50 protein-coding genes, 1 tRNA gene and 2 pseudogenes (2 of these 53 cut by a window edge) are annotated in these 57,671 nt (G+C 54.3%); 24 read left to right on the forward strand and 29 right to left on the reverse strand.

What is annotated here, in order from left to right:
- The 4 genes from ACR0EO_RS10265 to ACR0EO_RS10280 all read right to left on the reverse strand — a co-directional run.
- Positions 1-886, reverse strand: the 5' portion of a protein-coding gene (locus ACR0EO_RS10265; RefSeq protein ID WP_480689511.1) for a DNA polymerase III subunit delta'. Its footprint begins 236 nt before the window's first position; only the first 886 of its 1,122 coding nucleotides appear in the window; it begins with the start codon at positions 884-886; the stop codon falls past the left edge of the window.
- A 7-nt stretch (positions 887-893) separates the two neighbouring features.
- On the reverse strand, positions 894-1,520 hold the full coding sequence (gene tmk, locus ACR0EO_RS10270; protein WP_480689513.1) for a dTMP kinase: 627 nt from the start codon (positions 1,518-1,520) through the stop codon (positions 894-896).
- On the reverse strand, positions 1,517-2,638 hold the full coding sequence (locus tag ACR0EO_RS10275; RefSeq protein ID WP_480689760.1) for a D-alanyl-D-alanine carboxypeptidase family protein: 1,122 nt from the start codon (positions 2,636-2,638) through the stop codon (positions 1,517-1,519). Before ACR0EO_RS10275 ends, tmk begins: the two co-directional genes overlap by 4 nt.
- Positions 2,639-2,700: 62 nt before the next feature.
- Entirely contained in the window at positions 2,701-4,044 is a 1,344-nt protein-coding gene (locus tag ACR0EO_RS10280; protein WP_480689514.1) for an SPOR domain-containing protein, read from the reverse strand.
- 202 nt (positions 4,045-4,246) lie between these two features.
- Here ACR0EO_RS10280 and ACR0EO_RS10285 point away from each other — a divergent pair.
- Positions 4,247-4,336, forward strand: a tRNA-Ser gene (locus ACR0EO_RS10285).
- Positions 4,337-4,462: 126 nt separating this feature from the next.
- Here the strand turns inward: ACR0EO_RS10285 and ACR0EO_RS10290 are convergent.
- From ACR0EO_RS10290 to ACR0EO_RS10325, 8 genes are all read right to left on the reverse strand, one after another.
- Positions 4,463-6,220 (reverse strand): NAD(P)/FAD-dependent oxidoreductase, encoded by a 1,758-nt coding sequence (locus ACR0EO_RS10290; protein ID WP_480689515.1) that lies wholly within the window; start codon positions 6,218-6,220, stop codon positions 4,463-4,465.
- Positions 6,217-6,831: a CheR family methyltransferase gene (locus tag ACR0EO_RS10295; RefSeq protein WP_480689517.1), complete on the reverse strand. Its 615-nt coding sequence runs from the start codon at positions 6,829-6,831 to the stop codon at positions 6,217-6,219. Before ACR0EO_RS10295 ends, ACR0EO_RS10290 begins: the two co-directional genes overlap by 4 nt.
- Before the next feature lie 10 nt (positions 6,832-6,841).
- Entirely contained in the window at positions 6,842-8,725 is a 1,884-nt protein-coding gene (locus tag ACR0EO_RS10300; RefSeq protein ID WP_480689519.1) for a RiPP maturation radical SAM C-methyltransferase, read from the reverse strand.
- Positions 8,722-8,997, reverse strand: a complete 276-nt coding sequence (locus tag ACR0EO_RS10305; RefSeq protein WP_480689521.1) for a hypothetical protein — start codon at positions 8,995-8,997, stop codon at positions 8,722-8,724. Before ACR0EO_RS10305 ends, ACR0EO_RS10300 begins: the two co-directional genes overlap by 4 nt.
- A 20-nt stretch (positions 8,998-9,017) precedes the next feature.
- Positions 9,018-10,877, reverse strand: coding sequence for a S8 family peptidase (locus tag ACR0EO_RS10310; protein WP_480689523.1), 1,860 nt, complete (start codon positions 10,875-10,877; stop codon positions 9,018-9,020).
- Positions 10,878-10,973: 96 nt separating this feature from the next.
- Positions 10,974-11,186, reverse strand: coding sequence for a hypothetical protein (locus tag ACR0EO_RS10315; protein WP_480689525.1), 213 nt, complete (start codon positions 11,184-11,186; stop codon positions 10,974-10,976).
- A gap of 41 nt (positions 11,187-11,227) precedes the next feature.
- Positions 11,228-12,307, reverse strand: coding sequence for a radical SAM protein (locus ACR0EO_RS10320; RefSeq protein WP_480689527.1), 1,080 nt, complete (start codon positions 12,305-12,307; stop codon positions 11,228-11,230).
- 41 nt (positions 12,308-12,348) lie between these two features.
- Positions 12,349-13,932: a radical SAM protein gene (locus tag ACR0EO_RS10325; RefSeq protein WP_480689529.1), complete on the reverse strand. Its 1,584-nt coding sequence runs from the start codon at positions 13,930-13,932 to the stop codon at positions 12,349-12,351.
- A 338-nt stretch (positions 13,933-14,270) separates the two neighbouring features.
- On the opposite strand from ACR0EO_RS10325, the pseudogene ACR0EO_RS10330 reads away from it, so the two are divergent.
- Positions 14,271-14,504: pseudogene (locus ACR0EO_RS10330) on the forward strand (IS6 family transposase); the annotation flags it as partial.
- A 146-nt stretch (positions 14,505-14,650) separates the two neighbouring features.
- Here the strand turns inward: ACR0EO_RS10330 and ACR0EO_RS10335 are convergent.
- A complete protein-coding gene (locus tag ACR0EO_RS10335; protein ID WP_480689531.1) occupies positions 14,651-15,427 on the reverse strand; it encodes a CE1 family esterase in 777 nt (258 codons plus the stop codon).
- A gap of 192 nt (positions 15,428-15,619) precedes the next feature.
- On the opposite strand from ACR0EO_RS10335, the pseudogene ACR0EO_RS10340 reads away from it, so the two are divergent.
- Positions 15,620-16,009, forward strand: a pseudogene (locus ACR0EO_RS10340) (ester cyclase).
- A gap of 144 nt (positions 16,010-16,153) precedes the next feature.
- Positions 16,154-16,780 carry a dioxygenase family protein gene (locus tag ACR0EO_RS10345; protein WP_480689533.1) on the forward strand — a complete coding sequence of 209 codons (627 nt, stop codon included), beginning with the start codon at positions 16,154-16,156 and terminating at the stop codon, positions 16,778-16,780.
- Positions 16,781-16,931: 151 nt separating this feature from the next.
- Here ACR0EO_RS10345 and ACR0EO_RS10350 read toward each other — a convergent pair whose 3' ends face one another.
- Positions 16,932-18,506, reverse strand: a complete 1,575-nt coding sequence (locus tag ACR0EO_RS10350; RefSeq protein WP_480689535.1) for an arylsulfatase — start codon at positions 18,504-18,506, stop codon at positions 16,932-16,934.
- Positions 18,507-18,663: 157 nt separating this feature from the next.
- Between ACR0EO_RS10350 and ACR0EO_RS10355 the strand changes: the two genes are divergently transcribed.
- The gene (locus tag ACR0EO_RS10355; protein WP_480689537.1) at positions 18,664-19,563 is read left to right on the forward strand and encodes a LysR family transcriptional regulator; all 900 of its coding nucleotides are present in this window, start codon (positions 18,664-18,666) and stop codon (positions 19,561-19,563) included.
- Positions 19,564-19,647: 84 nt separating this feature from the next.
- Here ACR0EO_RS10355 and ACR0EO_RS10360 read toward each other — a convergent pair whose 3' ends face one another.
- Positions 19,648-19,827, reverse strand: coding sequence for a hypothetical protein (locus tag ACR0EO_RS10360; RefSeq protein WP_480689539.1), 180 nt, complete (start codon positions 19,825-19,827; stop codon positions 19,648-19,650).
- Between the two features lie 71 nt (positions 19,828-19,898).
- Here ACR0EO_RS10360 and ACR0EO_RS10365 point away from each other — a divergent pair, with 71 nt between their 5' ends.
- Together ACR0EO_RS10365 and ACR0EO_RS10370 are read left to right on the forward strand one after the other, a co-directional pair.
- On the forward strand, positions 19,899-21,020 hold the full coding sequence (locus tag ACR0EO_RS10365; protein ID WP_480689541.1) for an adenylate/guanylate cyclase domain-containing protein: 1,122 nt from the start codon (positions 19,899-19,901) through the stop codon (positions 21,018-21,020).
- A 787-nt stretch (positions 21,021-21,807) separates the two neighbouring features.
- Positions 21,808-22,497 carry a DUF6629 family protein gene (locus tag ACR0EO_RS10370; RefSeq protein WP_480689543.1) on the forward strand — a complete coding sequence of 230 codons (690 nt, stop codon included), beginning with the start codon at positions 21,808-21,810 and terminating at the stop codon, positions 22,495-22,497.
- A gap of 359 nt (positions 22,498-22,856) precedes the next feature.
- Here ACR0EO_RS10370 and ACR0EO_RS10375 read toward each other — a convergent pair whose 3' ends face one another.
- Together ACR0EO_RS10375 and ACR0EO_RS10380 are read right to left on the reverse strand one after the other, a co-directional pair.
- Positions 22,857-23,840: a zinc-dependent alcohol dehydrogenase family protein gene (locus ACR0EO_RS10375; protein WP_480689545.1), complete on the reverse strand. Its 984-nt coding sequence runs from the start codon at positions 23,838-23,840 to the stop codon at positions 22,857-22,859.
- Between the two features lie 107 nt (positions 23,841-23,947).
- Positions 23,948-24,475 carry a universal stress protein gene (locus ACR0EO_RS10380; protein WP_480689547.1) on the reverse strand — a complete coding sequence of 176 codons (528 nt, stop codon included), beginning with the start codon at positions 24,473-24,475 and terminating at the stop codon, positions 23,948-23,950.
- Positions 24,476-24,986: 511 nt separating this feature from the next.
- Here ACR0EO_RS10380 and ACR0EO_RS10385 point away from each other — a divergent pair.
- Positions 24,987-25,490 carry an Hsp20/alpha crystallin family protein gene (locus tag ACR0EO_RS10385; RefSeq protein ID WP_480689549.1) on the forward strand — a complete coding sequence of 168 codons (504 nt, stop codon included), beginning with the start codon at positions 24,987-24,989 and terminating at the stop codon, positions 25,488-25,490.
- Between the two features lie 221 nt (positions 25,491-25,711).
- Positions 25,712-27,304, forward strand: coding sequence for a trypsin-like peptidase domain-containing protein (locus ACR0EO_RS10390; protein ID WP_480689550.1), 1,593 nt, complete (start codon positions 25,712-25,714; stop codon positions 27,302-27,304).
- On the opposite strand, the gene ACR0EO_RS10395 is transcribed toward ACR0EO_RS10390, so the two are convergent.
- Together ACR0EO_RS10395 and ACR0EO_RS10400 are read right to left on the reverse strand one after the other, a co-directional pair.
- Positions 27,305-28,921, reverse strand: a complete 1,617-nt coding sequence (locus tag ACR0EO_RS10395; RefSeq protein ID WP_480689552.1) for an MFS transporter — start codon at positions 28,919-28,921, stop codon at positions 27,305-27,307.
- A gap of 43 nt (positions 28,922-28,964) precedes the next feature.
- Positions 28,965-30,185 carry an APC family permease gene (locus tag ACR0EO_RS10400; protein WP_480689554.1) on the reverse strand — a complete coding sequence of 407 codons (1,221 nt, stop codon included), beginning with the start codon at positions 30,183-30,185 and terminating at the stop codon, positions 28,965-28,967.
- A gap of 441 nt (positions 30,186-30,626) precedes the next feature.
- Here ACR0EO_RS10400 and ACR0EO_RS10405 point away from each other — a divergent pair, with 441 nt between their 5' ends.
- Positions 30,627-32,231, forward strand: coding sequence for a Na/Pi cotransporter family protein (locus tag ACR0EO_RS10405; protein WP_480689556.1), 1,605 nt, complete (start codon positions 30,627-30,629; stop codon positions 32,229-32,231).
- A gap of 160 nt (positions 32,232-32,391) precedes the next feature.
- Positions 32,392-32,799 (forward strand): c-type cytochrome, encoded by a 408-nt coding sequence (locus tag ACR0EO_RS10410; protein WP_480689558.1) that lies wholly within the window; start codon positions 32,392-32,394, stop codon positions 32,797-32,799.
- On the opposite strand, the gene ACR0EO_RS10415 is transcribed toward ACR0EO_RS10410, so the two are convergent.
- The gene (locus ACR0EO_RS10415; protein WP_480689561.1) at positions 32,800-33,972 is read right to left on the reverse strand and encodes a cation:proton antiporter; all 1,173 of its coding nucleotides are present in this window, start codon (positions 33,970-33,972) and stop codon (positions 32,800-32,802) included.
- A gap of 199 nt (positions 33,973-34,171) precedes the next feature.
- On the opposite strand from ACR0EO_RS10415, the gene ACR0EO_RS10420 reads away from it, so the two are divergent.
- The 3 genes from ACR0EO_RS10420 (at position 34,172) to ACR0EO_RS10430 (ending at position 35,880) form a co-directional block, all read left to right on the forward strand.
- Positions 34,172-34,621: a phasin family protein gene (locus ACR0EO_RS10420; protein ID WP_480689563.1), complete on the forward strand. Its 450-nt coding sequence runs from the start codon at positions 34,172-34,174 to the stop codon at positions 34,619-34,621.
- Positions 34,622-34,678: 57 nt separating this feature from the next.
- A complete protein-coding gene (locus tag ACR0EO_RS10425; RefSeq protein WP_480689565.1) occupies positions 34,679-35,086 on the forward strand; it encodes a universal stress protein in 408 nt (135 codons plus the stop codon).
- An 86-nt stretch (positions 35,087-35,172) separates the two neighbouring features.
- Positions 35,173-35,880 carry an IS6 family transposase gene (locus ACR0EO_RS10430; RefSeq protein ID WP_480689567.1) on the forward strand — a complete coding sequence of 236 codons (708 nt, stop codon included), beginning with the start codon at positions 35,173-35,175 and terminating at the stop codon, positions 35,878-35,880.
- Between the two features lie 107 nt (positions 35,881-35,987).
- On the opposite strand, the gene ACR0EO_RS10435 is transcribed toward ACR0EO_RS10430, so the two are convergent.
- The 3 genes from ACR0EO_RS10435 to ACR0EO_RS10445 form a co-directional block, all read right to left on the reverse strand.
- A complete protein-coding gene (locus tag ACR0EO_RS10435) occupies positions 35,988-37,253 on the reverse strand; it encodes a flavin monoamine oxidase family protein (RefSeq protein ID WP_480689569.1) in 1,266 nt (421 codons plus the stop codon).
- 128 nt (positions 37,254-37,381) lie between these two features.
- Complete coding sequence (locus ACR0EO_RS10440) at positions 37,382-37,645, reverse strand: hypothetical protein (RefSeq protein WP_480689571.1); 264 nt, start codon at positions 37,643-37,645, stop codon at positions 37,382-37,384.
- On the reverse strand, positions 37,642-38,847 hold the full coding sequence (locus tag ACR0EO_RS10445) for an aromatic ring-hydroxylating oxygenase subunit alpha (RefSeq protein ID WP_480689573.1): 1,206 nt from the start codon (positions 38,845-38,847) through the stop codon (positions 37,642-37,644). The genes ACR0EO_RS10440 and ACR0EO_RS10445 overlap by 4 nt, the downstream gene beginning before the upstream one ends.
- A gap of 464 nt (positions 38,848-39,311) precedes the next feature.
- On the opposite strand from ACR0EO_RS10445, the gene ACR0EO_RS10450 reads away from it, so the two are divergent.
- The 5 genes from ACR0EO_RS10450 to ACR0EO_RS10470 all read left to right on the forward strand — a co-directional run bounded on the left by ACR0EO_RS10450 (position 39,312) and on the right by ACR0EO_RS10470 (position 44,087).
- Positions 39,312-40,421, forward strand: coding sequence for an extracellular solute-binding protein (locus ACR0EO_RS10450; RefSeq protein WP_480689575.1), 1,110 nt, complete (start codon positions 39,312-39,314; stop codon positions 40,419-40,421).
- Positions 40,422-40,508: 87 nt separating this feature from the next.
- Positions 40,509-41,651 (forward strand): ABC transporter ATP-binding protein, encoded by a 1,143-nt coding sequence (locus ACR0EO_RS10455; protein WP_480689577.1) that lies wholly within the window; start codon positions 40,509-40,511, stop codon positions 41,649-41,651.
- A 50-nt stretch (positions 41,652-41,701) separates the two neighbouring features.
- The gene (locus tag ACR0EO_RS10460; RefSeq protein WP_480689761.1) at positions 41,702-42,610 is read left to right on the forward strand and encodes an ABC transporter permease subunit; all 909 of its coding nucleotides are present in this window, start codon (positions 41,702-41,704) and stop codon (positions 42,608-42,610) included.
- Complete coding sequence (locus ACR0EO_RS10465) at positions 42,611-43,453, forward strand: ABC transporter permease subunit (RefSeq protein WP_170329873.1); 843 nt, start codon at positions 42,611-42,613, stop codon at positions 43,451-43,453.
- 1 nt (position 43,454) lies between these two features.
- Positions 43,455-44,087 carry a TetR/AcrR family transcriptional regulator gene (locus ACR0EO_RS10470; RefSeq protein ID WP_170329874.1) on the forward strand — a complete coding sequence of 211 codons (633 nt, stop codon included), beginning with the start codon at positions 43,455-43,457 and terminating at the stop codon, positions 44,085-44,087.
- A gap of 24 nt (positions 44,088-44,111) precedes the next feature.
- On the opposite strand, the gene ACR0EO_RS10475 is transcribed toward ACR0EO_RS10470, so the two are convergent.
- Complete coding sequence (locus ACR0EO_RS10475) at positions 44,112-46,571, reverse strand: GcvT family protein (RefSeq protein WP_480689579.1); 2,460 nt, start codon at positions 46,569-46,571, stop codon at positions 44,112-44,114.
- A gap of 187 nt (positions 46,572-46,758) precedes the next feature.
- Here ACR0EO_RS10475 and ACR0EO_RS10480 point away from each other — a divergent pair, with 187 nt between their 5' ends.
- On the forward strand, positions 46,759-47,538 hold the full coding sequence (locus tag ACR0EO_RS10480; RefSeq protein WP_480689581.1) for a class I SAM-dependent methyltransferase: 780 nt from the start codon (positions 46,759-46,761) through the stop codon (positions 47,536-47,538).
- Between the two features lie 18 nt (positions 47,539-47,556).
- Here the strand turns inward: ACR0EO_RS10480 and ACR0EO_RS10485 are convergent, their stop codons facing one another.
- From ACR0EO_RS10485 to ACR0EO_RS10500, 4 genes are read right to left on the reverse strand one after another with little or no spacing between them, the layout of a single operon-like run.
- Positions 47,557-48,951 carry an aminotransferase gene (locus ACR0EO_RS10485; RefSeq protein WP_480689583.1) on the reverse strand — a complete coding sequence of 465 codons (1,395 nt, stop codon included), beginning with the start codon at positions 48,949-48,951 and terminating at the stop codon, positions 47,557-47,559.
- Between the two features lie 13 nt (positions 48,952-48,964).
- Positions 48,965-50,140, reverse strand: a complete 1,176-nt coding sequence (locus ACR0EO_RS10490) for an aminomethyl transferase family protein (protein WP_480689585.1) — start codon at positions 50,138-50,140, stop codon at positions 48,965-48,967.
- Positions 50,137-51,669, reverse strand: coding sequence for a phytoene desaturase family protein (locus ACR0EO_RS10495; protein ID WP_480689587.1), 1,533 nt, complete (start codon positions 51,667-51,669; stop codon positions 50,137-50,139). Before ACR0EO_RS10495 ends, ACR0EO_RS10490 begins: the two co-directional genes overlap by 4 nt.
- Entirely contained in the window at positions 51,666-53,303 is a 1,638-nt protein-coding gene (locus tag ACR0EO_RS10500) for a phytoene desaturase family protein (protein WP_480689589.1), read from the reverse strand. Before ACR0EO_RS10500 ends, ACR0EO_RS10495 begins: the two co-directional genes overlap by 4 nt.
- 139 nt (positions 53,304-53,442) lie before the next feature.
- Here ACR0EO_RS10500 and ACR0EO_RS10505 point away from each other — a divergent pair, with 139 nt between their 5' ends.
- Together ACR0EO_RS10505 and ACR0EO_RS10510 are read left to right on the forward strand one after the other, a co-directional pair.
- Positions 53,443-54,081 (forward strand): TetR family transcriptional regulator C-terminal domain-containing protein, encoded by a 639-nt coding sequence (locus tag ACR0EO_RS10505; RefSeq protein WP_480689590.1) that lies wholly within the window; start codon positions 53,443-53,445, stop codon positions 54,079-54,081.
- A 78-nt stretch (positions 54,082-54,159) separates the two neighbouring features.
- Positions 54,160-55,461: an MATE family efflux transporter gene (locus ACR0EO_RS10510; RefSeq protein WP_480689592.1), complete on the forward strand. Its 1,302-nt coding sequence runs from the start codon at positions 54,160-54,162 to the stop codon at positions 55,459-55,461.
- A 21-nt stretch (positions 55,462-55,482) separates the two neighbouring features.
- Here the strand turns inward: ACR0EO_RS10510 and ACR0EO_RS10515 are convergent, their stop codons facing one another.
- Entirely contained in the window at positions 55,483-56,775 is a 1,293-nt protein-coding gene (locus ACR0EO_RS10515) for an NAD(P)/FAD-dependent oxidoreductase (protein WP_480689594.1), read from the reverse strand.
- Between the two features lie 77 nt (positions 56,776-56,852).
- Between ACR0EO_RS10515 and ACR0EO_RS10520 the strand changes: the two genes are divergently transcribed.
- Both ACR0EO_RS10520 and ACR0EO_RS10525 read left to right on the forward strand, forming a co-directional pair.
- Positions 56,853-57,182 (forward strand): DUF6614 family protein, encoded by a 330-nt coding sequence (locus ACR0EO_RS10520; protein WP_480689596.1) that lies wholly within the window; start codon positions 56,853-56,855, stop codon positions 57,180-57,182.
- Between the two features lie 173 nt (positions 57,183-57,355).
- Positions 57,356-57,671, forward strand: the beginning of a protein-coding gene (locus ACR0EO_RS10525) for a TetR family transcriptional regulator C-terminal domain-containing protein (RefSeq protein WP_480689598.1). The gene runs 353 nt beyond the window's last position; 316 of the gene's 669 nt are visible here — the first part of the coding sequence; the start codon lies at positions 57,356-57,358; its stop codon lies off the right edge, out of view.

Below are 57,671 nucleotides of genomic sequence, written 5' to 3' on the forward strand. Positions count from 1 at the left end.
ACAGAGCGACGTCAATCAAGGTTAGGAGCAGTTCGAACCGATCTGCCGCGCCGCGCTGGGCGGCAGCCTCGGCCAAGGCCAATGCCCGTTGACGATCCATTCGGGGCAGGGTGCCGAGAATAGCGATAAGTTCGGCGTAGATTTCAAGTCCGCCCAAATTGATCAGGCGCACCGCGTCGCCCACCGACCCTGCGGCCAGTGCAGCCAGATGATCTGCGTGGCTTGGTAGTTCGGCACCGGTTTGAGCCAACGCCGACTGCATATCCTCAGCCCCCAGAGGCGCTAGCCGCAGCGTGCGACACCGCGACCGGATTGTCGGCAGCAGGCGAGAAGGTTGGTGAGAAACCAGCAGCAGCGTTGTACGAGCCGGAGGTTCTTCGAGCATTTTAAGCAAGGCGTTGGCCGCACTCACGTTCATCTCATCAGCGGAGTCCACAATGACGACGCGGCGCCCGCCATCGGCTGAGGACAGTCCAAAAAATTTGCCCAATTTGCGGACGTCATCAACAACAATTTCGCTGCGCAGTCTTCCCTGGTCATTCAGAGAGCGGGTAATAGAGGCCAAGCCCGGTTCGGCCCCGGCCAAAATGCGATGGGAAACCGGGTGATCAGATGCGATCTCCAGGGTTTCGGGGGGAGGCGGGGCGCAAAAAAGGCCATCCTCCTCGACCGGAGGTGTTGCCAGTAGGAAACGAGCAATCCGCCACGCCAGCGTTGCCTTTCCAACGCCGCGTGGACCGGTAAGCAACCACCCGTGGTGTAGCCGGTCTGAGTTGAACGCGCTCAGAAATGCCTGTTCGGCCTCGGCTTGTCCGAACAAGTGTTGGGTTTCCCGCGGGTGAGGTGCGCCGGGGGCCTGATCCGGGGTAGGGGTGTCGTCGCTCATCTATCGTCTATCGCAAAGCTTGCTGGACGATATCTGTCACATCATGGGCGACACTGTCCATGTCCCTGTTGCCGTCGACGATACGAAACCTGTCTGAGAACTCTTGGGCCAGATCCAGAAAACCTGTGCGCATCTTTTGTTGCAAATCCACGCCAAAGTCCTCGAACCGTTCTTCAGTACCTTGGCGACCCTTAGCGCGCGACAGACCAATTTCTGGGTCCATATCTATCAATATAGTTAAATCTGGCTCACGCCCGATCATCAGACTGTGCAGTTGATCGACCAACCCACGCAGGTCACCTCGCGATAGGCCTTGATACATGCGTGTGCTGTCAGCGAAACGATCGCAGATCACCACTTTGCCTTCCGCCAGCGCGGGCTCAATGGTTCGTTCCAAATGGTCGCGGCGGGCGGCGGTGAACAACAGGATTTCTGTCTCGGCTGACCAACGATCGGGATCACCTTCCAGAACCAGACTGCGGATTTCTTCCGCACCGGCAGATCCGCCAGGTTCACGGGTCAAAACTACATCATGGCCAAGATCACGCAGCCTCTCGGCCAACAAGCGGGCCTGTGAGGATTTTCCTGAACCGTCTATGCCTTCAAAGGTTAGAAATAACCCGGTCGCCGTCACATTGCCTCCAAAGGATTGCCAATGACATCCTTCAGCACAATGCCGCCAACAGTCATAATTCTTACCATAACGCCACCTTCTGGCACGGCTTCAGCCGCGACCAAAGGATACCGGATTTCAGGCAGACCTTCCGGTTTAATCACCAGTTCTGCCAGTTGTTGGCCTTTGGTGATCGGAGCGTTCACAGGACCGTCGTAGACAACCTCAGCTTCGACATCCTTGTCGCCTAGAACAGGTAGCAATAACGTCAGGTCTTCTTCGGGGATCAAGCCGACCGTCTTCTGTGCCCCCATCCAAACTGGTGCTTCGGCTATCGGCGAGTCTGTGTCGGCAAGCTTCCTCTCGACAAAATTTCGAAACGACCAGTTAACCACGGCCTCGGCCTCCTCTGCGCGACGGGCTGTACTGTCCAATCCGGTGAGCACAAAGATCACCCGGCGGTCTCCCTGCTTGGCTGAACCGACAAGCCCATACCCAGCCTCCTGCGTGTGTCCGGTTTTGAGGCCGTCGGCACCAATACCAAGTTTCAGCAGGGGGTTACGGTTGCGCGAATTCGAAGGCGCACGACCATCGAATTCAAAGACTTCTTCTGCGAACAAAGGGTAGTATTCCGGAAAATCCGTAATCAAGCGGTCTGCCAGAACAGCAAGATCGTGTACGGACATCATGTGCCCCGCCGCAGGCCAGCCATTGGAGTTGGCAAAGTTCGAGTTTTCCATTCCCATTTGCTCGGCGCGTTGGGTCATATAACGGGCAAATCCGGCCTCGGTGCCATCAGGGCTCAGTGCTTCCGCAATCACCACGCATGCGTCATTTCCTGACAGGACGATTATGCCGCGCAGCAAGTCTTCGACTCTAACGCGATCCTGTGTGTTCAGGAACATTGTCGAGCCACCATAGCTCATCGCGTGTTCTGAAACGGGCAACGTCTCATCCAGTGTCAAACGACCGTCACGCAATGCTTCGAACGCAACATAGAGTGTCATAAGCTTTGACATCGATGCTGGTGGAAGCGGTTGGTCTGCTTCTTTGGACAATAGAACAGTGCCTGTCGCCTGATCCATCACATAAGCCGCTCGGGCCTGGGTGTCGAAGGCTTGGGCGGGCATGGCAAACATTGCCAGGCCCAAGGTCAAAACAGATGATCGCAGTGAGGATAGCACGGGGGCCTCCTTTGGTTTCAGTTTTTGACAGAATATGCGTCGGTAAAGCCGAGGTCTTTAACGTCGCTCTGCATCGCATTTCTTTGAGCGCGGGTCGTTGCGGGCCCTACCAAAACACGCCAGACAGTTTTGCCGTCGTTCGTCAGTTTTTGAACATCTGCAGGTAACCCGTTCCGCTTGATTTTCTCGGCGGCACTTTTGGCGTTGGCTTCGACTGTGAATGTTCCAACCTGCACAAACGGCTTCTTGACCGACCGGGGCGTCGTCGCCTGAGTCGCAGCAGCGGTTTCGACAGCGGCAACTTCTGATGCCTCAATGGCTGCGGCCGCACCTTCGATCGGGTCTAGGGGTGTTTCCGTAATTTCGTTGGACGGCTTCTTTTGCCACCATTTCCGCTTTGCGGGTTTGTCTTCCGGTCCAGTGACTGTGGGGTCTGTCAGTGTGGGCGTAGGAGTGGTCGCCGCTGCGGCTTCCACTACCTCTTCGGTCGTTGCCTCGGCGGTCGCATCTGCGGCCGCAGCTCCTGCTGTGCCGGCGGCTGCGGTTTCCTTCTTTTGCCACCATTTCCGTTTTGCCGGCTTTTCTGCTGGCGCGCTTACGGTTGGGTCTTCCAGTGATGGGGTAGGAGTGGTCTGAGCGGCGGCCTCGACGACTTCCTCTGCAGCGTCAGAGGTCGCATCCGAAGCGGCCACGGCAGCAGCGGCACCGGCCGCACCTGCTGCAACAGCGGTTTCCTTCTTTTGCCACCATTTCCGCTTGGCGGGCTTCTGGGTGTCGTCGGCAGCAGCTTCCACAGTGTCGGATTGCGTGGCAACCGCTTCAATCTCAGGAGCGTCATCTGCTGCAGCAGTTTGAACTTCTGTTACCTCTTCCGGTTCTTTCTTCTCGACCGGTTTGCGACGCAAGGCGACAACTTCCAGTTTAGTTGGTGAGCCTGCTAGGATCCCGAGCTTCTCTGCCGCCGCAGATGACAATTGCAAGGCGGGTCCGGGCAAATCTCTTTCGCGACGGAACAGGGCACCCGTCACGGTTTTATTGTTCTTTGGGTTCTTAATAACGACCTGTTCAGGCTGCGAGACATCAGGGTGTGCAACCCAAACTCCACCCAAAGATGGGCGACCGTCCCAAAGACCAGCTTCAGAGACTTGGAAAACTTCGGGCGCTTCAACGGCTTTGCGCGAGTTTTCGGCGAAGTTTGGAAATAGCTCTACCGTTTCTTCATTTTGCGCGGCACCGCTTTCAATTTTTTTAGGCTCGCCCTCTGTGGTCAATGCCTCTTCACAACCAGCCAGCGCTGTTAAAGATACAGCCAGAACCGCCAGTGATCGCGGTTTTACGCGGTTCTCAATCGCTCGTTTCATTTCATCATCCCTTGCCTGAAGGGGTTTCGTTTGCCGAACCCCGCCGCCCATCGCCTGCTTTTTTATGCTTGGCTATAGCGGCTTTTCCTGCGGAGCATAACGTGGGCAAGGGATCATGGAAAGACCGGTGCACAAGCTTCGGCAAGATTTCCCTATTTCCTCTTGCCACCGTTCGCAGTTCGCCTTAGACCCTCCTTCACGCGGGGAGGTGGCAGAGTGGTCGAATGCGGCGGTCTTGAAAACCGTTGGGCGTGAGAGCGTCCCCAGGGTTCGAATCCCTGTCTCCCCGCCACCCATACCCGTCTCACTTCATTTGTGTTTTCCTACCTGGAATTGTGCCGCAATTCCCGCGCGTTGACGCGTGCGTTGTCAATCAGAGACGGAGCAGACAGTAAACTCGGAGCGCGATTTTGACCGGCTAGGCTGGCGCGGTGGCCGGTTTCACGTGGAGATACTGACCGGCGATCAGGCGCAGGGCGAGGGATGCTGTTTCGGTGTCGAGGCCGGTTTCGATTTCTTCGGAATTCAGGCCGGTGTCGGACAGGCGGTTGAGCAATTGCAGTTGTAGCGGCGTGGCATCGAAGAGAAGGATGTCATCCTCGGACGCTTCGCGGGTCACCCCGGCAGGGCGGATGCGCAGGCAATCGGTGGGTTTGCCGGAGAGCGGGTTGACGGCATTAGCGTGGCGCTGTGGGTCGGACCAGAATTGGGCGTGATGCCAGACGGAACTGCGATCGGACCCAGGTGTTTGACGGGTGCTGAAGGTGCGGCTGTCGCCATAGCGTGTTCCGGGTTTGAGGCGGACATGGGCGTTCATCGGCAGGCCACAGCACGGGAGATGCGCAGCGGCGCTGCCGATGGCGCCGCGGGGGCTTAGTCCCTGAAGCGAGGCGTTGCCCTTGGTTACGACATGCAGAAGGTCGGTTTCGAAATCCGTGTCCAGCAGCCAATTGAGGTTTTCCAGATGCGCGCCGGGTGGTCCGGCCTCGGCCCGTTTGTTCCAGTAGACGCTGTTTGGATGCGCGTCGGCGATGGCGGCGTACCATTGGTCGATGCCCCAGGCGAAGGATTGCGCGACGCGGCGCCAGTTGGCGGAATAATCATCCCAGAGGACAGGATCGGGGTGGCCGTCGCGGGCGGCGCGGATGAGCAGGTCCGCCGCCGCGCCTGCCTGTTGCATGGCGAATGAGACGCCCGACGAAAAGAGCGGGTCGACGAAGAAGCCTGCGTCGCCGACGGCGATCCATTGTTCCTCGGCGTCGCAGAGGCGGTCGCGCATCATTGAATAGTTGGAGACGCGTTTGACGCCTTTGTGGATCGGTTTGGCGTCGGCGATGAGCGTCTTGAGTTTCGGTACTTCAGAGAGGAGGGCCATGAGTCCTTTGGACGTGAGTATCTCTTTGCCATGCTTTTGCAGGCCGTCGCCATCGGTGACGAGGCCGAGGGAATGCACAACTTCCATACCGTTTGGGGTTTTGTGGGGGATGGGGATGTACCAGACCCAACCGTCTTCGAACGCGAAGCAGCCCACGGGTGACAGGTTGGGGGCGCGGAAGATGTTCCAGTCGCCGGGTAGGGTTTGGGCCATCTGGCCGCAGCGCACATGGGTCCAGATCGCGATGTTGCGCCAAGAGGACAGCCAGGCGCGGGGATTGTCTGAGCCGAGTTTGTTCAGACGGCCCGAGCAGTCGGCGAGGTAGCGGCAGGTGAGGGTGTCGCCGGTGCTGAGCGTGACAGTGTGACCGGCCTTATCGTGGGGCGTGATGGTGTCGACCGAGAGGCCCTGACGCACGGTGGCACCGCAGCTGGCGGCGTGGTCCAGAAGGACTTGGTCAAACTCGGGCCGGGCCACGTGCAGAGACCAGCGGTGTACGCCGTCGCGTTGCCACAGGACATGGCGGAAGAACGAGACAGCGGGGCCGTCTGTGTCCCAGTTATAGAAGCCGCCATATTTGCGGATGGCGCAGCCGCTGTGCAGGACCTTGTTGATGACACCGGTTTCGGCAAGGCAGGGGACCGCGGGGCTGGCAAAGCTTTCGCCGATGCGTTCGCGAGGGAAATGCTCGGCCTCGATCACCAGCACGGACAGCTGGCCATCCTTGGCGAGGCGGGTGGCGAGCGAGGCCCCAGACGGGCCGCCGCCGATGACCAGAACGTCGGTGTCATAGCTGGTCATTGGGCAGGCTCCATGGCTGTGGCGGGGCGGCGCAGGAAGCCGCGTTTATCGTGGGTGAAGCCGATGGTTTCGGCGTCTGTGCAGCGGTCAACCGAGGACAGGAAGACGGTGCCGCCGTGGAGCAGGGCGTCGAAGATGCGGCGCAGATGGGTCAGGTTTTCTTGCGGTGAGAAGAATGGTTCGACATTGCGGTATAGGATGAGGTCGTTGTTTGAACCGAGGTCTGCGGTGCGCAGGTCGGCGACAGAGAAGTCGATCTTCTGACGCAGTTCGGGCCGAACGGTGTAGCCGTCGTTGGTTTCGGTGAAAAAGCGAGGGCGTTCGGCGGGGTCTACGTATCGCAGGTCGCGCGGTGGGAAGGGGCCACCGGCGCGGGCGGTGGCGATGGCTGTTTCGTCAAAGTCAAAGGCGGTCACGTGCCAGCCGCCCGGTGGGTTCATGTCGTCCAGAATGGTGGCCAGCCCGTAGGGTTCGAGCCCCGGACCGCAGCCGATGCAGAGCGCTTTGAGTGGGCGGGAGGGGGAGAGAAGCCCCGGCAGGATGTCCTGTTCCAGTGTGACCCACATTGCCGGGTCGCAGAAAAATTCCGAACAGACGGTGACGCGCAGCATGTGGGGCCTCTTACCAGTTGGGGTTGGATGGCAGGGCAAGGCCAAGGTAAAGCCCGTCCTCGCCCAGCATCAGGGATTGGTCGCAATACATGTCGAGGATCTGGGTGGCGTCGTTCTTGGTGATGGTGCCAGCACCCATCTTGCGGTTCACGGCCTCGGCCACGTTGGCAGGGCTTTGCATCGTGTCGGTGCAAGCGAGATATGCTTGTCCCAGAGGGCCGTCGAAACGGTGGGTGGTTTTGTTGCAGGCGTCGCGGCTGTCGGCGATCCAGATGGAATTGCCCGCGTGGCGGAACCACAGGCCGGGGCGGTTGTCAGAATGCCAGCGCGCGCTCCAGTCATTCACCAGCGCTGTGGTGGCATCGTGGATGTCGGGGGCGGCGGTGTCTTCGAGCGCGTAGTCGAAGAAATAGGCGAGCTTTTCGAGATCGACGGAGGGCGGGTAGACATATTCGTAGGATTTCTCGGGTGCCATGAACTTGGCCGGGAAACGCTCGCGGTCGAAATAGAGCGGCGAGAAGCGTTCGAGCCAAAGGCGGGTGACGGCATTGGGCGGCTCCAGATGTGGGATCTTGGTGAGCACGTCATATTCGGCGGCGTAGTCGTCTGGTGTTTCGCCGGGGAAGCCCCAGAGCAGGTTCCAGCCGACGCGGATCTTGTAATAGAGCGACCATTTGAGAAGCCGCACGTTGTGCAGCATTGTGCAGCCCTTTTCCATGAGCGACAGCACGTTTGTGCTCATGCTTTCGATTCCGGGCTGGATCCACATCACGCCACCGCGGCGCATCTGGGCCAATTGGCTGCGGGTGACGTTGGATTTCACCTCGAAGAAGAAGGTGTAATCGTCGTGTGCCTCTTCGATCTTGGGGAAGACGTCGTTGAGGTACTTCATGTCGAGGATGTTGTCGGTGGACTGGAACATCATAAGGCCGTAGCGGTCTGAAAGTTGGTGCAACTCATCAAGCGCGCGGTCGCCGGATTTGCGGCGGAACTCCATGCCGGCCCCGTTGAGGCCGCAGAAGGTGCAGTGATGCTTGCGCCCCCACCAGCAGCCGCGTGCGGTTTCCAGCGGCAGGGCGGGTAGATAGTTTTGATGCTGGGCAAGGCCAAGGTCATGAAGCCGGGTGAAGTATTCGTCGTAATTTGGGATGGGCGAACTGTCGAGATCGTCAAAGGGCGGGGCCGCGCGGGCGGTTTGCCCGGCGCGGTTGACGCCCGCGATGGGGCGTTTGGGATCGCCGTCGGCAATGGCGCGCAGGAGGGCGGGAAAGGCCAGATCGCCCTCGCCCGTCACCACATGATCGACATATGGGAAGGCGCGGGCGGTTTCCTGTCCCATCTCGCCTTCTACATTGGCGCCGCCGAAGACGATGTGTAGGTGCGGCCAGCGGTCCTTAAGGCGGCGGGCCATGGCGAGTGACGCGCAGTGTTGCTGGAAGGTGGTGGAGAAGCCGATGACATCATAGGTGCCCCAATCCTCGGCCTTTATCCGGGCGTCGATGAAGGTGGGCAGGATCGAGCGGCGCATCTCGATGAGACCGGCGCGATCAAGTCCGCCGCGCGCGGCCTGGGCGATTTCGGACGGGAAGGTATCGAGGTATTCGTCGTCGCCCTGGTGAGCAGTTTCACCAAAGGCCGCGTGCGAGAAGAGCCATTCGCCGGTCATGTGGCCCCGGAAGGTGCACATGCCGCCATAGGTTTCGGGAAATTGTGCCGCCAGTTCGAGATTGAGATGGTGGCAGGCCACCCGGTGGCTTTCCCGCTTGGCGATTTCCGAGAGTAGGCCAAGCTGAATCGAAGGCCGTTCAGGGATGGCGAAGGGCATGAAGATCAATGCGACGTTCAGGCTGCGCTTGGCGGTTTGTGTAATGGGATCGGTGGCGGCGATGTTCATGTGGTTCCCGCCTGTGGCTGTTTGGTGTGGGTCGTTTCTTCGGGACTTTCGAGTGGTGGCAGAATGTTGATGATGCGGTTGGGATCGTTGCGGAACGAAAAGCTGTCGATATCGACGCGCTGGCCTTTGAAATGGAATTGCAGGATGCGGGCCATTTCGAGGACTTGGGTGCGGTAGAACTCGTCCAGCGAGCGTTCCAGACGCTGATGCCCTTGAGGGATGCGGAAGCGGAAGACGAAATCTTGATTATGGTCGAGGGTGACGTTTTTCATGTGTGTCCCTTTGCGCGGTGTCAGGTGTCGAAATCGAAGCGTTCGGTACCTGAAGCGGTGTGAAATTCGATGCTGGCCAGTTCGGCGTTGGTTTCGGATTCTGTGCGGTTGCGGAAGGCGGTGACGAGGGCGGCGAGGTCGTCCTCCTCCTCGGTGGTTTCGCCGTTGGCGGCGGAGTTGACGACGGTGATGGTGAGGGTCGGACCGTCTGGTGAGGTGTCGTCGGGGATAACGTCGTCCGTGGTGTCGTCTGTGTCGGGCGGATTGTCTTCGACGACGATGTCTGTGCCCGCGTCATCATCCGTATCGGTGTCGGGAACGGTGTCCGTTCCGGTGATGGGCGGGGTGTCATCCTCGACTGGTTCCGGAAGAGGGGCCGGTGCGGTGTCTGTCTCCAACACGGCCAGCACGTTGGCGGCGTTGAGGCGCCCGGTACCAATAGGACGATCGGAGGTGATGGGATCGGTTGTATCCTTCAGCAGTGCCTTCAATGCGCCGACGTCCAGTTTGGGATCACGGCTGAGGGCCAGAGCGGCGACGGCGGCGACATGCGGCACGGCCAGGGAGGTTCCGGCCTGACGGTCGTAACTGTTGAACAGCCCCGCGCAGCGGAGGTCGCCGCCGTCATATGGGGGGCCGTCACCACCGGGGGCGGCGAGATCGACCTTGTCGGACCAGTTGGAGTAATAGGCGCGGGCGTCCTGGGCATCGGTGGCCGCGACCGAGAGAATGCCGTCGCCCAGCGGGCCCGCCATAGCGGCGTAATCTGAGGGCCAGTGCGCCGCGCTGGTGTCGCGGTTGCCAGCGGAGGTGACAACCAGAACGCCGGCCTCGACCAACTCGGCCAAGGCCAGGCGGACGATGGAAATGTCACCGGCCATTTTCCACGAGCAGACCATGACCATGCGGTCAAAGGCCTTGCCCTTAATTGTGCCTGCTCGGGCGCGCTCGGCGGCGTAGAATATTGCATCGGCGCGGCGCCAGTATTCCTGCACGGTGAGGTCTACCACGAGGGGCAGAAGGCGGCAGCCGGGGGCTATGCCGCTGAAGCAGTCGCTGCCACCCAAGGCGATTGAGGCGACGTTGGTGGCATGGGCAGAGGTGCCGCTGCCGTCAGCAAAGCGCATTTCGGCCTCGAGATTGGTGAAGAGACGGTTTTTGAGCGCGTCGTGATCCGTCTCTGGCGCGCCATCGACCACGGCGATGATGACCTTGGCCGAACCTTGGGTCTTGGTCCAGGCGGTGGAAATGCGGATACGGTCGTGGTTCCAGTCGAGCGCGCAGGTGGGGCTGCTGTGGGCGCTGTCGAGGTTTTCAGCGTCCGAGCCGCCGGGCCGGTTGATTGTAACGCGAAAGGTCAATTCCTGGTCTTCGATGCCGACAAAGACGGGTTCGGCCAACAGGACCTCGTGGATGGTGTTGATCTTGTCGATGGCCTCGCCGAGGTCGGTGCCGTCGGGGGTGGTGACAAGATAGAGCCCGCGGCTGCGCCCGCTTTTTTCGAGTTTGTAGCCAAGCGCCTTGATGGCGTCGTTGGCCTTGGCCTTGGACAGGCCGCGAATAAGAACGCTAATGTGGTTGGGGACGACGAACACCTCGGCGCCGGTTTCGTCTTGCGCCAAGGTGGCCACTAATTCAACGCCTTCATTCTCGCTGAGCGTGGCGAGGCCCTTGTCGGCGACAGCAAGGCTTTCGGCGTCGGTGGGTAGGCTGATGCGCAGGGCGCGGGACGAGACCGGGGTGACGGTGCCGCCGCTGGTGAGAAGCGAACCGGGGACCGACACGTTTTCCGCGTCGTCCGTGTTCAGGATGACGAGCCGTTCGTTAAGGTTTTCATCCAAGGCGACTTTGCGGTTCTTGCTTTTGTCAAAAAATTCCATGGTTTTTCCATCCCGGAGCTGGGTCTGGGTCTTGATGCCGGGAGGGCGTGACCGCCCCCCCGATCCTGGTAAGGCAAGACCGGATCCTTGGGTGCGTCAGCCCCAAGAGGCCGAAACCATGATCATGTTCTTGCCTTTGATCATCTCGGCCAGATCCTCGTTCTGGAACTGACCGGCGACCTGACCGGCCACGAATTGTCCCAGATGCTCGGAGAGCTTGAGATTGTTCGTGACCCGCGTCACATCGCGTGATCCGAAGGATGAGCGTCCGCCAGTGAGGCTTTCGGAATCGTCGTCTTCTGTCGACATGCGAATAACCGGCATAAGCAGTCCTTTCGTCAATGTGCAGATCAAGCCCTCTGCAGGTGGGCATCCCCGGTTGTCAGGCTTTCCGGGAATATCGCGAACCTTCCATGTTGGGCCTGCACCTTGGGCAGGACCGCGGCCAGTTTGTCGGCCACGTCGGGTGAGACGTCTTCGTTTTCGATGACGACGCAGTAAGACTTCAGAAGTTCGGGGGCTGGCAGGTCGCGGCGGGCATCGTAGAGGCCCTTGCGCGGGACCTGGGTGATGGTTTGCAGATCGTCGAAACCGAAGGCATGGGCGTAGTCGGGATCGAGCCCATCGCACCAGCGGCCGACAAGACAGTTGGCGCAGGCGCCGTCTTCGTCGAAGGTTCGGCGGCCGCCAAAGGCCTCGCGTTCGGTCGAGAGAAGGTCGATGCGGCCCCCCGCGCAACACAACGGGGTTTTCTCGACGGTGACCGATAGGCCATAGCTTTCAGATTCGTCGATTGCGGCCTCGAGATACGGTTTCACCTCGGAGAGGCGCACCGCGTGGGGCATGCAGGTGGCAAGGCTAATCAAGTTGCCGAATTTGATCTTGGGAACGCCCCAGTCGTGGACCAGCTTCACCATGTTCGAGAGTTGCTTGTAGTTCTCTTTCATGATGACGATGTTGACCTGCGTGAGGATGTTTTCACGCAGCAGGTTACCAATGCCATTGACCGTCTGTGCGTAGGAATTGGGGGTGCGCGTCAGGGCGTCATGCAGCTCGACCGTATCGCCATAAAGGCTGGTGCGGACGTAGAGATGTTCGGTGCCGTTGGCTGCGAATTTCGCCGTGAAGCTTTTGCTGTGAAAGACGCGCGCGTTGGTGGCGATGGCGCAGTCGAAGCCCAGACTGCGCGCCTCTTGCACCAATTCGAGAAACTTGGGGTAGATCGTGGGTTCACCGCCGAAAAACTCGATGATCGTGCCTGGGGGTTGTTCGTGGATCGCCTTGATCGCGGCCTCGAACGAGACATCGTCGGATTGTTCGATCTCGTCCTCGACCATGCAGAACACGCAACGTTCGTTGCAGCGGCTCATCAGGCGAAGCAGCAGAATCCCCTCGACGCGGTGGAAATCCACCCATTTCGATCCGGACATGTCCCCCTCCTACGGTGGTTCAAATGACTTTCCAAAGTGCGTTAAACGTCCCGCCCATAGACCATCAGCCAGTCGATCTGTTCGACCGGCACGCCGTAGCGCATGGTGATCTCGGACAGGGATCGGCCATAGACATCAAGGCCCCATTCGCTGCCGAACGCGTTGGGGATCAGCACCAAGTCAAGCGGCTTGCCCGCGCCGAGGTGGCGGGCGACGACGCGCTCGTAGTCTTCGACAATGCGGCTGTCCATGACGTGGTAATTGCCGCCAAAGCCATTGGTGACATTTGTCGCAAGGTGCAGGTTGATGCCGTCAAGCCGGCGTTTGAATTCGGGGATACCGTCGATTAGATCGACAAAGATGCCGCCCATCAGATCGCTGGAAAAGAGCAACACGTCGCGTGCGTTCTGACGTTCGATCTGGGTGATCATCTTGTCGATGTGATTGAGGCGGAAATCTTCGATATGCAAGACGCCGTAATTCTCGCCGCGGAAGAAGCCATTGGAACTGAAGGGGTAGCCGGTGGTGCCTTCGGTGTCGCAGAGGGTGGCGTGCACGGGCAGACCCGCGCGTTCGACTTCGATGGCGACCTGAGTGTGGCCATCGAGGTGCAAACGGTCGAGCAGAGCCTCGGACTCGACGCGGGTGCGGACCGGGGCGCCGTTGATGCGGCGGACAATGTCCCCGGCCCGCAGCCCGGCGTTTTCAGCCGGTGAATTGCGGATCACCCCGTCGATCAGCGGCACGATGGCGTCGAGCCAGAAGAGCGGCGGTTCGACGATGATGGGCGTCTTGATGCGTGCGCGCAGGTCGTGGGCAAATTCTCCGATGCGGCGCCAGTGCGCGTCGAAATCCACGTCCAACTGATGGTCGAGCCATTGATGGGTGAGCGGCAGTCGAATTCGGATGGAGTAGGCTCCACTTTCGTCAAGATAGCGGCAGGTGTTTTCGATGTCCGCCTCCGACAGCGTGGGCCAGGCGACGATGCCACCCACGTAGGGCAGTTCGTATTTCTGAAGCATCCTAGGCGCGGCGATGGCCGTGTCGGTGCCGGGCCCCGTCATCATCAATTCCTGGTTCATATCGGCGTCGGCGGAGTTTATCGAGAGCTTGAAGATCAGCGGTTTCAGCTTGGCCAGTTGGGCGACGAGGTCTTCGGTGAAATGCGAACCGTTGGTGGTGATCCAGAACACCTTGTCCGGTTGACGGTCGCGGGCCATGCGAATGATCTCAATCGCCTGGGGGTGAACGAAGCTTTCCATGTGATTGCGGTTGGAGGGAAAAAGCGACGTGCCGTTTTCGGGGTCGAAATGCGCCAGCCGCGTCGCCGCCTCTTCCAGTGACATGAGCGAGCGTTCCCGCGCATATGGGACGTTTTCCTCGAAGCAGAAATGGCAGCGGCTGTTGCACACGCTGGAGATCGGCGTGAGGGCATTCATCGCCGAGTTCGTCTGGTGTGTGCGCCAGCTTTCGAGGTTGCGGACGCGGAAGCCGTCAACCTTGACGACCTGGCCTTTCACCTCGAGCTCGACAACCTGAAGAAGAGTTTTCAGGAGCGCGCCAATATGCGCAATACGTGGTTCAGGCACGGCATAAGACGCCGTGTCATGTAGCTGAATAGACATTTGTGAAATCTCGAATAAGAGCGTGTGAACCATATCACGAAAACGCGATTTTTGACAGGTTTTCGCGCGCTGATCCCTTTTTTAGGAGCGGAGATTCGGGTGTAAGGTCCGTGAAATATTGGCAAAAGAATTTTGGAGAGAGGCGGTGGAATCGGAGGGCTTTCCGGACAATCTTGAGGCGAATCGGCGGGACTTGGCCGACGGACTTTCGTGGTCCGGCGGCTGAAATCAGCGGTGGTGAGTCGGCCCGAGGGCGCGATTCGCGCATGGGGTGTCGCGGGGGTCTTGTCAGAAGAACTTTGCTTGAGCGGGGCAGGGCGGTTGCGTAGCTTTTGCCCATACCCAGACCTGCCTCATTCAAATACTATAAAACCAGTCCCGAGATCATCCGCCTTGCGGTGATGCTGTACATCCGTTTCCCGCTCTCGCTTCGGAGTGTCGAAGATCTGTTGCACGAGCGAGGCATCGACGTGAGCCCCGAAACTGTCCGATATTGGTGGAACAGGTTTGGCCCCATGTTTGCATCAGAGATCCGAAGAAAACGGGTTCAGCAACTCCGAGCCCTTTCATCAATTAAGTCGGGTGCTACTGAATACATTTCCGACCAAAGCAGCCGAATGGTATACGGGACAATTGATTGCTCAAGGAAGAGCTTCGAACCAGTCGAGTACTTCGTCCCGCCAGCCCTCTGGAACGCCGTGTCCACCTTTGGTGACTTTCAACCGGATAGAGCCTGCCTCACAGTCTCCCAATCCTTCTGCATCGATTCATCGTCGCCAAAGCTGTTTTCCGCGCTTCCCAAACAGGCGTTCTCGCGGCGCCAGACATCCACGCCCTTCATGACGTTACCCTGGTGAAAATCAACACCCTCCCATGTCAGCTGTCGGCCCTCGAATGGCACCATTCGGTCTTTAAAGCCATGTACGTGAAACAGGTGAACTGGCGCATCGCACTCAGTGGTCATGGGCTCCCAAAATGCTCCAGCCGCAGCGGCAAAACCGCTCGCCAACTCCGGCGCATAGCACGCGAGGTCCCAGACCATTGAGCCGCCGCGGGAGAAGCCGGCGATCAGTATTCTCGACGAGTCTATACCGAAGCGCTCCATCGCGTCGGCGCGCACGGCGTCGATAAAGGCGACATCATTGCGCGCCAGATCATACCCGTCAGCCACACCCCAATCGAGGTCTTTGTTATTAATACTGGGCTGCCCGCTCGGCATAATCACAGCGTAGCCACGCCGGACGAAAGGGTCGACATAGGCGGAATTCTGGATCATCGCCTTGCCAGACCGTCCATAACCGTGCAACCAAATGACGGCAGGTGGTTCAACTGGAGCCCCTGGCAGGGCCACGTAGTACTCACCGCCTTCCAGTTTGCAAGGTGCATTTGGCGCGCCACACTCTCCGTCCGAAGCAAAGGCCGCTTTCGGACTTGCAGCAACAACAGCAATGGCAATAATGAGCTTTAGAATGCAATTTCGTGTTTCGGGTCGCATCAAAAGTTCACCTCTGTTGTTTGGTTATAGAAAATCATAGCACAGCGTTGCGCATCTCCGAATGTGCCGGCCCAAATGTCTGGGTACACCTCTACTGCAAGCTTCAGTGGCAACGAGTGATCAATCTGAGCCTTTAACACCCGAATTTGCGCCGTGATATGTTGAGCCTATCATCAATGCTGGGAAAACTTCATGACGCTGCCTGATCTCATTAAGCGATTTTATCACGAAGTATGGAACGCGGTGGACATCGACTGCGCCCGAGAAATCCTTCACCCAGAGTTCGATTTTCGTGGAAGCCTTGGGCCGAAACGCTCAGGGCCGGATGAGTTCATTCGTTACATGGAAAAAGTTCGAGCGGCTCTTCCGGATTTTCAATGAAATATCGTTGAAATCGTCGATGCCGAAGAAAAAGCAGCTGCGCGAATGTCCTTCGTCGGCACGCACCATGGTAAGTTCTTCGGTGTAGACGGAACGCAGCAACGGATCGAATGGTCCGGCGCGGCATTCTTTACATTGCGGGAACAAAAAAAGGGAGTCTCTGGGTTTTGGGTGACATTGTTTCAATCAAGAGACAATTGAATGCCCACCCAAAAGTCGCGTTTCTTGATCCATATGCATAGCGGCGGCTTTGGTTGCGATGGCAGACCTCGACGTGACGTGCGCTGCTCGATGTGTAATTTTGATGGGTAAAAGGGGGCTAGCCCGCGCGGGAAAGGACACACTATGAAACTGAATAGTAAGTCTCGCCGTAACCTTCTAGGCGGCATTGCAGGATTAATGGGCGTCGGTTCGCTGGGGGCGAGAGCCGCTGCGGCTGTACTCACACCAGACGCAGCAGAAGGGCCGTATTATCCAACGCCAGCCATGCGAAGGCCTGATACAGATAATGACCTCGTTAAGGTCAAAGGACGTGCTGAAGAAGCTGGCGGCGAAGTCTTTACACTGCGTGGGACGATTGTAGCCGCCAATGGACAACCCCTTGCCACTCATCGCATCGAAATCTGGCAATGCGACATGGACGGCAACTATATGCACCCTCGCGACCGCCGCAGTGCTCACTTTGATCAGGCTTTTCAGGGCTTTGGCCATGACGTAACTGACAACGGCGGGAACTATGTGTTTCGCACAATTAAACCTACGATCTACCCAGGGCGTGCGCCACATATTCATGTAAAGGTGCTTGATGGAAATCGCGAACTGTTGACGACGCAGTTTTACATTAAAGGCCATCCGAAAAATCCCCGCGATGGGTTGTTCAACCGTATGTCCAAGGCCGAGGCAAATGCAGTGTCTATGGAATTTGTGCAGGGTGCGACTGGACTTACAGCGACCATCAATATTGTCGTCTAGAGAGGAAGCTTCAGTTCGCAAAGTTTGAGTTGCAAAGCCTGATCTTAAATGTCTGCTTTGGGCGGAAAACGGACCTTTTTCTGTAGGTGATTTGGCGTAAATTCTTGTATGGATCGGGAGGCAAGGATTGATGCCTCCCGAGAATTGCTTCCTACTGCGACATCCCGCCTTCGGTCGAAATTTGCTCTTCTACATGGTTCTGATTGGTTATGTTCGATCCCCGTGGAGGAAAATCCTTGAAAGTGGACAGGTGGTTTTGGACGATCTTTGCCGCAGGCCCAAATGCCCACATCTTGTTGCCCATCCAGCGCGTATACATTCCCGACTCCTCGGCCGCTTTTTCGTAGGGATCGCGACGCAGGTTGAACAGCAAGGGTGCGTTCAGTTCCTCTTTTGGCCCCGCCCAACCTTCGGTTTGGATAGTGAAATGTGCTTTCCAGTCACCATGGCGCACAGCCTGCAGGTCTGGACCCTCGTAGTAGATGATCTCTTCCCGGTTACTCTCACCCTCACCCGTCAGGAAAGACAGTTGGTTGTACCCATCCAGATGTACCTGATAGCCCTCGTAGCCTTCCAGCAGTGAGCCTGTTAGGTCCTCGGGTCCACCGGCGGCGGCGACGAGGGTAGGCATCCAGTCAAGACCGGCAAAAATACCGTTGCTGACGGTTCCTGCAGGGACCTTACCGGGCCATCGAATGATGGCCGGGACGCGGAAGCCGCCTTCCCAGGTTGTGCCTTTTTCGCCATGGAACGGCGTTGTTCCACCGTCGGGCCAAGTCATTGTTTCCGGGCCATTGTCAGACGTAAAGACAACAATCGTGTTGTCCGAGACACCCAGCTCGTCCAACCGCGCCATGACTTTTCCCACATTGTCGTCAAGCTCTTTCATTACGACATCCTGCAAACCTCGCCCGTCGCCCAGCATGGCCTCGTATTCGGGGCTAAGATGGGTCCAGACATGCGCGCGCGCCGGGGCCATCCAGACAAAGAACGGTGTATCGCTGTCAACTGCGCGGTTGATGAAGTCCAGCGTATGGGCCGTTACCTCGTCATCCAGAGTCTTTTGCCGTTCAGGCGGAGCCGGACCATCATCGATGATGCGTTGTTTGCCAACCAGACCCCAACGCGGATCTACGGTTTCATCGACCGTATCTGTGGCATACGCATGAATGATGTTGCGAGGTCCAAATGTATCGTTGAATTTCTGATCTTTCGGCCAGTCCGGATCGGATGTGTATTCCATCGCGTTCAGATGATAGAGCCAGCCCCAATATTCATCAAAACCCTTCACCGTCGGCAGGAATTTATTCATATCGCCAAGATGGTTCTTGCCGAATTGACCGGTCATATAACCCAGAGATTTCAACATGTTGGCCAAAGTGGGATCATTGTCATTTAGACCCTTTTCAGGGTCTCCGGGCAGGCCAACCGTGTGCATTCCGGTACGAACTGGCAATTGTCCGGTGATAAAGGCGGATCGCCCGGCGGTGCAGCTTGGCTGAGCATAGTAGTCCGTCAAACGCATACCATCGGCGGCCAATTGATCAAGATTGGGGGTCTTGATGCTTTTCACGCCCTGGTGGTAGCTTTCAAGACTGGCCCAGCCGACATCATCGGCCATGATGACAAGGATATTGGGTCGGTCTGTTTCTGCCAAAACCGGCATGGCACAGACCGTCGCCGTGACCAGCGTTGCGGAAACCGCAATAGATCGAAGGATGAACATAGGTACCTCTGTGGACGTAGAAAACGATTTCGATGGTGGGAATATCGAAGGGTCCATCAGGGATAGCGATTGAAAGTTTCTTGTCGCAACAGAGCTTTACCATGTTTTCATATTGTGAAATCTAAACCACTAAATTTGAAATTAAACTGGCCGGATAATGAACGAAAACGCTTTGACTGCCTTTCTTGCATTGGCTGAAACCGGCAGTTTCCAAAACGCTGCGCGCGTGTTGGGTGTCTCCAACGCGTCTTTGTCCCGCTATGTCGGACAGGCTGAAAGTCACACGGGACTTGTTTTGTTTCATCGCAGCCGAAATAGCAGCACGTTGACACGCGCGGGGCAGGAGTTCCTGCCAATTGCTCAGGCGCTCCGCGAAGACTTGGACCGCTACGCGACCCGTGTTGCCGGATTGCGCGAAACCGGGCCGGGAACATTGCTGATTGGGTGCGGGCCGCTCACCACAAGAACTTTGATCCTACCCGTCTTGCGCGCTGTGCGAAGGACGATGCCGGACCTGCGCTTTCGTATTCTGGTGAGTGCCTACGCTCGTCCGCTCGACCTTTTGCAGGCAGGGGAGTTTGACGTGTTCCTCGGCGATCTGACCTACACACCCGAAGCCGATGACGTTGAGATCATGATGATGGAGAAACAAGCCATCCAGTTTGTCGCTCACCGAGATCATGAAATTCACCAGCACGGCCCGCAAACGATGGCCGGTATTTTCGATTTTCCTTTTGCGTCGCCGCATCTCCACAAACACTGGAAAGCTGCCTTGACCAAAGCACTTGGTGGCGGTGCGGAGGCCGTGGAAAAGGTTAGAGCACAGCCGCATATCGAATGTGACGACTACAACTTCCTAACCGGGTTGTTGGCGGAGCCCGACTTCATCGTGGGAGGGATGCCCGAAACATTCGCAGAACTGATCCGTGCAAATATGATCAAGCCAGTGTCGATGAAACAGAACCTCACGTGGAACATTTGCGCGGCGCGTAAGTCGCAAAACATGTCTGCCACGGTTGAATCGTTCTGGAATGAGCTCGCCAACTATCGGGCGTGAACGGTGACGCTTGGCACCGAGAGGCCTCCGACTCAAACACTCATTGGCCCGCACTAGGTCGTCTTCTTGGGCCCAGTAGATTTGTCAATGTTCCGCGTAGATGGCGAAAGCGGCTTCTGAACTAAAATAGCCAAGGGCAGCAAAGTCCGCAAAGCGGTCATTGAAGCACTGCGTAAAGAGCGACCGCTCCGAACCCAGAGCGGAATTTGAGAACACTGCGGGCAAGCCACCCAAGTGCAGTTCGCATTCCTTCAATCTTCCCATTAAACACGTCCGATTTGGCGTTTCGTGCTATGGTAACCCTGCGGGCAGGAGACGTGGATGTGGAGGCTCGAATGGCGGAAAATGCTTCGATCACCCCAATTGGGAAGCTGGGTCCAGAGTACGAGGAAGCACTTGCGCTATCCGGACTCATTGACGATGTCGAAGACACCACGTCGCTTGAACCACGTAGATACAGGTACACCGAAGGCGAATCTATCTGCAGTGCCGGCGATCCGGCAGAGTGTCTCTGGATTATCGTTAGTGGATCTGTCGCCATTAAACTAAATGGACAAACTCTTTTCGTTCGGCGGCGAAACGAAGTGATCGGAGAACAACACTTGGCTGGCAATGGGTATCAACGTGTCTACGACCTTGTCGCAAACGAGAGTATTGTCGATGTTATAGTTATTGATCGGACCAAAATAGAGACACACCCAGAAGCGGGTATCATTTGGAGAAACATCGCAAAAATTATATCGATCAAACTTCGAAGCGCGACTAGGAAGACTGCGTCTCTTAGCCGCCACTTGGCTGACGACACACGCATTCTACACGCCTACACAAACCAGTACGCCTTAAGTCGACGAATGCAGTCCGGGAGCGAACAACAAACCGAATACCTCATCGAGCGGGCTATAATTTGGTTTTCCGACGTGGTCGGATTCAGCAAGTTCACACTGAATACGCCTCCGGAGCGCGTCGCCGACATCGTTCAGCGATTTTTCAACGCACAAACGTCCCCCGTCCTAGATCGAGGCGGACACATCGATAAGTTCATCGGTGACGGGTTGATGGCGTTTTGGGTGATGAAGGGCAAAGTCGAAGACGCCTCGTCAATCTGTTCGGATGCTGTTCGTGCCGCTGAACAATCGGTAAAGAACGTCAAGGAGATTAGAATAGGGAACGAGCCTTTGGCCCTCAGAATTGGGCTACATATCGGGCTTGTCGTGAGTGGAGATTTCGGTTCTGCAACACGACATCAGTTCACGATGATTGGGACAGAGGTTAACAAAGCAGCGCGGCTTGAACAGATCCATTCCGAAGACATACTGGACGGCCATAGTGAGCTTGGAAGCATCCGTGTCAGCCGAGAGTTCTGGAACGAACTCGACACAGTCAGCCGCAAGAAGTTCTCAAAAAAGTTGACGGCACGGGCGAAAAATATCGGAGTAATGGAGCTATTCACGAACTGATGCTGGCGCTGTAGCACACTAGACGGCCCGAAATAGCGCAAACGTGCGAAGCCCAATGACCGCATCCTCTGCAGGGCAGACGTTTAACTAAATCTGTGAAATTACTAAACCGCGCTCAAAGCGTGCCTTCCGAAACGAAAATCGCGCAGCACAGCGACTTATGTTAGAATTTGTGATGTTATAGCCCGACAAAGTGTCAAAATAAGCCGCTAACCTATGTTCAGCACGCGTGGTATCCTCCTAATTGGAGAACTCTTTGGATTGCAATCCCGCCCCGCAAAAAGCCGTCCATGTTCTCGATTCTCATGCGACTGCAACTTGTCCTTTCTGCCGCGAACAGCGGATCGTTTCCTGCCACGACCTAAAGAGTTCAAGCCGAGCGATTGATGGAACCGCTGAATGGGTTTATGAGCTTTGCAAAAGTATCAAGAGAAAAGTGACACCTAGCCAACCGCATACGTAGTCGAATGCACTAACGCTACTCAATCAGCTTGAAATACGAGTATCGGCATTCCTTGATACGTCGAAAGAAAACAAAAAGACACTTAACTTTTTAACCAACTTCTTCGCGGACCCGGTCACTGAGATCGTCGATGCTGAACAACCAACATTCAGCTGGCTGGTCCGATTTGATTGGTCCAAATTTACCTGACAGCAACGGTTCCTAAATGGTTGGCGAGACAACTCACAATGCGCCCTTTAGGCGGCACAACGCAGTACTTCGGAATGATAAGTGTTCTTTGCTTCAACGACTTCAGCTATGTAAAATGGTAGAGGTGGTCTGACCATGTGTTTCTCATCACAAGCCAGTTTTGTAGCCGGTGCAGCGATCATTGCCTGCAGTGGTCTTACGATACGTTTGGCGTTGCAAATGGGCGAACGATTTCTTCCGTTAGCCAGCTTTCCACTTTTCTTTGGGATTCAGCAATTGTCCGAAGGCTTCTTGTGGGTGTCCATTGACAACCCGTCGGCGAACCCTTCTTCGGCAGCTGCGTTGACGTTTCTCTTCTTTGCCTATTTCTTTTGGCCGTTTTGGGTTCCGCTGTCCGCGGCTTCGATCGAAAGTGACCGACGTCGCAGGCTCATATTCCAAGGGATTTGCGGAATTGGTTTTTGCCTTGGCTTGTTGCTTTACTTGCCAGTGTTGTTGTCACCAGAAAACCTAGATATTTGCCTCGTTCAACACTCCATTCAATACGAAAACATAGAAACGTTCCCGTCCGAAACTACGAGGAACTTTGCACGTGTTTTATACGCTTTGGTGATCTGCGTTCCGCTTGTGGGATCGAGCGATAAAGGCTTACGGGGTTTCGGGTATCTAATTGTCGTTTCCGTTACTTTGGGGTTCTTCTTTGCTTCTCATGCCTTCACGTCAATCTGGTGCTTCGTTGCGGCTGGTTTGTCTGCCTATATCTACTTCGTTCTAAAGTTTCACTACTGGGAGATAGACCGCTTAGGTGGGGCTGCCAAAGGTTGAAGGACATTTTGAAAAATGCGTTTAAGTGCGGACAGGGGGCTTTCGCTGGTTTAGCGCATGAGTAAGCGATTTCCTTTCAACGGCTTCAATATTATCCCCCAGATCACTTGTCTCACCGTGATGCCGTACGTTTGGTTCCCGATATCGCTTCTAAACGTCGAGGTCTTTATGCAAGTGCTTGGCATCGAACTTTGCTGTGAAACTGTCCGCTTCCGGTAGAACCGTGTTGGAACGATGTTTGCGTTAGAAATCCGGAGAAAACGGGTTCAGGAAATGAGCATTGCACGGCAGTTTTCGCTGACTGCTTTGCCTGTTCCGGAACTCAGGCTGTTCACGTCGCACAAATGCAGGCAGAAGGTCTAAGGTACAAGCACCGCTGCTCCTTGCAGCTTGCCTTCCCGAAGGTGATCAAGCGCGTCGTTGGCTTTCTCAAGAGGATAAGGAATTACTTCCGTCCGAACACTTGCAGCTTCAGCAAGAGGAAAAAATTCTCTGCCATCCTGACGCGTAAGGTTTGCGACGGAGGCTATTGATCGCTCTTCCCAAAGATCGGCGTACGGGAAACTAGGAATATCGCTCATGTGGATTCCCCCACAAATGACACGGCCTCCCTTGCGCACAGACTTTAACGAAGCAGGTACCAAAGCTCCGACTGGGGCGAAAACTATTGCGGCATCCAATGGTGATGGCGGCGTCTCCGAAGAGCCTCCTGCCCAACATGCGCCAAGGTTTCGCGCAAAGTCTTGCGCGGCTATGTCGCTATCTCGAGTGAAGGCGAAAACTTCAATACCCTGATGTTTCGCTATCTGGCAAAGAATGTGTGCAGCGGCGCCGAAACCATAGATGCCAAGTGTCTGGACCTTACCTGCGAGTTTTAAACTTCGGTAGCCGATTAAGCCCGCACATAGGAGAGGTGCCAGGGAAACGGGGTCAGCTTTTTCGGACAATGGGAAAACAAACTTGGCATCAGCGACACAGTACTCGGCGTATCCTCCATTGATCGTATAGCCAGTAAACCCAAGGTGATAGCACAGATTTTCCCGTCCTTCGAGGCAATAAGAGCAATTCCCACATGTACGCCCGAGCCAGGGCACACCAACGCGCTGCCCTTCTTGGTACCCTTCGACATTGGTCCCCAATCTTTCGATGCAGCCAACGATCTCGTGCCCAGGGATAAGCGGTAGCTTTGGTTCAGAAAGATCGCCGTCAATAACGTGCAAGTCGGTTCGACACACGCCACATGCCAGGACTTTGATAAGCACCTGGTTGGCGGCGGGTTTCGGGGTCGAAACATTTCTGAGTTCCAGTTTTGAGGCTGCATTGCCAAAAACCATTGCTCGCATAGTTTTTTTCCTCCGGATCTCCGTTGTTGCCGACATTGCAGCAGCGCATTGCAGAAATTCTGAATGCGTCGGTACCACAGAATAGTATCCGGTCCGTTTGCTGTATTTTAGCGTACAGTAATTACCGTGCAGCATGCACGCTGATTAACTTTTTGCGAAACGCTGCCTTGAAAGATCCGTTGAACCCGGCCCAAGCCGCGGTGGCCGATAACTATTGTGTCTGCACCGATTTCACTGGCCATTTTTAGGATGCCTTCATCGTAATCCCCATTGTTCACCCGTGTCGAAACGCTCTTCGCGCCTGCATCCTTCGCGCGCCGCGCCGCTCCATCAACGATTTTCTCGCCAATCACTGTGATGATACGCTCTCTGTCTGCGCGTGACAGGGGCCCTGAAAATACCGCGTCAATATTGGATGGAATGTCGCCCAAATGAAGCTTCACATCGCTTTTGACTTGCTGAACCAAGTGCTCAACCTCAGTCATGCGGCCCAATTCTTCAATGCGAGCGCCATGTTGAAGGACATGGCCGATAGTCATTGGCACATCCAGTCTGAGCGCTAGGTCTGTGGCGAATTCAACGGCACGATCGGCTGTTTCAGAGCCGTCAGTTGCGACCAAGATATTCGAAATCATGGCTTCCCCTCCGTTTTGAAAGGCCAAGATTGACGGGTATCAGAGGAAGGCGCATTGATGCAGGTCAATAGCCTCAGTGAACTCGACTGAGATTATTGAAAAGGCAAGCATTCCAAGCCCGGACGCGAGCTCTTGATGAAATGATCGCGGTGGCCGTCCCAGAGACCAAGAAAAACCAAAGGGAGCCAAGATCAGCAAAACGTAAATCAGCGCCAGATAAGGCCATTTCATATGGTTTTGCCCCACTGAGCTAAAGGTAGGCAACTCGGGCAGATTTAGAATAAACGCTAAGCTGACCTGGGGTTCCGATCAAGACTACTAAGATTGGTGTTAACTCCAGCACGACCTGGCAAGTTTGTTGGTCGACGGTTCCCGTTTCTGTTCGTTCAACCGGTGCGAGCGATCTGGCGACGGATGAGGCTGCATGCTTGCGCAAGATCAAGGTCCTTGACCGCCTTTTCTGTCATAATGTTGCGCGCGCGAAATCAGACCAAAGAAGGAGGCTCAAAAAATGCTAGAAGACAAAAAGTCCCCGCAACTTTTCACTGGAACGCATCCGCTCTCCGACAACTTTCGGCGTGAAATGGAAACCCTGATGTCGCGTTTTTTGGGGGGAGGATCACTTTTCCTACCAATGGAAACGGCTGCGCAACGCACGGGATTTCCGTCTCTTGACATGACAGGTGCGATTTCACCGGCAATCGATGTCCAAGAAACGGATTCTGCGATTGTCCTTACGGCTGAATTACCTGGGCTCGAAGAGGATGATGTGGAAATTGAAATCAAGGATCGCAGGCTAGTCCTGCGCGGTCAGAAGAAGATTGCGTATGATGAGACGAGCGATCTGCGTGTCAGCGAAAGAAGCTATGGCAGCTTTTCCAGAGCCATGACGCTGCCAGACACTGTGGAAATCGAAAAGATTTCCGCAACATTCGACAAAGGCGTTCTGCATATCGACATGCCGAAGACTGAGCCTCACGATCCAAGTCGTAAGATCAAGGTATCGTCGAAATAGACGGTCTGTTGGCTCGATACGGGGCTTGAAAATGCGAAAGCAGAGGGCCGATCATGGATCGGCCTTTTTTGAGTTGCGGCCTGATAGATGTTTTTTTGATTGAGTCCGGGCGGACATCGCAAGCGTTTGTATAAATGCGTTTTTTGTACATTCGCACCGGGCCGTGGGTTTGGTGTTGCAGCGTGGTAGAATGCCCTAGCGCGTTTGGATAGGGGGCCATAATGCAAAAACCAGAAGCGAGTAGCATTACGTTCTCTGGGAACAGTGGTGAAGGTGAGGTGCGGGCCTTTCTGGAGAGCCTGACAGGTCCATCGCGCGGAAACGTGAACTGGCTTGTCGATAAAACCCTAACTGTTTCAGTTGACGATGGAAGGGTGCTAAGCCTTCGACCTAGGGATGACCTGCCTCCTCATGATAACGATATTGCCACCCTACAGTGGGCTGACGACGGTTACACGATAACCGCGGCAGCAGGGCGCAATGTATGGGTAAACGGGCAAAATGCCTCATCTGCGTCTCTTAGGCATGGCGACATGATCGAGTTCGGCGAAAAGGGCCCTATGTCTCGATACAGGTTGTGCGATCACTCTTTTCCCGCACACCACACAGTCGAAGATATCCTCAGTGACGCATATGCTTACACCCGAACGAGCCGTCGACCTTTCGCCAAAAAGATGTCTGGTGCTCTGCGCGATAGTGGGCGGCGGCTGGCGTCTCAGACTACGATACTGTTCAGGATCACAGTTCTTGCAACGCTTCTTGTGATCGCTGGGTTTGGGTATCTACTTTACCAAAACGACCGGCGCTTGGCGGATAGTATTGAACAGGAGGCCCGCAAGATTGAAGCGGTCGCAGTTATGCTCGCTCAGACGCGAGAAGACGCGCTTACGCCTGATGACTTGGCTTCGTTGCGGAACGCTTTTGAGAACCAGGTCTTGTCGACCGAGCAGCGTCTTGGAACCTTGGAGCAACGGGCGGGGGCACCCACGCGGGTGATCGCTGCCTCCACTCGATCCGTCGCTTTTCTCCAGGGGGCTTATGGGTTGCGCCACGTGGAAAGCGGGAAGATATTGCGGCATGTATTGGGACCGAACGGAGAAAACCTGAAAACTCCATTCGGCCAGCCTTGGATCGAACCGGATGGGACCGGCGAACCTGCAGAATTTCAGTTCACCGGAACCGGGTTTTTGATTGCTGGTGTACCTTTGATGACCACCAATCGCCATGTTGCTTTGCCTTGGACTTCGGGGAACCGAGAGAAAGCACTGAGTGACGCTGGTCTTGAGCCTGAGATGTTAAGGATGCTGGCCTATTTGCCTGATCAAACGGAACCAATAGAGGCGCGTTTGGTTCGATTCAGCGAAGCGGCAGACTTGGCGATTTTAGCAGTTGAGCCAAGCCGCGTTCAGGACCTCGGAATTCCTTTGGCAGATGCCCCGTCTCGCGTAGGTGAAGAGCTGTATCTGTTGGGGTATCCTACGGGTTTGAAAGCTTTGATCGCGCAGGCCGGTCCGGGCTTTTTAGAGGAATTGGATGCAGAAGGAACGTTGAACTTTTGGTCGATCGCGTCCCGGCTTTCTACACAAAGCAAGATACACCCGCTAGCAAGCCGAGGGATTGTTGCGCGGACAAGTGGGAGCGCCATCGTTTATGACGCCGAGACCACGACCGGTGGGAGCGGGGGGCCAGCATTGAATCGGCGGGGCGAAGTTGTTGCCATCAATGCTGCGATCCTGCCCGAGTTTGGTGGCTCAAACATCGGCGTCCCGGTCTCACATCTCAGAGCTCTGCTGGCAGAGGTCGAAAGCCAGTGATCATTCGCTCGTTCGGAAACGCGAGTTTTGAACAAAGAACACTGTGACCAGTGGAACGATCACCGAGATCACGGCCACGGAGATCAGCAAGTATCCAAGTTGACTGTATTCCGCTGTAGACGTGACCTCACCGGTCTCTGGATTTGTGACAGCGCGTGTGACGACGTATGCTTGGTTGAGGTACTTGGTGCTGAGGCTGCTGGCCGACAAAGCCATGTTTGTGAACGATGCCATCACCGCGAAGAAGGTCGCTTTCAACTGAACAGGGGCATTGCGTGCGATCCAGGCCAACATCGGGACCATGGCAATCTGCCCAAGCGGGGACTCAACAGCGGTGTCGAGAATGGCAATGAACCTTGCGTCGACAACTCCGCCGGTACGCGCCGCCGTCCATTCATGCACGCCGTAATATAGGGCGAGGTTGGGCAGGGCGAGAACGCCCGCGGCGATCGTCAACAATACCACCACATGCGCAATGGAGCGGTTGGCCATAAATGGCCGGAGAACGATTAACCCCAACAAAGCCAGCAGCGAAGTTAATAGTGCCAGGATTGCCAGGAACTGTTCATCGAACCCCAGTTCATCGATTTCAAACCAAGTCAGGCCTGGCCCCGGCAGAGGCACGGCACGGAATACAAAAATGATTGTCGCTGTCCCGATCAAGGCTTTGGCTTGGGCTGGTTCCAGCTCCTTCAGTAGACGCGACATCAGGTACAGAATTACCGTCAAAGAGATTGCAAAAACAGTCTCTTGCGCAAATTCGAAATCAGCGGTCCCCAGCGCGATGCTAAACACAACGAAAGCGAGACCGCCGAGCAATATGGACCATTTGACTTCGGTGACTTCATCCGGTGTGTGGGGCGGGTGACCTCGCCTGGCAAGTTGACGCTGGATCAAGCTGTGAAGAACGACCCCGCTGATCGACAACACCGGAATTGCCAGAGCTATCAGGTATACTTGGCCATAAAGCGCAAGGCGTTCGGATTTTAGCAGTTCTTCGGTTCCAGAGAATATCCAGATGTTTACAGCCGCAACCGCCGCAAACCCGGAAATGATCGAGACTCTTCCCAAGGTTTGCATTGTTGTGTGCTGTGCACGGGTTTCTTCAGGCGTAAACGGTAGGCCGTGCTGGTCAACCTTTGGGACCGCCTCAACCGTCATGGCGTCAGCAACCACGTCCTGAATGGCATAGCCCGAAGGCGCCAATAGCAGCGCGACGATATACCAGTCTTCCAGTGGCATGATGGATGCCATTTGCGCAGGCGCGGTCACAAGCCCATACATTGTGAGCAGAGACAACGTGATAAGGGATGCGCCGAACAGGATCAGCAGTGACTTCCAGCGCCAGAACAGGTCCACGACATGGCCAAGCGGCATTTTGAGGATCCAAGGGATACCGGCCCAAAATGCAAGTCCTGCAACAAAAGAGGCGGATAAATCCAGATAGTCTTTCAGAAAAAAAGCGCCAACGACCGAGGTCAGGCCAGACACGCCGGCCGCAAAATAGACCATCAATGGCGGCAAATAGGACCATTGCAGCTGCTGAACCAGATCCACAAACGTTCTATGCCACCAGGCCGAAAGTTTTGATCCTATGGAAGCTTGGTCAGTCGTCATATGCTGTGGCAGTTCGCTGAGGCCTATGGTTCGTTGTATCTAGTTAGAGAAATCCAGATCCAAAAAGCAATGCGCTGGTGATCACCCCAAGGATCGGTACCACAAGAGGAACACGGAAGTGCTTGGCGGCCTCGTCCGGCTTCATCTTCAGCAGGATCAGCGAAATGTTGACGAGCACAAAGACGCCGAGAACGATCTGAGACGTACGCTCTGCCAGCGTACCAATCGGTATAGTTTGGGTCAGCAAAACGATGATCGCCACGACCAGTAAAGTAGCGACAACTGGTGTCTGAGTTGCTTTCGGGACAATCGCCAGAACCTTTGGCAAATGGTCACGGTCCGCCAGGCCGTAGATTACCCGCGAGGCCATGATCATCTGGATCAGTACTCCATTGACTGTCGCCACAATCGCGACTGCGGAAAAGCCCTGTTTGATCACTTCGGGTGCGTTTGAAAACACAAGCGCGAGGGGCGCTGCAGATGTCGACAGAACATCGATCGGAACAACAAGTAGAACCGTCATTGAAGTTCCCAGATACAACACGGTCGCCAGAACGAGCGTTAGTAAAATCGCTTTTGGGATCGTGCGGACGGGGTCTTTGACCTCTTCTGCGACATTGGCCATGTCCTCGAAGCCAACAAATGCAAAGAATGCGAGGAGTGATGCCGCGAAAATGCCTCTCCACTCGTCGATTTCAAGCGGGGGAAGCATCGAACTGATCTCGTATCCCTGTGGATCCTGAATCGACATACCCCAGCCCATCACAAAAAGAAGGCCTGCGATCTCGATGATCGTAATGACAGCCGCAACAAAGACCGACTCAGTGATCCCCCAAAGCGCGATTAGACCCATGATCAAAACGACGCTGATGGTCAAAACAGGGATCGCAAAACCAGTTAAAGCGTGCAGGTAAGACGCTGCGCCAATTGCAACTGCAGAAGCGGAGATAACGCCCGAGGCTGCCACTGCAAGCCCAACGAAAACCGCCATCCATCTTTTCTGAAATCCCGCCTCAACATAGGCTGCTTCACCTGCGCTGACAGGAAATCGAGTTGCGAGTTCTGCATACGAAAGCGCGGTGAGAGATACGACGAGCGCAGCTACAACGAACGACAACGCCGCAAACGGTCCGGCAATGTCTGCTGTTGCACCGACTAAAACGTAAATGCCCGCTCCGACCGTTACCCCAAGGCCATAAAGCGTGAGCAACGGGGTAGTAAGCGCCCGTCTGAGTTTCTGTTCGTTTGGATCAACAGAGTTCATAAGCGATTTCCAGCAACTGCCCATTCAGAACGTCGTCAGTGGCGTCCTTTCCAGTTTTGTCCGCGATTGGCGGAGCGGCACGATCCGATGGTCAAAGCTGGACCGAATGCCTTGCTCTCAACGTCTGGGCGCATTGGGCGCCAATCAACTAACTGGGGGCTCGCCACCATTTCTGTCGAGCCCCCAGTGGGTGGAACTTCCACTCCTTCAGAATTCCGTTCACCTTTTGTGTTTGCATGGGGACAGACCGGTGAACGTAGAACACGCTGAAACATTCGTATTTCACTATGTGATTCCTGTTGGTGCTTTGATCTATGTCAATCAACACGCGGTCGCCGGTCTGCGAGGCTGAATCCCAACTAACTGTCATTTTGTCGCCGGACTTAAAGACAAAGCAAACATGTCAGGCGGTTTGAGATTTTGGGTGGAAGGCAATTCGTGATGCTCTGGAACCTGTTACCAGCCCTGGGCGGCATCGGCCTGTTCCTTATCGGCATGCTGTTGATGACGGACGGTTTGAAGGCTTTGGCAGGGGCGCGACTGCGAGATATTTTGGGTCGGTTCACGTCGACACCTTTTACCGGGGCGGTAACAGGTGCGGTCACGACAGCTGCGATCCAGTCTTCTAGCGCGACGACCGTTGCGGCTGTTGGATTTGTCGCGTCTGGCCTGCTCACTTTTCCCCAAGCGCTTGGGATCATCTTTGGGGCTAACATCGGAACGACTATGACAGGTTGGCTCGTCGCGCTCTTGGGGTTCAAGCTGGACCTGGGGCAAGTGATGTTACCCGTTGTTTTTGTTGGGGCTTTGCTGGCGCTTTCGGGAACAAAAGCGGTTTCCGGCCTTGGGCTGGCGTTGGCTGGATTCAGCTTGATTTTCATTGGGATCGAGCAGCTCAAGTCCGGGCTTGACGCGTTTCGCGGCGTAGTTACTCCTGCCGATTTTCCGCCAGATACACTGCTAGGCAGGTTGAAGCTTGTATTGATAGGCGTCCTGATAACGATTGTGACGCAGTCTTCGAGCGCTGGAGTCGCGACAGCATTGGCTGCGTTGAGCGCTGGTGCTGTGAACTTCCCTCAAGCGGCGGCGCTCGTCATTGGAATGGACGTGGGGACAACTTTCACCGCTGTTCTAGCCACTTTGGGCGGAGGCACGATGGCGCGTCGCACCGGTTTTGCTCATGTGATCTACAACGTGATGACAGGGGTAATGGCATTTTTTCTGCTGGGGCCGTTTACTGCGTTCTTTGTGAGCGGGACGGGGGCTGGAAACTCTCTGGCTGCGCTTGTCGCGTTCCATAGCTTCTTCAACGCCATAGGCGTGGCACTGATCTTGCCGTTCGCGAAGCCCTTCGCCAGATTTGTCGAGGCGCTCGTACCCGACCGAGGTGCTGAGTTAACGAGATCTTTGGACCCTCTCGTCCTCTCGATGCCGGAAATAGCTGTGGATGCAGCAAAAGCTGCAGTCAAACAAATTGTAAGGGCCGAAGTGGCTCACCTTCGGTCATGTATGGGGGTATCGCAGTCAAGCGGAGCCGATTATGGGCGGGATAACATTGAGACTGCTGTATCTGAGGCGCGCTCGTACCTAGACAAGATAGAATTGTCCAGCAGGTCCGGCGCAGAGATATCCAGCATCAAGGGTATGTACCATGTCCTCGATCATCTTGACCGGCTGCTTTACCGGTGTAGCCAAGATGATCGGATAAGCGAGTTACCAAAAGACCGGCGTTTGAAACGGCTTGCTTCGGTGATGATTGCAGCAACTGATGGTTACTTGGAAGTCGACAATCCAGTGAAGTGTGAAAGTTCGCTGAACCGCGTTCGCCGTTTTATGCGGCGACAGAGGAAACTTCGCAGAGACTTGCTCATCTCAGACGCTGCAACTGACAGTCTGCCGGACGACGTCGTTTGGGCTCGGCTGGATGCGCTCAGATGGCTGCATCGTGTGTCTTATCACCTCTGGCGAATTCGTTGGCATTTGAACGCATTGGAAGGAGTGCCGTCTGGGCGCAAGGGTGGTGAGGTCAATGACGACGTGGCGTAGTTGGAGGCTGGCCTTGATTAGATTTGACACGTGCTCAAGCGCTATTCGACCTAAACGCCAATCTTCGTGCTGAAGGGTGCAACATGAGCAAGGTTAAAGAAGTTTCTTAAGGATGCGCATTAAAAAGATCTGCATCCGGGGCAGCTAATTGGAGGAGCGTATGCAGATTGTTCGCGGGATTTTACTGGCACTGTTCGTCACGGGGCCCTTACTAGCGCAGGAGGTCAGCGTCGATGAGGGACTTGACTTGTACCGGACGTATTGCTGGCAATGTCACGGTTTCGAAGCAACCGGAGACGGGCCAATGGCGGAAATGCTGGCTATTCGAACACCTGACCTCACCAAATTGGCAGGCGAAAACGACAGTGTGTTTCCGATAGATCGTATAGCTGAACAGATTGACGGCCGTTCGCAATTGCTCGCCCATGGGGGCGAAATGCCAATCTTTGGTGCGGTGTTTGAGACAGACCAACAAATTGCGGTGGCTTTGCCTAGTGGGCAACCAATGATGGTAGGCCTGCCGTTGGCGAATTTGCTCGCCTTTCTTGAATCGATCCAATCTGAATAGTCATGGACCAATCGGTTCATCCGTGTCAGCCGTTCGTCTGATTGACATGAGAGTCAGCGGCGGCCCCAACACCTCGAAGGCAACTGTACTGGCTAGGGTAAAGGCCATGATCGACGCGACCCAATCCGGAAATTGCTCTCCGGCGACAAGAGCCATTCCGACCGCAACACCGGCCTGTGGTAACAAAGCGGGGCCGAACCAACCGGTCTGACGGCGAGGCAGGCCGCCAAGTCTCGCTCCGTAGTAACCTCCGACAAGGCGGGCCACGGCGCGCAAGATCAGGAAAAGTGCACCAGCCCAACCCATCAAACCGAAGGCTTCAATATCTAACGTGGCACCCGCCAACAGGAAGAACAGGATCATGAATGGCCACTGAATGTGCTCGATCTCATGAAAAGCACGGTCATGATGGCGGGCAAGATTCCCGATAGCTGCGCCCGCAACCATGCCTGCTACCAAGAATGAAACCTCCAGCCAAAGCGCGAGGCCCGCTGTCAGAAAGACTATACCCACTGCTTCTGCCTGCATCGGCTCTCCCGGTTTCAAGCGGCCGGTCAGGTAAGCGGATGGCACGCCTAGTGCGAAACCCAACACAATAGCCCCTCCGAAATCCCAAATCGCTGTGGTCGTGACTGTGGCCCAACCGCCCGAGTGACCGGCCAGAACCAAGGCGATACTGAAAACGATCAGACCCCAAGCGTCATCAATTGCGACGACGCCCTTTAATGTCTCGGTGAAGCTGTTGGACACCCCAGATTGATTGATCACGTCTGTCATGGCGGTCGGAGCTGTAGCCGTAGCAATTGCCGCCAGCACCAACGCCAACCCGAAGAGTACGCCAATTGCGGTCAGTCCAGCAGACACAATAACAAGGGTTGCAACCACGATTGAAATAGAAATCGTAAAGATGGCTCGACCATGCCGAACCAGGTTCTCGCGGGTCAAAGAACCTCCAAGAAGAAACGCGACCATCGTCAAGGCCACAATGGAAATCTCGTCGAACCACATTGCAACGTCGAGTGGGATCAAACCCATTCCGGCGTTCCCTGCGATCAGACCGAGGAAAAGTAAGGTTGTAGCACGAGGAAGATGTGTGGCCCGGCCAAGTTGGTCAGCCGCCAATCCGGCAAGGAAGAGGATGCCAAGGGTAATCAGAAAGCCGGCAATGTGCATAGAAAACCAAGCGTTAAATTCTTGTCTAGACTACTCTAACTCCAACACTGCCTGCTAGGAACCGGTGTCGGAGAGAATGCGAATGTCCCGTCGCAGCCTAAGCTGAAGATCCTGAAAATAGGGATATTGATCTGTATTAAGGCGAAAGCGCGCAGCAGGTGGCACAATTGCTCATTTAGGAAATGAGGAGGAATTTTCGATGCCGACAAAGAAATCTAACACAAATAGCCCGACCTCACTTTTGGATGTTTTCAAGCAAATGCAGCCGCCCATTTCTGGCAATCCGGCCTTCGGTGCCCAGATCGAACAATTTTGGGACGCACAAGAAAAAATGCTCGAAGAAACAGAGGCCTTTGCGCAGCATTGGTTCGAAAGGCGTCATGAGGCGGTCCGGACGGCTCTGCAAGCTGCACGCAATGTGTCTTCCGCCAACCCGTCCGATCCATCGAAAGCCCTTCAGAGTATAGCGGAATGGCAGCGCCATTCGGCTGAGCGGTTGGTTGCTGACGCGCAGGAATGGTTCGAAACCGTGTCCCGTTGCGCATCTTACGTCGCTGAAACCGAAGCTGAAACTGTTGAGAAAACGGTCGATGATTTTGCAGCCGCTACAAAGAATGCGGGGAGATCTTCAAAGTCTGAGCTCGTGTAGGTTTCCTGCTGCCGAAAAACCAACCTGAAATCATCGGAACAGTAGACAGGAGGTCAAATGTACAAGAATATTCTGATCCCGGTTGCTCCGGACCAAGACCACGACACACAAGCGTCCTTCGAGGCCGCACGCCATTTGGCTGATGCGGACGCTGTATTCACCGTTATTCACGTCCAAGAGCCTATTCCGGCGTATGTAGGGTCTCAAATTCCAAGCGAAGTGCTAGAAAATACGCGGCATGAGATCCTGGAAAACCTGCATCATACTGCCTCTGAAATTCCAGGCGCGAAGGCTCGACTCATCTCTGGGCACGCGGGCAGGGCGATTGTCGACTTCGCAAATGAGAGCGACGCGGATTGCATCGTTTTAGCTTCGCACAAGCCTTGTTTCGAGGATGTATTTTTAGGTTCCACTGCGAACAGAGTTGTGCATCACGCCAGGTGTTCTGTTCACGTAATTCGCTGAGCCAAAGCTAGCGATGCGAGATCTTGAGGGTGTCTTGTCAGATTAACTTTGCTTGAGCGGGGAGGGCGGTTGCGTAGCTTTTGTCCATGACCAGACCTGCCTCTTTCAAGTACTTCAAAACCAGCCCCGAGATCATCCGCCTTTCGGTGATGCTGTATATCCGTTTTCCGCTTTCGCTTCGAAACGTGGAAGATCTATTGTACGAACGTGGGATTGAGGTGAACCACGAAACCGTCCGATTTTGGTGGAACAGGTTCGGCCCGATGTTCGCGTCAGAGATCCGAAGAAAGCGTGTTCAGCAATTGCGAGCATACTCAAAATGGAAGTGGCACCTCGACGAGGTCTTTGTGAAGGTGAATGGCAAGCGGCATTGTCTTTGGCGGGCCGTTGATCACGAAGGTGAGGTGCTGGAAGCCGTTGTCACCAAACGCCGAAACAAAGCTGCAGCACTGAAATTCCTCAAGAAATTGATGAAACGACATGGTTGCACCGATGAGATCGTGACCGACCGTTTTGCATCGTATCGGGCCGCTCTCAGAGAGCTTGGTGCTACGAATAAACAGCAGACGGGCAGGTGGCTCAACAATCGGGTTGAGAATTCACACCTTCCTTTCCGACGACGCGAACGCGTCATGCAACGTTTCAGGCGCATGCGAAGTTTGCAGAAATTCGCCGCCGTCCATTCCTCCGTCTACAACCACTTCAACCAGGAAAGATCTCTCATCAGCAGAGTTACCTTCAAGCTAAAACGCACCGCCGCTCTCGCCGAGTGGCTCGAACTCGGTGCGGCATAAAGGGCAGCTATACTGGCCTAGCTGAGACTGTTTCGAATTTGTCTGACAGCACCTGTTCGATATTCTAAGATTGTTCCACTTTCTGGAAAAAGTTGATTGCTAGTTGTTCAGCGCAACTGCGCCAATACATCTTCCGCGGCCCTTAATCCTTCCAAGTGGGCTCCACTGACCGAGCATTGTTGGTTGGGATGCGTCGCTTCACCGGCGAAATGCACCCACTCGGCATGAGGCTGGCGTAGGACAGCGCGCTGGTTGTGGCCTCCTGGCTTGGCTCCAGCGTAAGAACCAAGCACATAAGGTTCATTTCGCCAGGCGGTGGCATGGCCTTTGATGAAGGCTTTTCTGACTGTCGTGCCAAAGAAGCCAACCAATGTTTCGAGCGCGTGTTCTATGGCGCTTTCAGGTCCCGCGTCTTGCAAATGTCTGGAAAAGCTTCCAGAGCTTTCAAAGCTGGTTAGGCTGGTGTTTGAGATGTTGCAAAGAAAACCGCCTCCTCGGGCTACCCCATTGGCGTCGGGTTCTAAGTGGTATGTCAGCCAAGTATCGGGTTGCACTGGCAAAGCTCCGGGGCGGAAAAGGAGGCCAGCGTGATTGTAGTCTCCCATAGTGATGAGCTCGAGCGCTGAGCGTCGGTCGGATTCTAGCGGGGGATCAAAGTGGATGATGTCTTCGGCTAGGACACCGACGGAGACTGTTACAACTACGGTTCGAGCTTTGATCTTGCCAGTAGCCGTAGTTATCTGCACGCCTTCAGTGAGAGATTTTATTTCTGTGACCGGAGTTGCAAGTTTAATTGGCAGCCCCTGTGCAGTGCACGCAACGAGGAGTCCGAAGCCTTCGCGGCAAAACCAATCGTCGCCACCTTCCCATGCACTGATGTCTCGCAGCGATGTATCCGGCAAATCTCTGGCAATTGACAACGCGAATGTCATCGCTGCCGTAAACGACCAATGCCCTTTGTTCTGCCAAATGTCTTCTAAGGACCGGTCTGTTGGAATTCCAGTGCTCGCTTCAATTTCTGCGTCGATGCGCGCCGCCTCGGTTATCGCGGTATGAATTTCATCGACTTCGTCCCAAAGAACGGCATCATCCTCCAAACCAAATGTCTTCGCGTTGTCGGGGGCGGCATAGAGATCAAGACCAAGTGCGAGACCAGGGGCTTTCAGAGCATTTACATGTTCGGTGTGCATCCAGTGCGCACCAATGTCGAACGGGACACCGAAGATTTCCGTATCCGTGTGTGTGCGCCCCCCGACACGGTTAGATGCCTCGAGGCAGACAACTGATAGTCCTGCCGCCTTGAGAGCACGAGTAGCTGCAATTCCTGCTGCTCCGGCGCCAACGACAACGACGTCAAAGTCATGAACTTTCAATGTTTTCGCTCCAACAATTAGAGTGACCTGTGAGACAATGTTCGGTGTAGGCTTTTTGCTTTCTCAGCATCGTGAAAATTTACAAAGTTCTGAATTGTCCAAGGATTTTGTCGTTTGCGCGGAAGCAGTCATTGGTTGTTTCTTGAGCTTAGATTGCAAACGAGTTCTGGAATTGAAACGCCTTCGTATCTAGCCAGATCAAGCGGATCTTCCGTGTCAAACTTGCTGCATCTTCGGTAAATCTCCAACATCTCAGTAGAAAGCTTGCCGCACTTAAAAAAATACATCGCTGCAGCATATCTTGTGGCGCCAGAGCCAGGCGTTCCGACTGTCGCCGTCAGGAACTGCCTTTGAACTTCTGCTTCCGCCGCTTTGGATTTACGTTTGGTCACGATTTCGGCTCAGCGGACATCGCATCATTCAGCGAGGCAACTTCATCTTCTCCAGGCGCTGATTCAGAGTTGTAGATTGGCAGAATTTTCCTGAGATGGTCATGATGGGAGCGGACGCCGTACTCCAGATCAGAAAGATAGAAGCCCTCGAAAGCCTCTGAAGCCATGGCTTCGTTGGACCATATCGTCAGCTGAATATCTTCTTCTACAGTTTCCCGATCAATCCGAGCGGCAAGGTACCGTGCCGCCTTTTGTTGGCGGTCTTCGTTCGCGTTTCGGTATGTCGCGCTTCGAAGAATGGACTTTTCTGTCGTGACGGGAAACTCTTGATAAAACAGGGTTGTCTCAGGTGTGACAGCTATTACCGCATTTGGAAAAATGCCGTAGTATAGCCAAGTTTTGTGCAAGTGTTCAGGGAGGTGAGGCTGTGGCTTTGTGAATTTCTTGTAGTTGCGAACGGCCCACCTACGGCCCTTCGTCGGAGTGAATTTTCCATCAGAGCGTGAGACGCCGTCGACATAAGGTTCGTCTGAATAGGTCGAGCCATATAAATCCTGAAGGGCAGGGTGCGCGAGAGGGACATGATACCCTTCGTTGTCGACATCTCTGATTGATTTCCAGTTTACGGGCGTCTCCTCCGTCCAGATTCCGTCCGTGGGAACATGTTCGGCCATTTTGTAGGCAGAGACTTCCTGTTCAATTGGGGCTAGCAGTTCTGCTACCGATGGCTGGGGCCCAGGTTTGAAACGGACAAAGACAAAACCCTGCCAGATTTCCATTTCGATTTCCTTCAGACCAAACTTGTGCTTGTCTAGATCGGGAAAGGACTCCGGTTGAGCGGCGCCGCGAAGCGTTCCATCAAGATTGTAAACCCAGCCGTGAAATGGGCAGACCAGAGCGTTTGAACATTTTCCTTGTTCTTTGGACACAAGCCGAGAGCCGCGATGACGACAAACGTTTAAAAAAGCGCGGATGTCCGAATTGCTGTCTTTCAAGATCAGGGCACGTTCGCCGCACATGTCGAAACACAGAAAGCTACCGGGTTCCGGAATATCCGAAACATGGCATGCTATTTGCCAATGAGTTTTGAAGAGTTCGCTCTTCTCGAGTTCAAGGAGGGCAGTGCTGTGATAGCACCACCCGGGCAACCCGCGTCGGTCCCAATTTGCGGGAATTTCTGTTTTTCTGGCTTCGTCACGCATTGGAACAATCCGCATTGGTTTAGTTTGGTCAATTAAGGTCTCAGCTGGGGCAGAATCCAAGAATGATGAATTTAACCTTACTGGATCAGCCACCTTTCGACTGAGTGTAGGTGTCGCCCAAATTGACTTTCTCGTCAACTTTTTCTGACTGAATGATCATTCAGAATTTCGTTCTCAACCACTCCTGCGAGGCTTCTCTGCCCGATGATTTTCGAAATACACGCATAAATTAGCTGAATGTATAATGATTTGTAGCGATATGATCAAAGCTCACTCCGCCAAGCTTGACAGCGTAGATTTCCGCAGACTACCGTTCTGAATGACCAGTCAGATAAATATATGGTGGCTGGGGTATGGGGTGCAAAGTGATAACGCCCGCAACGAAGGCGCGATCATTCGAGAAGACAGACTAGTAAACAAAGCAAGACAAATTCAGCCACCACTCAGTGAGAGGAAGCGAAGTTATGAACTCAATCAAAAAAATCGCCGGAATTACAGTTTTAGCAGCAACTGCTACTGCAATTTCGGGATCGGCTTACGCGCAAGAGCGTGTGTTGAAGGTTACGAATTGGGGAGAATACATCGCTGAAGACACAATCGAGAACTTCGAAAAAGAATACGGTATAAAGGTGATTTATGACCCGTATGACTCTGCCGAAGCAATTGATGCCAAGCTACTGGCGGGAAACAGCGGATATGATGTGGTTAGTCATGCCGGCAGTGATACCGCTCGGCTTATTAAGGCGGGTATTGTTGCGCCGCTGGATATGTCGAAGCTGGACAACATTAAGCACATCGACCCGGCGATCATGGAGCAGTTGTCAAGTGAATGGGATCCGGGCAACCAACACTTCATTCCATACATGTGGGGAACGCACGGCGTCACGTACAACGAAGAATTAGTGAAAGAGACGTATCCAGATGCCCCCATCGGCTCGATGGATATGGTTTTCGATCCTGTTCACATGAAAGAGTTGTCCAAGTGTGGCGTTTCATTCCTGGATTCTCCGGGCGACATCATTCCGATGGCTTTGGCGCATATGGGCCTGGATGCGAACTCCACAAACAAGGAAGACTATGAGAAGGTTGGGGAGATGCTGGCGGAAATCAGGCCATACATCAAAACCTTTGATAACTATGCGTATCAGCGGATGCCTCAGAAAGAGTTCTGTGTCTCAACCACATGGGGCCCTGATGGTCTCCTTGCCATGTCTGGCGCAGCTGAAGCCGACACTGGTGTCGTGCTAGACTTCTTCCTGCCCGAAGGTGATCGTACAGCGCAGCTTTGGATAGATGGGTGGCTGATCCCGGAAGACGCCGCGAACAAAGAAGACGCACATCTTTTCCTGAACTACATGATGCGGCCCGAAGTTGCGGCCAATGATAGTAACTTCACCTGGTATGCGACCGCGAACCTGGCTGCAAAGCCAATGGTTGATGAGGCTGTCACCTCCAGCCCAGCCGCGTTCCCAACATCAGATCAGGTTGCCAAGATGTATACGACTGCGGTTCTTCCTCCCAAGGTCGAGCGTTTGCAGACGCGCACCTGGACTGACTTCAAGGCTGGAAATTGATCCACTCACACTGGCAAGTGCAGTAGCGGTTCCCACCGGATCGCTACTGCACCCTCCAATCCATACTGGCAGACTGCGAGGCCCAAATTGACTGTTTCCACAACTGTCAGTGCAGCACCTTGGCTCGAGCAAAAAGAGCAGCAACCCTTAGTTCAAATCAGAGGTGTAACCAAGAAATACGGTGAAGTGACCGCCGTCGATAACGTCGATCTGGACATCTACAAGGGAGAGTTATTCTGCCTTCTGGGTGGATCTGGATGCGGAAAGTCGACACTGCTTAGAATGCTTGCGGGGTTTGAGGATTTGAATGCGGGCACGATCACGATCGACGGTGTTGATATGGCCGATGTGCCAGCCTACGAACGTCCTACTAACATGATGTTCCAAAGCTATGCGTTGTTCCCGCATATGACCGTCGAAAAAAATGTGGCCTTCGGGTTGGAGCAGGACCATGTCCCCAAGTTCGACTTAGCGGATAGGGTTCACGACATCCTTAAGCTCGTTGAGCTTGAAGATTTCAAAAAGAGAAAACCCAAGCAATTGTCTGGAGGACAACGTCAGCGGGTCGCGTTGGCGCGGGCCTTAGTCAAACGCCCCAAGCTGCTGCTCTTGGATGAACCTTTGGCTGCGCTTGACAAAAAACTGCGTAAGCAAACGCAGTTTGAGCTCGCAAACATTCAGGACAAAGTCGGTGTCACGTTCATCGTTGTGACCCACGATCAGGAAGAAGCAATGACCTTGTCCTCGAGAATGGCTGTCATGGACGCGGGTCGTTTCAAGCAGATTGGCACGCCAACAGAGATCTATGAGTTCCCTGAATCCCGCTTTGTCGCCGATTTTATCGGATCAGCAAATATTTTTGAGGGCAGGGTAACCGAGGACGGGGCGGATCATGTTCGGGTCGAGACTGAGTTCTGTGAGGTTTTTATCGATCATGGTCATTCAGTGAAGGTTGGCAGCAAAATCTGGGTCGCGTTGAGGCCCGAGAAAATTCGACTTGAGAAGTCGGATGTGGCCGCTGAAGGCTCTAATCAGACATCGGCGGTCATCGACGACGTTGGCTATTTGGGAGAGACATCTATCTACAAGGTAAGGCTTCCCAATGACGAAGTCTTCGACGTCACCATGCCCAATCAATCTCGTCCGACGCATGCCACACAGCGAATAACTTGGGAAGACAAGGTGAATATTAGCTGGGATCCGTCTAGCGCCATGTTGCTCCACTCATGACCGATTTCACGGAGGATATCTCCGAACCACTTGCGGTTGAACGACAGCCCATGCTCCGTTTGGTGATGCGGCGCATACAAAATAGGTGGCGTCAGATCGTTACCGTTGTGCCGTTCCTCTGGCTGCTCGTTTTCTTTCTAGCGCCGTTCTTTATTGTCGCCAAAATAAGCTTGGCTGAACTCGCGATTGCAAGCCCTCCTTTCACCAGTTTGATTGAGTGGACAGGCGATGGGATCATGACGATCCGTCTGGTGTTCGACAATTTTATCTACATCTGGGAAGACAGCCTATATTTTGACACTTACGTCAATTCTCTCAAGATTTCAGTGACCTCCACGTTCTTGTGCCTCTTGTTTGGTTACCCCATCGCCTACGCAATTGTACGATCGGGGCCAGTCGCGAAGCCGCTATTGTTGTTTGCTATAATTCTACCGTTTTGGACGTCCTTCCTATTGCGTGTCTACTCATGGATGGGCCTGCTTGCGGATCAAGGCACGATCAACAATCTTCTGATAGCGATAGGTATAATCGACGAGCCAATCCGCATGCTGTACACGGAATTCGCCGTCTATATCGGGATCGTTTATACCTATATGCCATTCATGATCCTGCCGCTCTACGCGAATATGGAGAAGTTGGACAACAGTCTGAACGAAGCGGCTGCCGATCTTGGGTCCCGGCCAACGAACACGTTCTTCAAAATTACTTTGCCGCTGACGATGCCCGGTATTGTCGCTGGTTCGTTGTTGGTCTTCATCCCTGCGACCGGGGAGTACGTTATCCCCGACCTTTTGGGGGGCGGGAACGTGCAGATGATTGGTCGCGTTCTCTACAACGAATTTTCTAGAAACAGTGACTGGCCTGTTGCTGCCGCGGTGGCGATTGTTCTGCTGTTCATTTTGGTGCTGCCCATCATGGTGTTCCAGCACTACCAGGGCAAAGCATCGGAGGAGCAATAAATGTACGGTAAACGCTCCCGCTTTTTGACCATCATGCTGACCTTGGGGCTGGCATTCTTTTACATCCCTATGATCCTATTGGTCATTTACTCATTCAACTACTCCAAACTCGTACCTGTTTGGGGCGGATGGTCCTTGCGTTGGTACAAGGAGCTTTTTCAATCTGCCGAAGTCTGGAGTGCTGTTTCACTCAGTCTTCAGATCGCCGTAGTGAATGCTACTTTTGCGACAGCGCTCGGCACGTTGGCTGGACTGGCTATGGTGCGCTTTGGGCGGTTCAAGGGGCGGACGTTGTTTGGTGGTATGTTGGTCGCTCCTTTGGTGATGCCCGAGGTGATAACCGGATTGTCCTTGTTGGTTTTCTTTATTTCCCTAAACCAGTTGATCGGATGGCCGGCGGAACGTGGTTTTGCGACGATTACGATCGCGCATATTACCTTTTCAATGGCTTACGTGGCGGTGACAATTCAGGCGCGTTTGACCGGCGTTGGGCAAACTTTGGAAGAAGCGGCTGCCGATCTTGGAGCAAAACCGTTTAAAGTTCTGACTGCAATCACGATTCCACAGCTGACACCAGCCCTTATTTCCGGCTGGCTATTGGCGTTTACTCTGTCTCTCGATGACCTGGTCATAGCAAGTTTTGTTACTGGACCAGGCGCAAATACCTTGCCAATTTTGATCTTTTCGCGCATTCGACTAGGCCTCAGGCCGGATATTAACGCGCTGGCGACCATCATGATCCTCGTGATCGCCATTTGTGTCGCTATCGCAGCTATTGTTATGTTCCGGCAACAAAGGGCGGATTTGCTGGACAGGCAAATGGCTGAACGAGAGGAGAGTTAAATTGGAGACGCATGAGCTTCAGAAAAAACGACGCACCGAACCTCCTGAAGTTCGTCGCTTGCAGTTGATAATGGCGGCCATCGACTCGATCTCAAAGCGTGGATTTTCTGACACGACGCTTAAACATGTGACCGAAACTGCCAATCTGTCCCATGGCGTTGTGAACTATCACTTCGACAGCAAGGAAGCACTGTATGACGCTGCGCTGGGTTTCCTTGCACAAGAACACTATGAGAATTGGCTAAAATCTTACGACGCCGCGAAACCTACAGCCGCACATAGGCTGGCTGCCATCATTCGAGCGGATTTTGACAAAAGCATCTGCACCCACAAGCGCTTGGCTGTCTGGTTTGCTTTCTGGGGTCAAGCGAAGTATCGTCCCAATTATCTGAAAATACATAATAAATATGACAACGAAAGATACGATCGAATTTTGCAACTGTGTGGTGAATTGATCGCCGATGGTGGTTACGACGATCTCGATCCGGAAAAAACAGCCCGGGCTGTAGAGGCGATGTCTGATGGGGCCTGGCTCAGCTTGATGTTGTATCCCAAAGTGGCCGATCGTCGGGAATTCAGGGATGTTTGCATGCTTTCGCTGTCGCGGTTTTTTCCAAAACACTTTCCGGTTTGAAATACAGCACCGAACAATAATGCATCAGCACTTTGTCTTGCGCATGTCGGGGTCATAAAGCGGCTTTAACGAGGCGGTAGCATCGTATTTCTCGTCGGCAATTTCGATCTGCCACTGCCCCGTTGCGACTACGTCTGCAGTCAACGGTTCGCAGATCTCTGCAAAACCAATACCGACAGCAGCTCCGAGAGCATGCCCATATCCGCCAACCTGAATATATCCGACTTCCTTGCCGTTTAGATAAATCAACTCGTTGCCGTACATGAGAGGCTCTGGGTCTTTGAGCAGGAACTGCAACATTCGGTTTTTGGGCGCGCCTTTTGCTTTGATCGCGGCTAGCGCTTCCCTGCCGATGAAGCCACCTGGTTTGTCCAATTTAACGGCAAACCCAAGACCGGCTTCAATCGGGTTGTCTGTGTTGTCCACATCAATTCCGAAATCACGATAGGCTTTCTCCAGCCGCAGGGAGTTAAGGGTCTGCATTCCAGCATTGCGAACGCCCAAATCACGACCTGCATCCATAATCAGATCATAGGTCTGTACGGCCTGGGTGGCCGGTACGTGAAGTTCCCAGCCGAGTTCGCCAACAAAAGTTACGCGATAGGCCACAACTACGGCATACCCGATGTCGATTTCACGCGCCGTCATGAAGGGAAAACCTTCGCCCGACAAATCAGCACCGGATATTCTGCTCAATAGTTCACGCGACTTTGGGCCGTGAACGTTGATTTGGCAGCGCCCTGCGGTGATGTCAGTGATAACTACGTTCTCATCGTCCAGAATGTGCCGTCGCATGCGCATTTCTGTATGGCCCGCCGAGTTTTCACCCACGATGACCCAGAATTTCTGATCGGATAGTCGGGTAACTGTGAGATCAGCCTCAAACCCACCTCGTTCGTTTACCCAGGCTGTGTAGACGACGCGACCGGATTCAACATCGACTTCATTGCAAGAAAGGCGAGAGAGAAGGGAGCATGCGTCCGGGCCTTCGACGCTGAAACACGCCATTGATGTCATGTCCATTACGATGACATCCTCACGTGCTGCTCGGTGTTCCTCAGCGTGCCAATCAAACCAATTTTGGCGATACCAACTGTATTTGTCGACCTTAGCCTCTTCGGGAGTCGGAGCGAACCAATCAGGTTGTTCCCATCCATTTCCTTCGCCAAAGAAGGCTCCGGCCTCTTTGAGGCGGTCATAGAGCACTGAACGCTTCACGTTCCTCGCCGTTTTGTAGTTCTCATTGTGGTAGTGCTGGCCAAAGAGTTTTCCGAGCAACTCAGGTGTCCTGTCGCGTCGGAAGGCCGGTGTCGCCATTTCACGAGAAAAACGATTGACGTTGATGCCGGTGACATCGATTGGCGGTATGCCGTCCACCATCCAATGAGCCAAAACCATGCCTGTGCCCGCGCCGTTCAGGATGCCAAGTGAGTTCATCCCACATGCAACCCAGAGATTGCGCAGTTCAGGCGTCGGGCCAACAAGCGGAGCAAGATCGGGTGTAAAACTTTCCGGTCCGCAGAATAGTTTTTTGACGCCGTAGTTCATGGTGTTAGGCACGCGCGAATAGGCCTTCTCCAGGTCGGGCCCAACACGTTCCCAGTCTGGTTCAATCTCTCCGAATTGCCATTCATCCGGGATACCATCGAGCTTCCAAGCCGCGGCGCCGGGTTCAAAAAGCCCCAACATCATCCCACCGACTTCTTCACGGTAATACGTATAGGTGGAGGGGTCTTCGAGAACGGGCAGATCGCGGGGAAGGTCCGGGATACTCTCCGTTATCAGATAGTAATGTTCAGCTGCCTGGAGGGGTAGATTTACACCGTGTTTTGCACCCAGTTGGCGAGACCACATGCCACCACAGATCACAACGTTTTCCGCTGTTATGGTGTGACCACTTGCGGTGCGGACCCCTGTCGCGGTGCCGTTACTGGCCAAAATCTCTTCAACCCGCACGCCTTCGTAGAAACGTGCGCCTCTGTTTTTGGCTCCCTTGGTCAGAGACATTGTCACGTCCACAGGGTTAGCCCGACCGTCCTCTGGAATAAGGAATGCTCCAACGACATCTGATAGGTCCCCAATAGGGAACAAATCCTGCGCTTCTTTCACCGAGACTTCATGATTGTTTATCCCAAAACGCCGCATGAAGGCTGCGACACGGCGCATCTCGTGCAAGCGTTCTTCATTGGTTGCAATTTGCAGATACCCAACGTCGCGGAAACCTGTGGAGATCCCGGTTTCCTTTTCTAGGTTCGCATAAAGGTCTCGACCGTGCGTGTATATGGCGCACTCAGCTTCTGACTTTAGAAGTCCAGCAACAATCAGGCCCGCGGCATGCCAGGTAGTTCCTGACGTCAGTTGTCCTTGTTCCAAAACCACAACATCGGTATGGCCGAGCTTGGTCAGGTGGTAAGCCGTGTTCGCGCCGATTGAACCTCCCCCAATGATGACGGTCTGGGCGTGCGTTGGCATGTTATCAGCCATGGCAAGACGATCCTTTCTTGGCGCTCCTTCTCTCCGCATATCAGTCATTACGTTTTCTGTCCACTGATTGAATGATCATTCAATTTGCGTTGCGCCATTAGTTTGCTTTTTGCAAAAATGCTTGTCTGAACTCGGTGAAAGGGCTTCACTGTGCTGGTGGATTGACAATCAGATCAGGGGAAATCCTATGTCAGACGAAATCCTATATGGCCAACAGGAAATAAACTTCTTAGAGGATCTCTGGGGGGATGGGTTTCTGTCACCAGGTGGTTCTGAAGAAGTCTCACGTATCGTTGACGGAATTGATCTGAAAGGCAAGCATGTCCTTGATATTGGTTGTGGATCAGGAGCTATTGCGGTTTTGCTAGCACAGGAATTCGATGCGGGAAAAGTGACAGGCATTGATGTGGAGGCTCCGGTCTGCGCGACTGCGATAAAGCGAGTGAAGCAAGCCGGGCTGGAGGGGAAGGTTGAAATCCTTGAGGTCTCCCCAGGCCCAATGCCTTTCAAAGACTGTACTTTTGATGTCGTGTTTTCGAAAGACTCGATCATTCATATCCCCGATAAAGTAGCTATGGCTACGGAAGCCTATCGTGTACTAAAACCACGCGGTCATTTCGCTGCTTCTGACTGGTTGACCAATCATGATGGTGAGATGTCACCGGAGATGGCACACTACGTAAAGGTGGAAGCCTTGGAGTTTCAGATGGCGTCGCCCTCTAAGTACCGCGCTGCTATGGAGTTGGCTGGCTTTGAGGGCGTGGAGTTAGTCAACCGCAACCCTTGGTATGCCCAGGTATCTGCTGCAGAGCTTGAGGAATTGACCGGCCCAAACCGAGCTGAATGGGAAGCCCGGCATGGTGCGGAGTTTATCGAACACCAGATCGAGATCTGGGACGCTATGCAGCCCGTGCTGAAAACCGGAGAGCATTGCCCACATCACATCCGTGGTCGGAAACCAGCCTGATTTGACTGGTACTTTGTCTTAGCATGACAGCTGTTGTGCGTCGTAGTCCTTGCTGACCTGTGCCATACCAGCTTCCATGATGTCGAACATATCGTCTATCTGCGACGAAGTTATGATCAGAGGGGGCGAGAACACAGCCATGTTTCCAAATGGGCGCAAGAGCAGTCCCATCTCTTCGCATGCATCGTCCAGTTTCTGACCAAACTTCACATGCGCTTGGTAGCTCTCGACATCCAGTCCTGGGCGACATTCTATGCATCCAAGAAGCCCGTCACCGCGCACATCCCCAACTATCGGAAATTTCTCTTTTATTTGATGCAGGCGTTTCTGGAAATGCGGTGTGACGCGTTGAACGTGTCCCAGAATGTCCTCGCGCTCCATGATTTCGATGTTTTTGATTGCAGCCGCACAACTCACCGGGTGTCCAGAGTATGTATAGCCGTTGTAGAAAACATCTTCGCCCGGTGCTTCGGCAATTCGTTTCATTACTGCGTCCGAGATTATGCAGGCGCCTAGCGGCAGATAGCCTGAGGTTAAACCTTTTGCGCATGTAATTATGTCAGGGACGATTCCAAAGACCTCTTCTGAGGCGAACCAATATCCCAGCCTTCCAAAGCCAGTTACGACTTCATCGGAAATGTACAGAATGTCGTTTGCCCGACAAATTTCGAGCGTGCGCTTGTGATAGCCCGGAGGCGGTACGATCACACCACCGGAACACAGGATCGGCTCCGCGATAAAGGCGGCAACACGGTCGGCGCCTACGTCAGCAATCAGCTTCTCGAGGTCGCCGACTTTAGCGTCACACCAAGCATCTACAGTCATGCCTTTTGGCCGGTGGTAGGGATTCACGTCTGGAAGGAAGCGCACCAGATCCTGAGCTTTCTCAAAGCTCGTTTCGAAACGCTCTTTTCCAGTGACAGTCGCGGCGAGAAAGGTTGATCCGTGGTAGCCTTTTTCCCGGCCGATCACGATCCTCTTCTCCGGTCGACCGAGCCGTTTGTTCATGAAAAGCGCGGTCCGCAGCGCGGTATCAACGGCCGTAGACCCACCGGTAGTAAAGTGCACGGTGTTCAGATCGCCCGGTGTGCGTTCTGCGATCATGCGCGCCAAAATAGCCGCGGGTTCAGTCGTAAACGACCACGGCGAAGCGTAAGGCATCTTCATAACCTGTTGGGAAATGGTATCAGCCATCTCTTGACGCCCGTATCCGATCTGTGTGCACCACATACCGCCGGGGCCATCAATATATCGCTTCCCGGCAGCATCCCAAAGGTAGATACCATCCGCTGTATTTACTCGCATGTATTCGTCGGATCCAAAGCCCTCGGTTCCGGCCCAAGGATGTAGGTGATGGTCGCGATCCCAAGCGACCAGATCGCCGTCAGTTGGTGTATTGCCAAGGGTGTTCACGTCTGCTTCTCCTTTAGGTGTGGGCCGGTGGGGTGGCACGTGCGCGGGGCGGTGCAAAAAAGGCTTTGGTGACAGGTGTAAGGCGCGCCATCCTGGTGTCCCATTTGCCTTCTTGCAGAGTGTAAATTTCCGCCTTTAAGCCGGATGACCGGCCTGCATCCGGCATGCGGACATGTGCCAACGCGATGTTGCGTTTGGCGGTCGGCGACCATACTCCGGACGTTATGTGCCCAACTTCTTTTTTGCGTCGGTTGTAGATCAATGACCCTTCCGAGGGTTTGAATCCTTCGACGTCGAAACGCATGAGCAGGCTTCTTGGATTTTCTCGCTTGGACAGCAGCTCTCGTCGACCATTGAAATGACCTTTGTTGAAGTCGACTAGCCGGCCAAGACCGAGTTCGAAGGGTGTTTGGCCTCGGTGCAACCGCTCGGTCGCGTGAACTGGTTGAAAATCCACACCTGCGGTCAGAAACCCCGCTTCGATGCGGGCCAAATTTACAGCTTCGTATCCAATGGCGCGTAGTCCTTGATGTGCGCCACCTTTCCAAACCCTGACCCAAAGCGCTTCTGCCTTGCCCCAGTCGCACCAGAGTTCATAGCCTAAGTCACCAGTAAAACCAGTCCGCGAGATCATGAGATCATGGTCAACTTGAGCAAGATCGAATGGCTTCAGCTTGCTGACATCTAACCCGGCGGCCTCCAAAACTGCATAGGAGGTCGGGCCCTGCAACGAAAGTCCAGCAATACTGTGAGTTTCGTCGACTACTGAAACGTCAAAACCCCAAACCGCGTCGAGAAGCCATGTCAGCATTTGTTCCTGACAGCAAAGGCGCCAATCGTTGTCGCCAAGGTGGAAAAGGGTCCCGTCATCGATGACCATACCCTCTTCATCACACCAGATTGCGTACCCCACGCGACCAACTCCGATTTTTCGGATGTCCCGTGTCACTAGGCGATTGAGCATCGTTGTCGTATCCGGCCCAGTCAATCGGTACTTGTGCATTGGTGAGATGTCGAACAAGGATGCCTGATTGCGTAGCGCGAAGTACTCGAACTCGACACTGTCCAGCACGCCCGGGGCGGCATAACCCGCCCAATCGTACCAATTTTGCGCGCGATTTTGCTCTTCGAGTCTTTTGTGAAACGGCCCGGGGATCAAACCTAGTTTCGGATCGGTGAAGATGCTCATGCCTGTGCCTCCAGCGCTGCCAGCGCCGCATTGCGACCAGCGAGCCCCATGACATCACCGCCGGGGTGCGTTGCCGCACCACATTGGAACAGCCCCTTCGGCCCCATGGAATATCTGGCCATCCCATTAGCGGGCCGAAGTGTTAGAAGTTGGTCCAGAGACATTTCCGCATGGTGCCAATGGCCCCCTGGCGCTCCGGTTGCGTTTTCGATTTGATCCGGTGTTATGACTTGTTTGCTTGCGATTTGATCGCCAAAGCCGGGCAGGGCACGGCTAAGAGTTTCAACTGTTATTTCCGCAAGCTGTTCCTTGGCAGTCTCAGTCCAACCGCCTTCAATGTCAGATGGCGCATATTGTACTATGGTTGACAGCCAGTTTGCCCCATCGGCTGTCTGCATTTGGAAGGCTTCAATCACGGGTGCTTTGGACATTTGACGATACTTAGCTGGATTAAACGCAGCTTCGACGTACTCCACAGAAGGGGCATAGATCAGTCGTTCGTGGGCTAGTTCGTCAGGCATGCCGGGCAGGGCGGCGTCGTCTTTTAACCGTAGGTTGACCTTAGCCGCTGTTCCACGAGCTCGAATATTTCGAACTCGCCGCATTGTTTCGATGTCAAAAGCAGAGGGTCCGGTCATTCGGCTTGTTGGTCTTGGAGCAAGGTTGCTGAGCACAATGGGTGCGGTCAAAGTTCGTCCATCGTGAGTCTCCACTCCGGAGACTGCATCGTTGTCCAACAGAATGCGGGATGCCTCAGTTTCCGGCATCAGTACGCAACCCGCCTTTTGTGCAGCTTGAACCATCAAATCGGTCAGCGCAGACATTCCGCCTGCTGGTTGAGTGATGGTACCTCCGTGACCCAGTCGATAGATCAGATTGAATACTGTGCCCGGAGATCTTGGACCGGTGGCTGCCCCCCAGATCGCATCAGCAGCAAGCATTCCAGCCACCGGTCCTTCCAGCAAGTCATCTAGTATTATGTCATAGACATTAGATAAGACGACCTGCAGGAAACGCCGCATTTCAGATCTACCCAGCTTTTTCAGGCCGATGCCCAGTTTTGCCAGACGGAAAAGCTCATTCAGCCCACCTCGCGAAAGGATGGCTTTTTGACCGCCGGGCGGTGGGGCCTCGGCGAGTTGGCGCAAGAGGCCCCCATACGTAATCAACTGCTTTGTCAGATCGGACCAAGCTTCGGATTCCGGGTGTTTTGCCCCCTCGCTCCAAAAGACGCCTTCGTTCTTGAAGACGATATGCCGCCCATCCTCAGACAAAGAAACCGTGGAGACAGGTTTGCCGGACAGGACGGGGTGTTGAGGATCTATGCCGATGTCACTCAAGGCCCGCGGGCTCAGGTTATATAGCGAATTGGCCAGAGTCGGGCCGCCGTCCACGGAATAAGACGCCATGCCGCCGAACCTGTTGGATTTCTCAATGATACAAACATTCTTGCCGCGCCGACTAAGGAGTGTTCCGGCAACCAGACCGTTAACACCGCCGCCAATGACAATCGCATCAAATTGGCTCATGCGGCAAACCCCTTCATTCGACCATGCCGTGTTTCGTGCCTCAGGATTGCGCGGGCAGCGTTTGCACCAGGTGCTCCCATAACCCCTCCGCCCGGATGAGCGGACGAACCGCATAAATAAAGTCCCTTGATAGGTAAACTGTACTGAGACCAACCCGGGACTGGCCGATTGAAGAAAAGCTGATCAAAAGTCAGTTCGCCTTGGAAAATGTTGCCCTCTGTCAGACCGACCTCGCGTTCGATTTCCAATGGTGAACGCACCTCAATATGAACAATGCGCTCGCGAATGTCAGGGCACGCCACAGACATCTGGTCGAGTACAGTTTCCGCCATCGCACTGCGCTGCTTTTCGTCCCAATTCTCGGCCGATCTATTGCCGTCGACTTCTAGATCATAAGGCGCATATTGGACGAAAACCGTCATCATGTGGGCACCTGTCGGCGCCATAGTCGGGTCAATCTGGCTAGGGATGAGCATGTCTATGTAGGGCTTTTCAGACCAGCGCCCGACTTTCCAATCGTCATAAGCTTTTTCAAGTTCAAAGAGGCTCTGCGACACATGCAAATCGCCCCTTAGGAAGCTGGTTTTTTCGGGTGCAGCAGGAAAATTTGGAAAGCGATCAAGCGCGATGTTGAGTTTCGCCGAAGAGCCACGAATTTTGAAGTTCCGCACCGCCTTCGTGAATTCATCCGGCAACTCGGCCACATCAATATGGTGCAGAACAGTGCGTTTGATATCCATATTGGATGCGACGACGGGTGCATAGAAAACCTTGCCGTCCTCCAAAGCGACGCCTTCAACGCGCCCATCTTTGCTGAGGATTTTCTCAATACCCGAACCTGTGTGGATGGTACCGCCGTGATCCTTGAAAGAGGCTGCAATTGCATTCGAAATTGCACCCATCCCTCCACGCGCGAAACCCCATGCTCCGATGCCGCCGTCAATGTCACCCATGTAGTGGTGCAGCAGCACATATGCCGTGCCGGGTGAGTACACCCCAAGGCCGGTGCCGATAATGCCGGAGCCAGCCAAATGGGCCTTGATCAGGTCGTTTTCGAAATGTTCATCCAGAAAGTCACCAATGGACATTGTCCAGAATTTCAGTGTTTCGCCGAGCTCCCGACTGCCCAGCCTGTGTGCTTTTTTTACGAGATAAGCCAGTTCGCCGAGATCACGTGGGTGGAGAGACGCAGGGTCCGGTGCATCTCGAAGCAGAAAAGGACGGATAAAACGGCATTGCCGCATGATGGCTTGTGAGTAACCGCGATAGGCGTCGGCATCTTTTGCAGAATGTCGCGCCATCTCGCGTTTAAGGGCGTTGTGATCGGAATAATAGGCGAAGTAATCCCCATCGCGCGTAAAGCTCGCGCCACCTTCATACGGAATAACCTGAAGTCCGTATTTCGGTAACTCCAGGTCCCGGGCAATCTCGCGCCGCAGAAGAGAGCAAACGTACGAGCAGTTAGAGTATGTCCAACCCTCGTGTAGCGACCGGCTGACTGCCGCGCCACCGATCCAGTCGTTCTTTTCGACCACCAAAACACGCATGCCAGCGCGCGCCAAATAGGCGGCGGCGGTTAATCCGTTGTGACCAGCACCGGCCACAATAACGTCGTATCTGTTCTCAACCTTCAAATTATTCCACCCCTTTCTATTCCATTTACAGATCAGGTGTGTGTCCGTAAAGTTTATTTGATCGCTCAAATAAATTTCAAGCTATTGACGCATCTTTTTTGCGCGCTGTAGATGGCTGTATTCGTAGGAGGAGTGGCAATTGGTCGAAGCAGATCGTAAACGTCCCCGCAAAGAGCGGAAGGAGAACGCAGATCGTCGTCGCCGACAGCTGCTGGACGCGGCTTGCCGCTCTATATTGGCGCATGGGTTGGCAAAAACGACGCTCGCAACGGTTGCGTCTGAAGCTGAGCTTTCTCAGGGTGTCGCGGCGTTTTACTTCAAGTCAAAGCTTGGTCTTCTGACCGAAGCTTTGCGCGACCTTTACCAGCGCTACGAAGACCACTGGACAGCTTCTTTGGAGCGGGCTGGGGATAAGCCAGCCGAAAAGATAAGGGCCCTGATAAAAGCTGATTTCCACCCTGATGCATGTGGTCCGGATGTCTTACCCCTTTGGTATGCGTTTTGGGGTGAGCTTCGATTTCAACTGCAGTACGATGAAGTTGCCGAGCATTTCGAAACACGTCGAAGAGAGACCTTGCGTGTAATCTGGAACGAATTGCTGTCCGATGATGACGTTACTTCTCCAGATCAAATGGCTGAATGGATGGAGACATTGACGGATGGCTATTGGCAGCGCTTGCATCTTGCTCCGGATGGCCTGAGTCGAAAGCAGGCGGAACAGGCTGCCTGGGGATGTCTTGTTCGTTTGGTCCCGGAATTACTTGGGGATACGGCTTAGTCAATTACGACTGAAAGGCCCAACAATATGACGCATGTGCGGTTACCGCATCAGCTTCGGCCATCTTGGAGCGCGATCTTGAAAGAGGCGCGTTATCTTGCGCGGCTTGCTCTTCCGATAGTTATCTCTCTTGCTGCGGCTGCTTTAATTGGCGTCGTTGACACGGTGATGGTGGCCCCATTGGGAACACTTCCTTTGGCGGCGGTCTCGATCACAGCCTCGGTGCTGATCATCTTTTATTCAGCGCTCTACGGCTTTGTTTCCGCAATTGGTGTGCGGATGGCTGAAGCCTTTGGAAAAACGAGTGAACGAGGGCTTGCATCGGCAACAAGTGCTGGGCTTAGCGTTTCGCTTGCCGTTGGTGTCGTTGGGGCTGCTGTAATGATCTGCCTCAAGCCTGCCCTTTCCTGGATTGGGCAGCCGCCCGAAGTGGTCAGTCTGATTGGTGGCTACTGGATCGCGATGAGCCTCCTTTTGGTGCCCTTCACGATTTTCTATGCTTTGAAAGCCCTGTTTGACGCCATGAATCGCCCGTGGATTGGGGTTGGCCTCGCGTTCCTTGCGGTCGGTTTCAATATCCCTTCGAACTATGTTTTGATCCACGGGGTTGCTGGTTGGCCGGGTCTGGGTCTCGTCGGTGCCGGGATCGCTAGTCTGTTGTCCCAGATGGTGCCGTTAATTGTGGCATTCTTGATTTTGCGCGCGTGGAGAAAGAAGAAGGGTTTCCTAAAGGCCGCAGGTTTTGATTGGTCCGAGGTTAAGGTGCAGATCAAAGAAGGGTTCATTATTTCCGTTGGTTACCTGGGGGAGGGGGCCGCTTACGCTGTTGCCGGCCTTATGCTTGGATGGTTCAGCGCCGCCGCGCTTGCCGCGCATCAAATCGTTTCTGCGGTCAGCGACGTCATTTACATGGTGCCATTGGGAGTTTCTATTGCGATTTCGATACGTGTAGCTCAGGCAGTTGGTGCCGATGAAAAAGAGAGGCTCAAGCCGATTGTGTTGGCGTCGCTGATGGTCGTTGTTGGTTGGATGGTTGTTGTCGTTACTGGTATTTTGATTGGCCGCGATCCTTTGGCCAATAGCCTTTCAGATGACCCAAAAGTCGTTTCTCTCGCGATATCGATGTTCCTTGTGATTGCAGCAATGCAGATTGCAGATGGTGTGCAGGGGACAATGCTGGGTGCTTTCCGGGGCATGATGGACAACCATGTCCCCGTTGCCATCACTTTGATTGCATATTGGGTCTTTGCATTGCCGCTTGGATATGCGCTGGGCTTTTGGCTTGGGTTCGGTCCCAACGGCGTTTGGATCGGATACGGCTCAGGTCTCTCTTTGGCGGCTATCGCGTTGACCTATCGCTTCTTCTCCAAAAACCGCTAGTCGGCGCTGCTTGCGAGCTCACTAAAGACCCAACTTGTCCAAGAGTCTAAGGCGTAGGATTTCTGCTTCGACAAGAGTTTCTTTCGCGAACGAGAAGGGCAGTGGTTTGAGGGGGGTAACCGGAAATTCCAGTTCGTCCGCTTTGGTTCCTGTAGCCCATTTGGCGAGGACGCGCCCCATTGCCGTAGCGATGGCAACGCCGCGCCCATTGTATCCCAAACCTGTCATAATCCCCGGAGCGAACTCGTGTAGGTGTGGATAGTGATCTTTTGTCAAAGCAACAAAGCCACCCCATTCGTATTCCCACTGAACTCCGGACAATTGGGGGAAAAGCTCAACAGAGATGCGTTTCAAACGCTCAATTTGTTTGAGAGTGGAATTGTCGTTGTAGGTGCCGCGACCTCCTATCAGAAAGCGACCTTCCGCGTCTTGCCTGAAGTACAGAAGTAGGCGTCGGGCGTCTGACAAAGCGTTGCCTTCTGGCAGAATTGTTTGGCGTATATTGTCGGACAAAGGTGAGGTAGCAACCTGAACTGACCGAACGGGCAAAACTGACTGAGCCAAGCGCGGATGTAGATCTCCGGAATAGGCGTTAGTGCAAATTAGCACTTTATCTGAGATGACAGTTCCTTTGGGAGTTTCAACATAAAAGCGACCGGCCTCTGATTTAAACTGGTTGGCGGGCGTTTCGCCGAAGATTTTCACGCCGTTGCGGCAACCTGCTTCGGCCAGTCCAAGTGCGTAATTCAGCGGGTGCAAAACACCGCCGCGGCGATCCAGAACGCCACCAAGGTAAGCTTCGGTCCCTGTCAGACGCTGCATTTCGCTTTGATCAAGCTGTATCATGCCCCCGCCGTGGTTGTCCCAATCCTCGGCTAGCTTGTGTAATTCGCTGAGTGTTTTGTGAGTATGCGCAGCGCGCAGCCAGCCTGGACGTTTTGCGTCGCACTCAATGCCGTGCCGAGCGATTAAGTCGAACACAAGATCGGCGGCGCCACCGGCCATTCGGATCATTCTGGTTCCCCAGAGGTCACCAAATTTGGTTTTTATGCCCGTCGGCCCATCCTTTAGGCCCACATTGATTTGACCACCATTGCGCCCTGAAGCTCCCCAGCCCGGATGTTGGGCATCGATAGCAACTGCTTTGACGCCTTGCTCGGCCAGATGAAGTGCCGCCGAAAGTCCGGTGAACCCAGCGCCAATCACGGTCACGTCAGATTGCTGTTCGCCAACGAGTTGCGGGTATTCTGACGAATAGCCTGCCGTTGCTGACCATAGGCTGTTTGCAATGACTGGGTTTTCGTTTTGGATCATCTAGTGGCCTCGCGCTTGCCTTGCAGGGAGAACTGCGTAGTTTTGGCCCATGAAACTTGCCGGATAGTATGTGAAGAATGCCAAGACTTTTGAACCAATTCGAATTGAAAGCAACCGTCGAGCTCGACGTGTTCGAGCAGGCGTGGAATGCGTTTGTCGAACATTTGATCAAGACAGACATGGCCGCGGAAGGGACGCCTTTGTGCAGACGCATCCCCGCAAGTGGTTACGATACCGATGAGCTTCGCAACCATACGCTTATGGCTGTTATCGAGTTTAGGGATCAATCGCAGGCAGACGCGGCTTGGGCCGCCATTGCAGACCGCATTGAGCCTTTGGGAGCTTTGCATCGCAGGGTTATTTCTTTCGTGCACGATCCGGTTTTCACTTTTTGGTCGGAACTCTAGATCTACGATTGCGTTCGTGCGGTTGTTTTCACATCATTTTCCCTTTTCCATTGAATGATTGTTCAATCAATGGCATCTATCGCTTAGATGTCAATTGTCCGCGCGCTGAAAAAGAACGGCTGTTGGGGGCAGGCAAGACCAAAAAAGTGCTTTAGTAGGTGGGATGCATTCGGGTGAGACAATCGTCAATCGAAAAGACAAACCCTGAGGGGCGGCGGCGCACCGAGTCCAAGAAGGTGAGGAGACAACAACTCATCGACGCGACAATCGACTCGATCGCCGAAAACGGAATTGGTGGAACGACTATGTCCACGGTCACCGAGATAGCCGGCTTGTCTCTGGGTATCGTCAACTTCCATTTCAAAAGCAAACAGAACTTGCTGGAAGAAACGCTGTTGTTTCTAGCAAAAGAACATCACGAGCAGTGGTTGGAAGCCTATGAAAATGCAGGGTTGTCAGCAGCAGAAAAGCTGTTGGCTATCGTCGACG

Source organism: Ruegeria sp. BE9, assembly GCF_056538765.1.

Bases quoted from the DNA above. Each gene is read 5' to 3' on its own strand.
- ACR0EO_RS10490 (WP_480689585.1), bottom strand. From the start codon at position 50,140: ATGAGCATCTTCACCGATCCGAAACTAGGTTTGATCCCCGGGCCGTTT.
- ACR0EO_RS10480 (WP_480689581.1), top strand. From the start codon at position 46,759: ATGTCAGACGAAATCCTATATGGCCAACAGGAAATAAACTTCTTAGAG.
- ACR0EO_RS10290 (WP_480689515.1), bottom strand. From the start codon at position 6,220: ATGACCAGCTATGACACCGACGTTCTGGTCATCGGCGGCGGCCCGTCT.
- ACR0EO_RS10460 (WP_480689761.1), top strand. From the start codon at position 41,702: ATGCTCCGTTTGGTGATGCGGCGCATACAAAATAGGTGGCGTCAGATC.
- ACR0EO_RS10275 (WP_480689760.1), bottom strand. From the start codon at position 2,638: ATGTTTGCCATGCCCGCCCAAGCCTTCGACACCCAGGCCCGAGCGGCT.
- ACR0EO_RS10360 (WP_480689539.1), bottom strand. From the start codon at position 19,827: ATGGGAAGATTGAAGGAATGCGAACTGCACTTGGGTGGCTTGCCCGCA.
- ACR0EO_RS10280 (WP_480689514.1), bottom strand. From the start codon at position 4,044: ATGAAACGAGCGATTGAGAACCGCGTAAAACCGCGATCACTGGCGGTT.
- ACR0EO_RS10375 (WP_480689545.1), bottom strand. From the start codon at position 23,840: ATGCGAGCAATGGTTTTTGGCAATGCAGCCTCAAAACTGGAACTCAGA.
- ACR0EO_RS10355 (WP_480689537.1), top strand. From the start codon at position 18,664: ATGAACGAAAACGCTTTGACTGCCTTTCTTGCATTGGCTGAAACCGGC.
- ACR0EO_RS10495 (WP_480689587.1), bottom strand. From the start codon at position 51,669: ATGAGCCAATTTGATGCGATTGTCATTGGCGGCGGTGTTAACGGTCTG.
- ACR0EO_RS10390 (WP_480689550.1), top strand. From the start codon at position 25,712: ATGCAAAAACCAGAAGCGAGTAGCATTACGTTCTCTGGGAACAGTGGT.
- ACR0EO_RS10365 (WP_480689541.1), top strand. From the start codon at position 19,899: ATGGCGGAAAATGCTTCGATCACCCCAATTGGGAAGCTGGGTCCAGAG.
- ACR0EO_RS10400 (WP_480689554.1), bottom strand. From the start codon at position 30,185: ATGAACTCTGTTGATCCAAACGAACAGAAACTCAGACGGGCGCTTACT.
- ACR0EO_RS10445 (WP_480689573.1), bottom strand. From the start codon at position 38,847: ATGCGTGACGAAGCCAGAAAAACAGAAATTCCCGCAAATTGGGACCGA.
- ACR0EO_RS10430 (WP_480689567.1), top strand. From the start codon at position 35,173: ATGACCAGACCTGCCTCTTTCAAGTACTTCAAAACCAGCCCCGAGATC.
- ACR0EO_RS10410 (WP_480689558.1), top strand. From the start codon at position 32,392: ATGCAGATTGTTCGCGGGATTTTACTGGCACTGTTCGTCACGGGGCCC.
- ACR0EO_RS10335 (WP_480689531.1), bottom strand. From the start codon at position 15,427: ATGCGACCCGAAACACGAAATTGCATTCTAAAGCTCATTATTGCCATT.
- ACR0EO_RS10475 (WP_480689579.1), bottom strand. From the start codon at position 46,571: ATGGCTGATAACATGCCAACGCACGCCCAGACCGTCATCATTGGGGGA.
- ACR0EO_RS10325 (WP_480689529.1), bottom strand. From the start codon at position 13,932: ATGTCTATTCAGCTACATGACACGGCGTCTTATGCCGTGCCTGAACCA.
- ACR0EO_RS10415 (WP_480689561.1), bottom strand. From the start codon at position 33,972: ATGCACATTGCCGGCTTTCTGATTACCCTTGGCATCCTCTTCCTTGCC.
- ACR0EO_RS10450 (WP_480689575.1), top strand. From the start codon at position 39,312: ATGAACTCAATCAAAAAAATCGCCGGAATTACAGTTTTAGCAGCAACT.
- ACR0EO_RS10320 (WP_480689527.1), bottom strand. From the start codon at position 12,307: ATGTCCGGATCGAAATGGGTGGATTTCCACCGCGTCGAGGGGATTCTG.
- ACR0EO_RS10370 (WP_480689543.1), top strand. From the start codon at position 21,808: ATGTGTTTCTCATCACAAGCCAGTTTTGTAGCCGGTGCAGCGATCATT.
- ACR0EO_RS10310 (WP_480689523.1), bottom strand. From the start codon at position 10,877: ATGGAATTTTTTGACAAAAGCAAGAACCGCAAAGTCGCCTTGGATGAA.
- ACR0EO_RS10315 (WP_480689525.1), bottom strand. From the start codon at position 11,186: ATGTCGACAGAAGACGACGATTCCGAAAGCCTCACTGGCGGACGCTCA.
- ACR0EO_RS10520 (WP_480689596.1), top strand. From the start codon at position 56,853: ATGCCAAGACTTTTGAACCAATTCGAATTGAAAGCAACCGTCGAGCTC.
- ACR0EO_RS10300 (WP_480689519.1), bottom strand. From the start codon at position 8,725: ATGAACATCGCCGCCACCGATCCCATTACACAAACCGCCAAGCGCAGC.
- ACR0EO_RS10395 (WP_480689552.1), bottom strand. From the start codon at position 28,921: ATGACGACTGACCAAGCTTCCATAGGATCAAAACTTTCGGCCTGGTGG.
- ACR0EO_RS10345 (WP_480689533.1), top strand. From the start codon at position 16,154: ATGAAACTGAATAGTAAGTCTCGCCGTAACCTTCTAGGCGGCATTGCA.
- ACR0EO_RS10465 (WP_170329873.1), top strand. From the start codon at position 42,611: ATGTACGGTAAACGCTCCCGCTTTTTGACCATCATGCTGACCTTGGGG.
- ACR0EO_RS10385 (WP_480689549.1), top strand. From the start codon at position 24,987: ATGCTAGAAGACAAAAAGTCCCCGCAACTTTTCACTGGAACGCATCCG.
- ACR0EO_RS10425 (WP_480689565.1), top strand. From the start codon at position 34,679: ATGTACAAGAATATTCTGATCCCGGTTGCTCCGGACCAAGACCACGAC.
- ACR0EO_RS10405 (WP_480689556.1), top strand. From the start codon at position 30,627: ATGCTCTGGAACCTGTTACCAGCCCTGGGCGGCATCGGCCTGTTCCTT.
- ACR0EO_RS10515 (WP_480689594.1), bottom strand. From the start codon at position 56,775: ATGATCCAAAACGAAAACCCAGTCATTGCAAACAGCCTATGGTCAGCA.
- ACR0EO_RS10420 (WP_480689563.1), top strand. From the start codon at position 34,172: ATGCCGACAAAGAAATCTAACACAAATAGCCCGACCTCACTTTTGGAT.
- ACR0EO_RS10295 (WP_480689517.1), bottom strand. From the start codon at position 6,831: ATGCTGCGCGTCACCGTCTGTTCGGAATTTTTCTGCGACCCGGCAATG.
- ACR0EO_RS10380 (WP_480689547.1), bottom strand. From the start codon at position 24,475: ATGATTTCGAATATCTTGGTCGCAACTGACGGCTCTGAAACAGCCGAT.
- ACR0EO_RS10305 (WP_480689521.1), bottom strand. From the start codon at position 8,997: ATGAAAAACGTCACCCTCGACCATAATCAAGATTTCGTCTTCCGCTTC.
- ACR0EO_RS10350 (WP_480689535.1), bottom strand. From the start codon at position 18,506: ATGTTCATCCTTCGATCTATTGCGGTTTCCGCAACGCTGGTCACGGCG.